51 protein-coding genes and 2 tRNA genes (1 of these 53 running past the window's edge) are annotated in these 57,671 nt (G+C 49.4%); 16 read left to right on the forward strand and 37 right to left on the reverse strand.

The window, feature by feature from the left end; all coding sequences use genetic code 11:
- The 6 genes from K5753_05545 to K5753_05570 form a co-directional block, all read left to right on the forward strand.
- A partial coding sequence (locus tag K5753_05545; GenBank protein MCR4726660.1) for a hypothetical protein occupies positions 1-2,331 on the forward strand: 2,331 nt, incomplete at its 5' end.
- 294 nt (positions 2,332-2,625) lie between these two features.
- A tRNA-Ser gene (locus K5753_05550) sits at positions 2,626-2,716 on the forward strand.
- 58 nt (positions 2,717-2,774) lie between these two features.
- Positions 2,775-3,272 (forward strand): hypothetical protein, encoded by a 498-nt coding sequence (locus K5753_05555; protein ID MCR4726661.1) that lies wholly within the window; start codon positions 2,775-2,777, stop codon positions 3,270-3,272.
- A gap of 169 nt (positions 3,273-3,441) precedes the next feature.
- Entirely contained in the window at positions 3,442-4,599 is a 1,158-nt protein-coding gene (locus tag K5753_05560) for a mechanosensitive ion channel (protein ID MCR4726662.1), read from the forward strand.
- Between the two features lie 161 nt (positions 4,600-4,760).
- Positions 4,761-5,216, forward strand: coding sequence for an NfeD family protein (locus K5753_05565; protein ID MCR4726663.1), 456 nt, complete (start codon positions 4,761-4,763; stop codon positions 5,214-5,216).
- Between the two features lie 18 nt (positions 5,217-5,234).
- The gene (locus K5753_05570; GenBank protein ID MCR4726664.1) at positions 5,235-6,137 is read left to right on the forward strand and encodes an SPFH/Band 7/PHB domain protein; all 903 of its coding nucleotides are present in this window, start codon (positions 5,235-5,237) and stop codon (positions 6,135-6,137) included.
- A gap of 87 nt (positions 6,138-6,224) precedes the next feature.
- On the opposite strand, the gene K5753_05575 is transcribed toward K5753_05570, so the two are convergent.
- Genes K5753_05575 through K5753_05585 form a run of 3 tightly spaced genes read right to left on the reverse strand, consistent with a single transcriptional unit; the run spans position 6,225 to position 7,676 of the window.
- On the reverse strand, positions 6,225-6,941 hold the full coding sequence (locus K5753_05575; protein MCR4726665.1) for a sigma-70 family RNA polymerase sigma factor: 717 nt from the start codon (positions 6,939-6,941) through the stop codon (positions 6,225-6,227).
- Positions 6,934-7,368: an anti-sigma F factor gene (gene spoIIAB / locus K5753_05580; protein ID MCR4726666.1), complete on the reverse strand. Its 435-nt coding sequence runs from the start codon at positions 7,366-7,368 to the stop codon at positions 6,934-6,936. The genes K5753_05575 and spoIIAB overlap by 8 nt, the downstream gene beginning before the upstream one ends.
- 2 nt (positions 7,369-7,370) lie before the next feature.
- Positions 7,371-7,676 (reverse strand): anti-sigma factor antagonist, encoded by a 306-nt coding sequence (locus K5753_05585; protein ID MCR4726667.1) that lies wholly within the window; start codon positions 7,674-7,676, stop codon positions 7,371-7,373.
- A 257-nt stretch (positions 7,677-7,933) separates the two neighbouring features.
- On the opposite strand from K5753_05585, the gene spoVAC reads away from it, so the two are divergent.
- The 3 genes from spoVAC to K5753_05600 are packed head-to-tail and all read left to right on the forward strand — an operon-like array spanning position 7,934 to position 9,749.
- The gene (gene spoVAC, locus K5753_05590) at positions 7,934-8,383 is read left to right on the forward strand and encodes a stage V sporulation protein AC (GenBank protein MCR4726668.1); all 450 of its coding nucleotides are present in this window, start codon (positions 7,934-7,936) and stop codon (positions 8,381-8,383) included.
- The gene (gene spoVAD / locus K5753_05595; GenBank protein MCR4726669.1) at positions 8,380-9,390 is read left to right on the forward strand and encodes a stage V sporulation protein AD; all 1,011 of its coding nucleotides are present in this window, start codon (positions 8,380-8,382) and stop codon (positions 9,388-9,390) included. The genes spoVAC and spoVAD overlap by 4 nt, the downstream gene beginning before the upstream one ends.
- Positions 9,391-9,392: 2 nt before the next feature.
- Positions 9,393-9,749, forward strand: coding sequence for a SpoVA/SpoVAEb family sporulation membrane protein (locus tag K5753_05600; protein ID MCR4726670.1), 357 nt, complete (start codon positions 9,393-9,395; stop codon positions 9,747-9,749).
- Here K5753_05600 and K5753_05605 read toward each other — a convergent pair.
- Positions 9,699-11,366 carry a hypothetical protein gene (locus K5753_05605; GenBank protein ID MCR4726671.1) on the reverse strand — a complete coding sequence of 556 codons (1,668 nt, stop codon included), beginning with the start codon at positions 11,364-11,366 and terminating at the stop codon, positions 9,699-9,701. The genes K5753_05600 and K5753_05605 overlap by 51 nt on opposite strands.
- A 129-nt stretch (positions 11,367-11,495) precedes the next feature.
- Between K5753_05605 and dnaX the strand changes: the two genes are divergently transcribed.
- The 3 genes from dnaX to recR are packed head-to-tail and all read left to right on the forward strand — an operon-like array spanning position 11,496 to position 14,266.
- The gene (dnaX, locus tag K5753_05610) at positions 11,496-13,334 is read left to right on the forward strand and encodes a DNA polymerase III subunit gamma/tau (GenBank protein ID MCR4726672.1); all 1,839 of its coding nucleotides are present in this window, start codon (positions 11,496-11,498) and stop codon (positions 13,332-13,334) included.
- Positions 13,335-13,338: 4 nt separating this feature from the next.
- A complete protein-coding gene (locus tag K5753_05615; GenBank protein ID MCR4726673.1) occupies positions 13,339-13,674 on the forward strand; it encodes a YbaB/EbfC family nucleoid-associated protein in 336 nt (111 codons plus the stop codon).
- Position 13,675: 1 nt separating this feature from the next.
- Positions 13,676-14,266, forward strand: a complete 591-nt coding sequence (recR, locus tag K5753_05620; protein MCR4726674.1) for a recombination mediator RecR — start codon at positions 13,676-13,678, stop codon at positions 14,264-14,266.
- A 49-nt stretch (positions 14,267-14,315) separates the two neighbouring features.
- Here the strand turns inward: recR and K5753_05625 are convergent, their stop codons facing one another.
- A complete protein-coding gene (locus K5753_05625; protein ID MCR4726675.1) occupies positions 14,316-15,680 on the reverse strand; it encodes a PadR family transcriptional regulator in 1,365 nt (454 codons plus the stop codon).
- A gap of 565 nt (positions 15,681-16,245) precedes the next feature.
- Here K5753_05625 and K5753_05630 point away from each other — a divergent pair.
- Complete coding sequence (locus tag K5753_05630; protein ID MCR4726676.1) at positions 16,246-17,307, forward strand: tyrosine-type recombinase/integrase; 1,062 nt, start codon at positions 16,246-16,248, stop codon at positions 17,305-17,307.
- A 75-nt stretch (positions 17,308-17,382) separates the two neighbouring features.
- Positions 17,383-17,979 carry a transcriptional repressor LexA gene (gene lexA, locus K5753_05635; protein MCR4726677.1) on the forward strand — a complete coding sequence of 199 codons (597 nt, stop codon included), beginning with the start codon at positions 17,383-17,385 and terminating at the stop codon, positions 17,977-17,979.
- Here the strand turns inward: lexA and K5753_05640 are convergent.
- From K5753_05640 to miaB, 5 genes are read right to left on the reverse strand one after another with little or no spacing between them, the layout of a single operon-like run.
- Positions 17,973-19,205 (reverse strand): methionine gamma-lyase family protein, encoded by a 1,233-nt coding sequence (locus K5753_05640; GenBank protein MCR4726678.1) that lies wholly within the window; start codon positions 19,203-19,205, stop codon positions 17,973-17,975. The genes lexA and K5753_05640 overlap by 7 nt on opposite strands.
- A complete protein-coding gene (gene miaA, locus K5753_05645; GenBank protein MCR4726679.1) occupies positions 19,198-20,109 on the reverse strand; it encodes a tRNA (adenosine(37)-N6)-dimethylallyltransferase MiaA in 912 nt (303 codons plus the stop codon). The genes K5753_05640 and miaA overlap by 8 nt, the downstream gene beginning before the upstream one ends.
- Positions 20,109-21,959, reverse strand: coding sequence for a DNA mismatch repair endonuclease MutL (gene mutL, locus K5753_05650; protein ID MCR4726680.1), 1,851 nt, complete (start codon positions 21,957-21,959; stop codon positions 20,109-20,111). Before mutL ends, miaA begins: the two co-directional genes overlap by 1 nt.
- Entirely contained in the window at positions 21,959-24,616 is a 2,658-nt protein-coding gene (mutS, locus tag K5753_05655) for a DNA mismatch repair protein MutS (GenBank protein ID MCR4726681.1), read from the reverse strand. The genes mutL and mutS overlap by 1 nt, the downstream gene beginning before the upstream one ends.
- A gap of 2 nt (positions 24,617-24,618) precedes the next feature.
- On the reverse strand, positions 24,619-25,950 hold the full coding sequence (gene miaB, locus K5753_05660; protein ID MCR4726682.1) for a tRNA (N6-isopentenyl adenosine(37)-C2)-methylthiotransferase MiaB: 1,332 nt from the start codon (positions 25,948-25,950) through the stop codon (positions 24,619-24,621).
- A 119-nt stretch (positions 25,951-26,069) separates the two neighbouring features.
- Here miaB and K5753_05665 point away from each other — a divergent pair, with 119 nt between their 5' ends.
- On the forward strand, positions 26,070-28,229 hold the full coding sequence (locus tag K5753_05665; GenBank protein MCR4726683.1) for a transglycosylase domain-containing protein: 2,160 nt from the start codon (positions 26,070-26,072) through the stop codon (positions 28,227-28,229).
- On the opposite strand, the gene thiI is transcribed toward K5753_05665, so the two are convergent.
- From thiI to polA, 14 genes are all read right to left on the reverse strand, one after another.
- Positions 28,219-29,373 carry a tRNA 4-thiouridine(8) synthase ThiI gene (gene thiI, locus K5753_05670; GenBank protein MCR4726684.1) on the reverse strand — a complete coding sequence of 385 codons (1,155 nt, stop codon included), beginning with the start codon at positions 29,371-29,373 and terminating at the stop codon, positions 28,219-28,221. The genes K5753_05665 and thiI overlap by 11 nt on opposite strands.
- Positions 29,374-29,375: 2 nt before the next feature.
- Positions 29,376-30,512, reverse strand: coding sequence for a cysteine desulfurase (locus K5753_05675; protein ID MCR4726685.1), 1,137 nt, complete (start codon positions 30,510-30,512; stop codon positions 29,376-29,378).
- A complete protein-coding gene (locus K5753_05680) occupies positions 30,493-31,011 on the reverse strand; it encodes a hypothetical protein (GenBank protein ID MCR4726686.1) in 519 nt (172 codons plus the stop codon). The genes K5753_05675 and K5753_05680 overlap by 20 nt, the downstream gene beginning before the upstream one ends.
- Positions 31,008-33,059: an endonuclease MutS2 gene (locus K5753_05685; protein MCR4726687.1), complete on the reverse strand. Its 2,052-nt coding sequence runs from the start codon at positions 33,057-33,059 to the stop codon at positions 31,008-31,010. Before K5753_05685 ends, K5753_05680 begins: the two co-directional genes overlap by 4 nt.
- Complete coding sequence (locus K5753_05690; protein ID MCR4726688.1) at positions 33,044-35,239, reverse strand: U32 family peptidase; 2,196 nt, start codon at positions 35,237-35,239, stop codon at positions 33,044-33,046. The genes K5753_05685 and K5753_05690 overlap by 16 nt, the downstream gene beginning before the upstream one ends.
- A gap of 1 nt (position 35,240) precedes the next feature.
- The gene (gene pheT / locus K5753_05695) at positions 35,241-37,640 is read right to left on the reverse strand and encodes a phenylalanine--tRNA ligase subunit beta (GenBank protein MCR4726689.1); all 2,400 of its coding nucleotides are present in this window, start codon (positions 37,638-37,640) and stop codon (positions 35,241-35,243) included.
- 8 nt (positions 37,641-37,648) lie between these two features.
- On the reverse strand, positions 37,649-38,665 hold the full coding sequence (pheS, locus tag K5753_05700) for a phenylalanine--tRNA ligase subunit alpha (GenBank protein ID MCR4726690.1): 1,017 nt from the start codon (positions 38,663-38,665) through the stop codon (positions 37,649-37,651).
- 93 nt (positions 38,666-38,758) lie between these two features.
- Positions 38,759-39,403, reverse strand: a complete 645-nt coding sequence (gene yunB, locus K5753_05705; protein ID MCR4726691.1) for a sporulation protein YunB — start codon at positions 39,401-39,403, stop codon at positions 38,759-38,761.
- Between the two features lie 31 nt (positions 39,404-39,434).
- Positions 39,435-40,019 carry a hypothetical protein gene (locus tag K5753_05710; protein MCR4726692.1) on the reverse strand — a complete coding sequence of 195 codons (585 nt, stop codon included), beginning with the start codon at positions 40,017-40,019 and terminating at the stop codon, positions 39,435-39,437.
- A 47-nt stretch (positions 40,020-40,066) separates the two neighbouring features.
- Entirely contained in the window at positions 40,067-40,753 is a 687-nt protein-coding gene (locus tag K5753_05715) for a YjjG family noncanonical pyrimidine nucleotidase (protein ID MCR4726693.1), read from the reverse strand.
- Between the two features lie 319 nt (positions 40,754-41,072).
- Positions 41,073-41,159: transfer RNA gene (locus tag K5753_05720), tRNA-Leu, on the reverse strand.
- A gap of 38 nt (positions 41,160-41,197) precedes the next feature.
- Entirely contained in the window at positions 41,198-41,752 is a 555-nt protein-coding gene (locus K5753_05725) for a lytic transglycosylase domain-containing protein (protein ID MCR4726694.1), read from the reverse strand.
- Positions 41,695-42,264, reverse strand: a complete 570-nt coding sequence (coaE, locus tag K5753_05730) for a dephospho-CoA kinase (protein MCR4726695.1) — start codon at positions 42,262-42,264, stop codon at positions 41,695-41,697. Before coaE ends, K5753_05725 begins: the two co-directional genes overlap by 58 nt.
- Positions 42,264-44,798 (reverse strand): DNA polymerase I, encoded by a 2,535-nt coding sequence (gene polA, locus K5753_05735; GenBank protein MCR4726696.1) that lies wholly within the window; start codon positions 44,796-44,798, stop codon positions 42,264-42,266. Before polA ends, coaE begins: the two co-directional genes overlap by 1 nt.
- Before the next feature lie 110 nt (positions 44,799-44,908).
- On the opposite strand from polA, the gene K5753_05740 reads away from it, so the two are divergent.
- The gene (locus K5753_05740; GenBank protein ID MCR4726697.1) at positions 44,909-46,600 is read left to right on the forward strand and encodes a Na/Pi cotransporter family protein; all 1,692 of its coding nucleotides are present in this window, start codon (positions 44,909-44,911) and stop codon (positions 46,598-46,600) included.
- An 88-nt stretch (positions 46,601-46,688) separates the two neighbouring features.
- Here the strand turns inward: K5753_05740 and efp are convergent, their stop codons facing one another.
- From efp to K5753_05805, 13 genes are all read right to left on the reverse strand, one after another.
- Positions 46,689-47,240, reverse strand: coding sequence for an elongation factor P (efp, locus tag K5753_05745; protein MCR4726698.1), 552 nt, complete (start codon positions 47,238-47,240; stop codon positions 46,689-46,691).
- 24 nt (positions 47,241-47,264) lie between these two features.
- Complete coding sequence (locus K5753_05750) at positions 47,265-48,308, reverse strand: aminopeptidase P family protein (GenBank protein ID MCR4726699.1); 1,044 nt, start codon at positions 48,306-48,308, stop codon at positions 47,265-47,267.
- 43 nt (positions 48,309-48,351) lie between these two features.
- Entirely contained in the window at positions 48,352-49,206 is an 855-nt protein-coding gene (locus tag K5753_05755) for a TIM barrel protein (GenBank protein ID MCR4726700.1), read from the reverse strand.
- The gene (ribF, locus tag K5753_05760; GenBank protein ID MCR4726701.1) at positions 49,203-50,093 is read right to left on the reverse strand and encodes a riboflavin biosynthesis protein RibF; all 891 of its coding nucleotides are present in this window, start codon (positions 50,091-50,093) and stop codon (positions 49,203-49,205) included. The genes K5753_05755 and ribF overlap by 4 nt, the downstream gene beginning before the upstream one ends.
- Positions 50,090-50,956: a tRNA pseudouridine(55) synthase TruB gene (gene truB / locus K5753_05765; protein ID MCR4726702.1), complete on the reverse strand. Its 867-nt coding sequence runs from the start codon at positions 50,954-50,956 to the stop codon at positions 50,090-50,092. Before truB ends, ribF begins: the two co-directional genes overlap by 4 nt.
- Entirely contained in the window at positions 50,953-51,909 is a 957-nt protein-coding gene (locus K5753_05770; protein ID MCR4726703.1) for a DHH family phosphoesterase, read from the reverse strand. The genes truB and K5753_05770 overlap by 4 nt, the downstream gene beginning before the upstream one ends.
- Entirely contained in the window at positions 51,896-52,282 is a 387-nt protein-coding gene (gene rbfA, locus K5753_05775) for a 30S ribosome-binding factor RbfA (protein MCR4726704.1), read from the reverse strand. The genes K5753_05770 and rbfA overlap by 14 nt, the downstream gene beginning before the upstream one ends.
- Entirely contained in the window at positions 52,279-54,255 is a 1,977-nt protein-coding gene (infB, locus tag K5753_05780) for a translation initiation factor IF-2 (GenBank protein ID MCR4726705.1), read from the reverse strand. The genes rbfA and infB overlap by 4 nt, the downstream gene beginning before the upstream one ends.
- Positions 54,256-54,832: 577 nt before the next feature.
- On the reverse strand, positions 54,833-55,180 hold the full coding sequence (locus K5753_05785) for a hypothetical protein (protein MCR4726706.1): 348 nt from the start codon (positions 55,178-55,180) through the stop codon (positions 54,833-54,835).
- On the reverse strand, positions 55,140-55,406 hold the full coding sequence (locus K5753_05790; protein MCR4726707.1) for a YlxR family protein: 267 nt from the start codon (positions 55,404-55,406) through the stop codon (positions 55,140-55,142). The genes K5753_05785 and K5753_05790 overlap by 41 nt, the downstream gene beginning before the upstream one ends.
- Positions 55,407-55,408: 2 nt before the next feature.
- A complete protein-coding gene (nusA, locus tag K5753_05795) occupies positions 55,409-56,473 on the reverse strand; it encodes a transcription termination factor NusA (GenBank protein ID MCR4726708.1) in 1,065 nt (354 codons plus the stop codon).
- 11 nt (positions 56,474-56,484) lie between these two features.
- Positions 56,485-56,946, reverse strand: coding sequence for a ribosome maturation factor RimP (locus K5753_05800; GenBank protein ID MCR4726709.1), 462 nt, complete (start codon positions 56,944-56,946; stop codon positions 56,485-56,487).
- 162 nt (positions 56,947-57,108) lie between these two features.
- On the reverse strand, positions 57,109-57,671 hold the end of the coding sequence (locus K5753_05805) for a hypothetical protein (protein MCR4726710.1). It continues 895 nt past the right edge of the window; only the last 563 of its 1,458 coding nucleotides appear in the window; its start codon lies beyond the right edge, outside the window — the gene reads right to left on this strand; it ends in the stop codon at positions 57,109-57,111.

Genomic DNA, 57,671 nt, shown 5'->3' on the forward strand with positions numbered 1-57,671 from the left:
TTGACCGACGAAGACATCAAAGCGCTTGCAAGCGCGCTTTCCGAGGCTGACAAGGACTTCGTGAAGACTCTCCGCGCTTTCTTCGACAAGGGCGGCGAGTATATGAAGGCAACGGACGAACTGCTCAAAGGCTATTCGACGATCACTTTGGAAAATAGCGATTACTTCCCGATCATCCGTTACTCAAAGGATAGGGCGGAAAGCATAGACAAGAATTATATGCTTGCACTCTCGAACGCCTCCGTGCAAAATATGGGGATCACGAAGACGAGAACGGACAACACGCACCGCCTCGACGTTCACCCGATCTTGTCCGTGGTGGAACGCCACGCAAAGCAGATTGGGCAGTACGCGGGGCTCGCCGTACCGATCAAGACGATACAGCAAGTCTATAACTGTAATGTGTCACAAGAAAGTGGCGGCGGCTCCGAGTCTATCCGCAACACCATAGATCAAAAAGTGTGGAAGGGGTTCGATAAGTATTTCACAAACTGGCTCGCCGACGTCCAAGGAATGGGAAAGATGCACTCCGAAGCGGATAGTTTCGTTGATCGGATCAGAAGCAACTACGCCAAGTTCCAGCTCGGCGCGAATATCAAAGTCGTTCTCTCGCAGATGGCGTCCTTCCCGACGGCGTTTTGTGTCCTTTCCGCGTCCTCGATGGTCCGCGCGTATGGTCACAAGCCTAATCTTAAAAATATGGATAAATATTGCGCGTGGGCGCGAGTGCGTAACGCGGATCACGGCGTAGTGCTTGCAGAAGGCAACCTCGACAAGATCGGCGCTGTCGGTGACGTGTTCACGAAGCCGATACAATGGACGGACCGTCTGACGATCAGCTTCTTGTGGAACGCCTGCCAATGCGAGGTGGAGTCGAAGCACAAAGGGGATGCCGCGTACAAGTTCGGCACCGAGGCGAATATGGAAGAGGCGGCGGCTCTGCTCGAAGAAGTTGGACGCCTTACACAGCCAAACTATACGCAGTCGGAAAGGTCGGCGATGCAACGGAGTAGTAACAGCATTGTCAAGAGCCTCACGATGTTCTTCTCCGTTCCGCTGAAGCAATACTCCCGTTTGATCGAGTCTATCGGACGCATCCGCGCATTGCGCTACAAGAAGAACGTCCTGCACGAGAACGTCTCCGCCGCAGAGATGAACGCCGCGAGAAAAGGTCTCGCCAAGGCGGCGACGGCTGTCACGGTGGCGAACCTTATATATGCGCTCATGGGGCAGCTTGTGAAGTTCTTGCTCAACAAGGACCGCAAGGACAAAGACGGAGAGGAGATTGGATGGGTCGAGGATCTCTTCAAAGATTTCGCATCCACCTCGATCGGTATGATCCCGCTCGTGAAAGAGGTCTACAACGTTTTCAACGGGTTCGAGATGGAAGAGGCGGTCACGTCGACGATCAACGACTTCGTCAAAGGGGCAAAGGGCGCGGTCGAGCTGCTCGGAACGATCGGAGACGACGAACCGCACGAGGCGAGAGACTACGCGAAACCGCTCCGCGACTTTATCTATGCGTCCGGGCAGATCCTCGGGATCCCGACGAGAAACATCTACAACCTCACTTTCGGCGTCGTGAACCGCTTCGACGAGAGCGAGGCGTACAAGTGGAACTCTCTCTTCTACGCGCAGAACTATGTAAAGGATCTGAAGAAGGCGATCGAGGAAGGCGACGAGAGCAAGGCGTCGACAATCGTCGGTCTTATGATGAAAGACGACGGCATGACCTCCACGTCGCCGCTCGTAAATAAGAAGCTCCGCGAGCTTTACGGGAAAGGCTATACCGTCCTCCCGAAGACGGTCCGTGACAGTATCACCTACGAAGGCGAGACGATAAAGCTCTCCGCGAAGAGTCAAAAGGCGTTCAAAGACACTTACAGTGGCGCGAATAAGGAAGTCGAAAACTTGATAAAGGCGTCCTATTTCAATAAGCTCTCGGAAGAAGTGCAAGCGAAGTCTATAAAATGGATCTACGACTATTACTACGAAAGCGCTGTCTGCGAGACCGTGGGCGAGGAGAGCAACTCGAAGAAGAGGCTCTTCGCCGAGACGATGCCCGTCAGCAAGTTCGCTATGTCGATCGCGGCTTGCTCTGCCGTCGAAGGGAAGGTCGACAAGAAGGGCAATACGATCGCCGGGACGAAGAAGGCAGAGGTGATGAAGCTGCTGAACAAGCTCTCGCTCACCCGCGCGGAGAAGGCGTTGATCCTCGCATACCTCGGGTACTCGGTGGATGACTATGCAGGGCTCATAAAGAGCTATATTCGCAGGATCGGGCTCTCAAAAGCACAGCAAAAAGCCTTCCTTACATATTGCGGTTTGTGACAATTTTGTGACATAGCCGAAAATCATACTATATATAGTGTTTGATATCATAATATCAGCACTATATATTGTAGTGGGAAGTGTCCATCTCTCTCCACCAAAATGAAGCTCATCTTTCCCGAGCAAAAAGATGAGCTTTTTTATTTATAAAGAGGGAGCGCAAAGAATTTAAGTTTTTTTCATAAAGAAGCTTTTTTTACTTGCAAAATCTCCTTGAATATAATATAATTTGAGAGCAAACAAGGGTTCGAGCGATCGTTTCCCGAAACAATTGAATCGCGTTTATCGCAATATGGAGAGTTGGCTGAGTGGTCGAAGGCGCACGATTGGAAATCGTGTTTACCTCACAAGGGTAACTAGGGTTCAAATCCCTAACTCTCCGCCAAGCATAACCTAAGTTGAACCCCTAAAAGTTTGACTTAGGTTTTTTACTAGGAGAATGTATGAACAATAATTATATTTGGCATTATACTGATGAAGAGTACATGAAATTGGCAAATGAACAATTGAAATCTCATTTCAATTACAAAGATTATATCACACCATACAATGAATCACGCGAACTTGTTGGGCGTATCATTGAAGAATTTCAACCTCTTGAACACTCCATTAAATCCTTACTGCAGATTGCGCTTGAAAAAAAACTTTATACTAGAAAGAATTTCAATTTTGACAATTATATTCAAGCTTCAAGAATTATAAATGAACTTTCTGAAAATTTGATCGATAAAAAAACTGCAAAACTGTTAATCGAGATCATCAAGTTTCGCAATTATATCATCCATGAGCATTTTATTAGCATAGACCGAGAAAAAGCAGAAAAGGTTTTCCCACATTTTTTGTTTCTAATCTTTGAAGCAGAAGATTACATTAACAATATGATTAACAGGATCAGCGGCAAAAATGAATCTATTCGAAACATATTTGATGGGACTCTGTAATGATTTTTCCGAGTAAGGAAATTTAAATATATATTTTCCGGCTACCAACAATAAATCCGATTCGGTTCGGACCTTTTTATATTTTTAAGTGGTGATTTTTATATTTTTATTGAAATATGTTTTATAACTAATGTATAATTAAATCAGTGAAAGAAAGGAAGAAAGAAAGATGATTTTACAATGGATTAACGATTTGCAGTCGCCTTGGAACGTAATGACTTGGATCGGATTATTTATCGCGGTCTTCGCCATGTGCATTTTGATCACGAAACTCAGTAACGCCATTTTCAAGCGGATCCAAAAAAACCATCCGGGGCTACACGTTATGTTTTTGCATCATATCCTGACCATCGCGATCATCCTCGGATTTATTATCTTGGTCGTTTCCGCGTTGGCGGGCGTAAAGACGGTTTGGAGCACGCTGTTCGGAGGAACCGCGATCATCAGTGCGGTTCTTGCTTTCGCCGCGCAGGACATCATCAAGGACGTCCTTGCGGGTATGATGATCAGCGCGCATAATCCTTTCAAAGTAGGGGATAGGATCACGCTTGACGACGGGACGACGGGCGTCGTCGAAGACATTACGCTGCATCACGTCGTGATCGCAGGCGTCGAGTCCCTGCGCTACGTTATACCGAACCACGTCATCAACACGATGCGCCTCACGAGTTACAATTTCCAAACGACGACGCGCTCCGCCGTTTTCAAATTCGCCATCGGCTATGATTCCGATATGACGGAAGCAAAAAGGGTGATCGCGCAAGCGATTGAAGACAGCGAGTACTCCATAAAAGGGCGTACCGATAAAAACGGCGTCCCTTGCTACGGAGACGTCTATTTCATGTCCTTTGAGGACAGCGCTTTGATTTTGCAAGTCACGGTTTATTATCGTCCGTCCCATCCGAGCGAAAGAGTGATCGACGATATTAACGTCCGCGTTCGCGAAGCGCTCATCGCAAATAACATCGAGATCCCGTATAATTACGTTAACGTCGTCGAAAAACCCGACGAACCCATGAAAAAACCGATCAGGAAGCCCTTGCCGAAAGCGCCAGAAAAGTCCAAACTCCCCGCGGCGGCGCCTGCCATATCCAAAGAGCCCACTCCCGCTAAGATCGAAGCGAAAAACGCCGTAAAAACGCCTGTGAAGACGGTGGCGAAAGCCCCCGTTAAGGCGACGGTCAAAGCACCCGTAAAATCCGTAGCGAAGCCCGCGACCCAAGCAGCCCGCAAAGCGCCTGTAAAAACTTCTGCGAGCGCAACAAAACCGACTTCGAAACCCGCCGCAAAGCCCGCTCCGAAACCGGTCGCCAAAAAGACGAAATAAGAAATAATAGGAAAGGCGGTAAAATGTACCGTCTTTTTTATAAAAACGATCGATTTTGACCGTTTTCCAAAACGGTTCCCGGTATTGGATCGAGAAAGTTGACAAGACCGCGCATTTTGTTGTATTATATACAAGATAAAAAAAGAAAAGGAGGGCTTGGTATGCCGCAGATTTCTTTGTGGGTTTGGCTCGGAGTCGTCGTCGTTGCGACGGTCGTCGAGCTGATGACGTTGGATATGACTTCGATTTGGTTCGCGATCAGCGGACTTGTGGCTCTTATTTTGAGCGCGTTCGATCAGATCCACTGGATCGTTCAATTGATCGTCTTCGTCGTCCTTTCGTCCGCTTTGATCGTCGGGATCCGTCCGATCGCTCGAAAATTTCTTTTGAAACAAATGAACGAAAAGACGAACAGCGATTCTTTGATCGGGAAAAAAGTGTATATGACCTCGACCGCGTCGTTCGGGCAAATGGGGTCGGTCAAGATCGCGGACGTCGTTTGGAGCGCCGTTCCGGAAAATGAGGAAGAAACGATCGAGGAGGGCGCAGTCGTCGAGATCACGGCGATCAGCGGAAACAAATTGATCGTTAAAAAATCGGATAATCCGAATAATTAATAATAAAGGAGAATAACCATGGAACCAGTAGGAATCGTTTTATTGATCATAGGAATCGTTATTTTGATCGTCCTGATGACGGGGATCCGCGTCGTTCGCCAAGCGACCGCGGTTACGGTCGAACGCCTCGGAAAATATCGCAAGACCTTGGAAACCGGCGTTCACTACGTCTTGCCGATCTTCGACCGCACCTCGACTCCGATCTCGTTAAAAGAGATCGTTGCGGACTTCAAGCCGCAACCCGTTATTACGAAAGATAACGTTACGATGCAAATCGACACGGTCGTTTATTTCCAAATCACGGACGCGAAACTCTATACTTACGGCGTAGACAAACCGCTTTCCGCGATCGAGAATTTGACCGCGACGACGCTTCGTAACATCGTCGGCGAGCTTGAACTCGACGAGACTTTGACCTCGCGCGACACAGTCAACTCGAAAATGCGCATTATTCTCGACGAAGCGACCGATCCTTGGGGCATCAAGATCAACCGCGTCGAGCTGAAAAACATCCTCCCGCCGAAAGATATTCAGGAAGCGATGGAAAAGCAAATGCGCGCCGAACGTGAAAGAAGAGAGGCGATCCTTCGCGCCGAAGGCGAAAAGAAGAGTAACATCCTCGTTGCGGAAGGTGAGAAGCAAGCGAAGATTCTTCGCGCCGAAGCGGATAAAGAATCCCGCATTTTAGCGGCGGAAGCGGAGAAGGCGGCTTTGATTGCCGAAGCGGAAGGTAAAGCGACTGCCGTAGACCTCATCAATAAAGCAAATCCGAATAAAGCGTTTTTGACGATCGAAGGTTACGACGCTCTGAAATCGCTGGCGCAAGGTCCCGCGACCAAGATCATCATTCCTTCCGAATTGCAAAACATCACGGGAACGCTTGCCGGGATCACCGAAGCAATCAAATCCGACAAGAAATAATTTCGAAGGGTTCGTTTGAATTGAAAAACACGCATAAATCGAATTTATGCGTGTTTTTCTTTTTATTGTTATAATATTTCGCTTATTTTAAGACAGTTTTTCCTTCAAATAAGAGAGGATCCTCGTTTCGAGTCTGGAAACCTGCACCTGCGAAACGCCGAGAATGGCGGCGACTTCGCTTTGCGTCTTATCTCGATAATAGCGCAATAAGATGATCTTTTTATCCCTTTCGTCCAAGCTCTCGATCAAATCTTTCAGCATGATCCTGTCGATGACGTCGTCCGTCTTGTCGACGGTTTTGATATTATCGATCAAATAAGAGCCGCTGTCATCATCGTATTTTTCGTATAAGGAGAGGGGCATTCGCGTGCTGTCGAGGGTATAAACGACCTCGAAAGGATCGACTTTGAATCGCTCGGACAGTTCGTCCACGTTCGGTTCTCTTCCTTTTTCCTGCCGAAATTCTTCGATATATTTCGTCATAAGGATCGCGAGCGCTTTCGTCGACCTCGAAACTTTGATCGGACCGTCGTCTCGAATTTGGCGCTTGATCTCCCCGCCGATCATCGGAACGGCATAGGTCGAGAAACGAACGCCGAAGTCCTTATTGAAGTTCATGATCGCCTTATAAAGCCCGAGCGAGCCGAGTTGGATGAGATCGTCGTATTCGATGACGGTGTTCCGATATCGTTTGATAATGCTTTTGATCAGCGGCATATTTTCTTCGAGCAGGGTGGATTTCGCGGCTTCGTCGCCTTTTTGCGCCAGCTCGATCAGTCGCATCGTTTCTTCGTGACTAAGCATTTTTCCCGATTTTTTTGCGCATTTTTACGATCGTTCCGCGCCCGACTTGCGTTTTTACTTCGAGTTCGTCCATAAAGGCTTCCATAATCGTAAAACCCATACCGCTGTGCTCTTCGTGAGATTTCGTGCTGAAAAAGGGCTTCCTCGCTTCTTCCGCATCGCGGATCCCCGTGCCTTCGTCCGAAACGTCGATTGCGACGACGTTATCGTCATACGTCGTAACTTCGATCGTAATCTCGCCTTCGCCGTCCGGGTAGGCGTGAACGATCGCGTTCGTTACCGCTTCGGAAACGGCTGTTTTTACGTCGTTTATTTCTTCGAGAGTAGGCGAAAGATTCGCGCAAAACGCCGCCACGCTTGCGCGCGCAAAACTTTCGTTGCCCGATTTCGCCGGCAAAATGATCGTTACGTTATTCGTTACCTTCATAGTTACACCACCTTAATTATTTGATAGAGTCCGCTGACCCGAAACACTTTGTCCGTTTGCGCTTTTACGTTTCGGACGCAAAGCTCCGCGCCCGCCGCCTTTAATCGCTTATACCTTCCGAGAAGAACGCCGATCCCCGTGCTGTCCATAAAATCGACCTTTTCCATATCCAAAACGAGGGTATGAAAATCGTACTGACGAATATTTTTGTCGAGATAATCCCTCGTTTCGCGCGCACTTCGTTCGTCGAGATCGCCCGAAAGGCGGACCGTCATAACTCCGTTTAACAAATTCGTTTGAAATTCCATAGTTTCCTCCGCGTTTATCATACGAAACGAATCGGATCGTGGAACGTAAATATAAATACTATTTGCGGATATTTCGAAAGATTTTGTCGAAAACGAATTCTGTCTTCTTCAACTGTATACTTTTCGAGGAGCGGGCAATACTTCGCTTATGAATAACGTGCTCGATGCGGAAGAAAACCTCGATTTCAATCATCCAGCGGCGAAAATCGCGGAAGAAAACGAGCGTTACCATAAAGAAAGCGGGGAGAAAGACAGAAATGCTAAGCAGAACGGAATATCTTGAACTGGATAAAAAGATCGCTCCGAAAAGCAAAGAGCGGCGAACGCTTTTTCTCGCGTTCCTCGTGGGCGGGTTGATCTGCTCGGTCGGGCAAGCGGTCGCGGATCTATTCAAACTGTGCGTTCCTTCCGCGAGCGAAAAACTCGTCTCGCAGTTTGCTTCGACGATTATGATTTTTATCGGCGCGTTTTTGACCGGTCTCGGCGTCTACGACAACATCGGAAAGCACGCGGGAGCGGGGTCGATCATCCCGATCACGGGATTCGCGAATTCCGTCGTTTCGCCCGCCATGGAATTTCGATCGGAAGGAATGGTCTTCGGCGTGATGTGTAAAATGTTCGTGATTGCGGGTCCGATTATCGTAAGCGGGATCACGTCGTCCGTCGCGGTCGGTCTGATCTATTGGTTGATCGAGGTGTTGAAATGAATTTCGGCGAACAAACGATCAAATTTCAAAACAAACCCCGCGTCGTTTCTTCTTACAGCATCGTCGGTCCGAAAGAAGCGCAGGGGCCTCTCGATCCGTATTTCAATAAACGAATCCGAAAAGACGATTTCGGGCAGGAAACCTTTGAAAAAGCCGAATGCAAGTTGCATATGAGCGCAATCTCGGGCGCGATCATCGAAGCGGGGCTGACGCCGAAAGAAATCGACGTCAATATCGGCGGAGACCTTTTGAATCAAATCATTACGTCTTCGTTTTCCGCGCGCGAGCTCGATATTTCGTTTATCGGAATGTACAGCGCGTGCTCGACCTTCGGACAGGCTTTGATCGTCGGCGCGAGTTTGATCGACGGAGGATATATTCGTTACGCAGCTTGCTCGACGAGCAGTCACTTTTCGACCGCGGAACGACAATACCGTTACCCGTTGGAGCTCGGAACGCAGATGACGCCGACAACGCAATGGACGGTCACGGGAAGCGGCTGCACGCTTCTCGGGAGAACGGGCGGGAAAGTTTTCGCGGAAAGCGCGACGATCGGAAAAGTCGTGGATTTCGGGATATCCGACGCGAACAATATGGGCGCGGCGATGGCGCCCGCCGCGGCGCAAACCGTCGCAAGACATTTGAAAGACACGGGGCGCGACGCCGAATATTACGATCATATCGTGACGGGCGATCTCGGGATCTACGGGAGTAAACTATTTCTCAAACTTTTGGAAAGCGAAGGGATTCAAGCGTCCGCGGTTCATAAAGATTGCGGCGCGATGATCTTCGATAAAAGACAGCGCTGTCCGCAAGGCGGTAGCGGAGCGGGGTGCAGCAGCGTCGTCTTTAATTCCTATTTTATGCATCATTTGCGCGTCGGCGCGATCAAAAGGCTCTTGCTCGTTCCGACGGGCGCGCTTTTATCCAAAGTCTCATCGTTACAGGGAGAAACGATCCCGGGAATCGCGAACGCCGTTTCGTTCGAAAGGGAGGAAGCCGAATGATTCTGACCTATTTACGGGTTTTTGCGGTCGGCGGACTCGTCTGCCTGATCGGGCAAATTTTGATCAATTTGACGAAAATGACCTCTTCCAAGATCCTCGTGACCTTTCTTTTAATCGGCGTGGTTTTGGAAGCGGTCGGGCTGTTCGACGCAGTCAAAAACTTTTCGGCGGCGGGAATTACCGTCCCGATCGTCGGATTCGGTTCCACGCTCGCGAAAGGAGCGATCGAAGGAGTCGAAAAATTCGGATTGATAGGGGCTTTGACGGGTGGAATGCAAGCCGCGGCGGCGGGATTATCCGCGGCGATCTTATTCGGATTTTTGATCAGCTTGGTCTTCAAGGCGCGAACCAAGGTTTGATTCCGAAAGCAATTTCACCTCGGGTTCGATCGAATAGACGCGCGCCTCGAAAGGACGAAGACCGACCGTCTCGTGCAATAAGCGGCTGACGATCGAATAATTTCCGAAAACGAAACGTCCTTTCCGATCGGTAAGCGCGCGCGGGATCGCGAAATTGACGTTCTCGGGCGAAAGCGACGCGATCACGAGCAACGTTTTTTCTTGAAAACTCCGCGTAAAGCAAACGATCAAAGGATGCGCGGAAGGATAAAAGACGAAATCACCGAACGAAAAAACGTCCGATTTTTTTCGAAAATCCAAAACCTTTTTATAGAAATTCAATACGCTTTCGGGATCCTCTTCCTGCATTCTTCGATTGATCTTGACGTAGTTATCGCGAACGGGAGCGAAAGGGAAAAGCGCGGAAGTAAACCCGGCGTGTTTTTTATGATCCCATTGATAAGGATCGGAAGCGAGGGGAATATATTTTTTCTCGGAAGGTTGACGGTTTTCTTCGATCGGAGTTACGGAATTGCGAAAAACGACGTCGCTCATCGCGATTTCCTGCCCTTGATAGAGAGAAACGCCGCCGACCGACGCGCCGAGAAGCAGGGCGACGGATTTCGCGGCGTAAAAGTAGGCTTGATCGTCTTTGCATTGCTTCCAAGAGGAGAGCATTCTCCCGTGGGTCGCGTCCTCTACGGAAAGAAGCGTCTTTCGCGCGACGGGGGAAGATTGGATCGAAGCGTAGGTTTTGATCCATTTGCGAACGTTTAGTTCTTTCAAAGAAGGAAGACGCGTGTTTTCGTCCAAATTCGAAAAGGTCAAAGCGTCGATCGTCGGAAGATTTCCGTCGGTCAGATACAGAGAAACGACTTCGTCTTGCGGAAGGTTTCTTAAAAGCAGGTGAAAATCTTCTCCGAAACGACTGCGGATCTCGGAAAGAAGGGCGAATCGGTCTTTACCGACAGCGAAGAGATCGGGAGAAGGTTTATAAAGCAATTTGCCCGATTTTACCGCATTTTTTTCAATCGTAAAGGGGAGTGATTCAATAACGAATCCCGCGACGCCGAGCTCCTTCCAAAAAGAAACGATCGAAAGCATCTCGTTTCTGAGTTCGGGATTTTCGAGATCGAGATCAAGAGAAGAGGCGCCGTAGGTATTTTTATAAAAAACGCCCGAATCTTTTTCTTCCCACGCTTCCTCTCCGAGCCGATTCTTGCTTCGGAACGGAGCGACGGAGCCGTCTTTTCCTTTTCCCGGAGCCGAAACGTAATACGAAGCATATTTGGGATTTTTTCTTTTTTCAAACCAAGAATGCTCGGCGGACGTGCAAAACAAGGGGATCGATAAATAGACGGCGATCCCGTTTTCGCGCGCCTCGTTAAGGAGCTCGGAAAAATCGGAAAGCTCGCCGATTTGCGGATTTATCCGACAAAAATCGGTTACTTCATAAAAAGAATTTACGTTCGAAGTCTCGAAAACGGACGTTAAAACGATCGCGTTGATCCCGAGCGAGACGAGTTCGGGAAGCTTTTCTTTGACGCCGAGAAGATCGCCGACGCCGTCGGCATCGGAATCGAAAAAAGTCGGAACGCGAATTTCATAAGACAGAAAACGAACAGGATCGAATTTCATTATTTTTATTATATATGATTTACGTTTTTTTTGCAACACGTTGCGCTCCGAAAAAATCAAGCGTCAAATAAAAAATAAAAGATTGATTCAGACTGCTTTATATAGTATAATATTTTACGGAGATATCTTATGTATCAATCTTTGTATCGCAAATACAGACCGGATACTTTCGAAAAGGTCATAGGTCAAGAGCATATCACGACGACGCTCGTCAATCAGATCCGAACGGGGAATATCGCTCACGCCTATCTTTTGACCGGAACGCGCGGAACGGGTAAAACTTCCGTCGCCAGAATTTTTGCGCGCGCCGTAAACTGTCTTTCGCCCGTCAACGGGTCGCCTTGCGGAGAATGCGAAGTTTGCAAAAAACTTCTTTCCGGGACGAGTTTGGACGTCGTCGAGATCGACGCCGCTTCCAATAACTCGGTCGAAGACGCCCGCTCGATCCGCGACAGCGTCCGCTACGCTCCGATTGATTGCAAATACAAAGTCTATATCATCGACGAAGTCCATCAGCTTTCCCAAGCGGCGTTCAACGCGCTTTTGAAGACTTTGGAAGAGCCCCCGGCGCACGCGATCTTCATTCTCGCGACGACGGAAGTACAAAAGATCCCCGCCACGATTTTAAGCCGTTGTCTCAGGCTGGATTTCCATTTGGTTTCACAAGAGCTTTTGGAAAAGCACGTCGCCGAGATCTTCGATAAAGAGGGCATTTCTTACACGAAAGAAGGCGTCTCCGCGATCGCCGCGGCAGGCGCGGGCAGCGTCCGCGACACGCTCTCCGTCGCAGACATGTGCGCTTCCTATTCGGACGTCGTCAATTACGATTGCGTCCTCGGCGTTCTCGGCGCGAACGATCCTTCTCTGATCGCCGCGATCGCGCTTTGCGCGCTCTCGGGAGATATTAAGAACGCGATCACGCGCGTCGAATCCGCGTCTTCCCTCGGAAAGAGCATGCAGGTTCTGACCAAAGATCTGACGAAATATTTCCGCGATTTGATCATTATCAAAAACGACGATAAAGCAAACGAGGTTTTGCGTTTACCCGACCACCTTTTCACCGTCGCAAGAGAAATCGCCGTCGCGTACGACGGAAGCGTCCTTATGCGCGCATTGGATATTTTTTCCAACGTCGAAGCAAAAGAGCGTTACAGCGCGCAACCGAAGATCCTTCTCGAAAGCGCGATCATCAAAACCGCGACGCTTTCCGGGGAAGATTTCTCCGATCTTTTGGCGCGCGTCGCGACGCTTGAAAATAAAGTCAAAGAATTCGAGGGTTCGCCCGCGGCTCGCCCCGATTATACGGCGATCCTTTCTTCTTTGTCCGCCGTTCAAAAACAAACCGTAGTCGAAAAACCCGCGGAAAAAGCGCCGGTTGAAGAAAAACCGGAGCAAAAGCAAGATGCCGCGGAAGTAATCAAGGGAGAAAAGAAAGAGATCCCCGTTTTCCCGACGCTCAAAGAGACCGCTTCGGTCGAATTGCCGTTTGAGACGGAAAGCGCGAGCTCGCCCATCCTTTCCGAAGCGAAAGCGCCCGAGGATCTGCCGTTTGACGTTCCCGCGGAAGATCCGCAAGAACCCGTTTTGACAAATGCCGACGTCAAGAACCTCCTTCCGAAGGAAGTCAAAGACGAGATCAAAAAGCTCAGAGGTCGACTGATCAACCGCTTACGCGAGCGCAAACAGCTGATGCTGTATCTCGCCGTCTGCGAAGAGGGCACGCTCATTAAAGTCGAAAACGGAAAGATCGTTATGGCGTTCCAAAAGGAAAGCGATTACAACTATTGCAACAATCCGCAGGTCAAAAAGTATTTGCAAGCGCTTTTTGCGGAAGAATTGAATTTTGATTGCGATTTGTCGCTCTTGATGTATGACGATCATTCGCCGAATTCGATTTCGAACGCGGATATTCTGAAATTATTTGCCGGAGCAGACTCCGTCAATTTCAAAAACGTTCACAGGAGGTAACAGTATGGCTAAATTCAACGGTTTCGGCGGAGGCGGCGCCAATATGGCGCAACTGATGCGTCAAGCGCAAAAAATGCAGCAAGATATGCTCGCCGCGCAGGAAAACCTGAAAAACACCGAATTTACGGCGCAAGCCGGAGGCGGCATGGTCGAAGTCGTCCTTACGGGCGATAAAAAGATCGTTTCGCTTACGATCAAACCCGAAGCGGTGGATCCGGACGACGTCGAAATGCTCGAAGATATGATCGTCGCGGCGTTCCAAGAAGGCTTTAACCTGATCGACAAAGAGACGGAAGCCACGATGGGTCCGTATGCGGGAATGCTCGGAGGCTTGAACTGAGATGGAGTACATCGAGCCGATCTCGCGGCTCATCGCAGAATTTTCGAAATTGCCCGGCGTAGGAAAGAAAACGGCGGCGCGTTATGCGTTTTCCGTGATCAATATGCCGCCCGAGGAAGCCGAAAATTTTTGCGATGCGATCATCCGCGTCAAAGAGAACGTTCGGCTTTGCAAGATCTGCGGGAATTACACCGATCGAGAGGTCTGCGAAATCTGTTCGACGCGTGACAAAAGCATTATTTGCGTCGTAAAAGAACCGCGCGACGTCATCGCGCTCGAAAAAACCAAGTGTTTTAACGGCGTTTATCACGTTTTACACGGGTTATTGAGCCCGATCGACGGCGTCGGCGTAGGAGATATCCGCGTAAAAGAATTGCTCGAAAGGATCAACGAGGGGGGAGTAAAAGAGGTCATCGTCGCGACGTCGACCGATCAATCGGGCGAAGCGACCGCGTTATACCTTGCGATGCTCTTAAAACCTCTCGGCGTTAAGACGACGAGGATCGCGCGCGGTCTGCCGACGGGGAGTAACCTCGAATATACCGACGAAGCGACGCTTTCTCGCGCGATGTCCGACCGAAAAGAATTATAAAAAATATGCAAAACGCAAAAAAAAGCGAGGCGCAAGCCTCGCATTTTTTTTACTTCAAATGATACTTTCTCGTGTGATACAGAACCGCGTAAAGGATCGAATAAATCGGAAGATTAATCAAGAGCAGGGCGGGATACAAAAGCGGTTTGACCATCGTCGAAGGCTTGCCGATATCCGCTTTGAAGACGAAGAACGCCAAAAGCATACAAATCACGAAAACGTTTAAAGCAAGCATCAGCGTCCCGGATAGCGAGATCTTTAAGTCGAAATCCGCGCGGACGCGTTTATCCGGCTTTAAGAGGTAAAGGACGACGCCGACGATCGGGAAGACAAGCAGCACGCAAGCCGCGACCAAATAGAAGGCGTAACCGAGACACGCGAAACGATCGAGCGCGAAATAGGAGATCAAAACTTCGAGCACCATAAACGCGTACAAAAGAACCAAGCAATCGCGAACGAGTCTGGACGAAAAAACGAAATTCATCGAGTAATACGAAGACGAAGTCGCCTTGGAATAGGGGCGAAGCTTGTATCCGTTCGCTTGCGCGTACTCTTTCAACTCACCGTAATTGAACGCGTTATGAGACGCAGATTTATCGGAATCTTCCGCATTTTCCTGCGGACGTTCCGCCAAAGAACCGGACAGAGCGAAAATGTCGTTTAATTGCGAACGGTAGTCGTCGCCGTAACCGACGCGATCCGCCAAAAAATCTTGCAGGATCGGTTCGGGTTCTTCTTCGGGCGCTTGCTCAGCGGCGATCGAATCGAGATCCAACTGCTCGCCGTAGATCTTTGAGCCGAAGATATCGAGTGGCTTTTTTTCTTCCGTTTCTTCGACCGCATCCGAAGCGTCTTGCGCTTCCGAATCGGCGGGGGCATCTCCATAATCTGAGGAAGATTCCTCGGGAGAGGGGGCTTCGGGCTCGGGATCGCTCGCCTCGGGAAGAACTTGCTCGGAAGATATTTCTTCCGAATTTTCCGCATTTTCTTCGGAAAGATTCGAGAGACCGCCTCCGCGTTTCGTCCGCGGGCGAAGTTCGCTTGGATCAAACGGCTTCGGAGCGTTCGACAAATCGAATTCTTTATCGGAAAGCAAACGATTGAGCAGGGTGCGGGAAAATTCCCATTGCTCAATATCTTTATCGAGAAAATCTCTGCCTTTATCCGTCAGGGAATAATACTTTCTTTGCGCGCCGTTGGAAGTTTCGCCGTCATAAGAGGTTATATAACCTTGTTTTTCAAGTCTTTTCAGGCAACTGTAAAGGGTGGGCTGTTTGATTTCGTAAACGCCCTCGGTCGCATTCGATATAGCTTTATGGACGTCGTACCCGTAACTGTCTCCTTGGGAAAGGAAACGCATTATGAAGGAATCGACGTGATCTCGGATCAAATCCGTGTTAACGTTATTATCCAAAATAAGCACCTCTTGTTAATATTTTACTTTTATTTAGAATACTTGTCAAGGGCATTTCTTTACGAGCATCACGTCGTAAAAAGAGCGTATTTGTTATAAATCGGCGATAATCGTCGTTTGATAAAAGGGATCAAGCGATTATTTTGACGTCTCTTTGCCGTTTCGGGCGACCGGAGATTATCGGATAAGAATCGAAACTACACGATTAATACTATCGGGAGACAGTTATGACGAAGATCCGGAATCATTTTTCGACGAACGGATGACAAATATTTGCCAAAGAAGTACAAAACGCAGCGATAGAGGAGTGTTTTCGATCGGTCGGAATTTGTCGAAGAGCGTTTTGAACTATTCGCAAAACACAAGTTTTGCGAATAGTTAGTGCAAGATTTCTGTCGAATAGTATTAAAAATCGTCTTTAATTAAAATAATTCGTAAAAATCAAGCAATTTATCATACGATATCGAATTCATAGCTTTTAAGAATCCGCACGCCTCAAACGATTTTTACGGACGGTTTTTCGTTTTATCTTTACAGAGGTTTTGCGAAATGTTACAATATAAATATGGAATCCTTTTACGACGAACGAAATAAAGACGTAACGCTGCGCATCCGGGAACTCCGCAAGGAATTGCCGCCTTTTTGCGAGGAGTTTTTTATCGGGATCGAAAATCGAACCACACCCCTGACGCGACTCGGTTACGCATACGATCTTCGGATCTTTTTCGACTTCGTTTTATCGAATTTAAGGGAATTTCGCGCCTATAATCTCGATACGTTCGGATTGTCCGAGCTGGACAAAGTCACCGAAACGCATATCGAATCCTTTCTCGATTATTTGAGCTATTACAGATTTAACGGCAAAGAATATAAGAACGACGAACGCGCGAAGGCGCGCAAATTATCGACGATTCGGGCGTTTTTTAAGTATTTTTTCAATAAAAACAAGCTTTCCCGCAACGTAGCGAGCAAGGTTCCGACCCCGAAGATCCACGATAAAGAGATCATTCGACTGGACGTGGACGAGGTCGCAAATCTTTTGGATGAAGTCGAATTCGGAAATAAGCTGTCCAAACGCCAACAAGGCTACCACAAAAAAACGAAACTTCGCGATCTCGCCTTGATCACGCTGCTTTTGGGGACGGGAATCCGTGTTTCGGAGTGCGTCGGGCTCAACGTCGAAGATCTCGATTTCAAAAACAATTCGTTTACCGTAACGAGAAAAGGCGGAAATCGAAAAATCCTGTATTTTCCGCAAGAAGTATCCTCTGCGCTTCGCGAATTTCTGCAAGAAGACCGATTGCTCGCCGAAACGGACGATCCCGCCCTGTTCCTTTCTTTGCAAAACAAACGCCTGACCGTTCGCGCCGCCGAGATCATCGTTAAAAAGTACAGCAAATTGATCACTCCTTTGAAAAAGATCACGCCGCACAAGCTTCGCAGTACCTACGGAACCAATCTATATCGCGAAACGCAGGATATTTTCGTCGTTGCGGAAGTCCTCGGTCACAGAGACGTCAACACGACCAAGCGCCATTATGCGGCGATGAGCGAAGACATTTTGCGTTCCGCGGCGAAAGTCACGGTTCTCAGAGAAAACGATCCCAAAGATCCGTCCGATTTATAATTCATTTATAAACATTTGTTCATTTTATTATAAACATATGTTTACATTTCTATATAGATATGATATAATGTCGGTATGAACGATTCCACGATGCAAAAAACGCAGGATTTATACGACTATATCAAAGTCTTTCAGCTTGAAAACGGCTATCCGCCGACGGTGCGCGAGATCCAAAAAAGATTTGCGATCAAATCGACGGCGTCCGTTTTTTATTATTTAAAGCAGCTGGAAAGTCAAAATCTGATTCGCCGATCGAAGCTGAAAAACCGTTCGATCGAGATCGTCGGCGAACCCAAACGATGCGAAGTTCCCGTCCTCGGAGAAATCGCCGCGGGCGCGCCGCTCCTTGCCGTAGAGAACGTGGATTCTTATTTTCCGATGCCGGACGGATTTTTCGGAAAAGGTTCGGAGCTTTTTATGCTTCGTATTTGCGGTTCGAGCATGATAGAAATCGGGATCAACGACGGAGATTTCGTCGTCATTCGCCGTCAGGAAACGGCGGAAAACGGAGAAATCGCCGCGGTTTTGATTGAAAACGAAGCGACGTTAAAACGCTTTTATAAAGAAAAAGACCATTACAGATTACACCCCGAAAATTCGGAAATGTCCGATATTATTACGGATAAAGCGACGATCCTCGGCATCCTCGTGGGTCTCGTTCGCCGTTATTGATTCGAAAATTCTTCAATACATTTCAAGATCGCAAGTTTGATATGTTCGAACGTCAAACCGCCTTGAACGTAAGCGATATAAGGAGGTTTGATCGGCGCGTCCGCCGTCAATTCGAGCGAAGCGCCGCCGACGAACGTTCCCGCAGCCATGATGACGGGGTCGTCGTATCCGGGCATATCCCAAGGTTCGGGAACGACGTACGCGTCGATCGGCGAAACCGCTTGAATGATCCCGCAAAACTTGATCAGCTTTTCTTTATCTTCAAAAACGATCGAACGAATGATATCGCCGCATTTTTTTCCGGGCGCGGGGATCGTTCGATATCCGAGCTTATCAAAGACGCTTCCGAAAAGGACGCTCCCCTTTAACGCGCCGGCGACGACGTGCGGCGCATTAAAGATCCCTTGAAAGAAATTTTGATATCCGAGGGCGTAAGAGCCGATTTCCGTTCCGAGCGACGGCGCGGTCAAGCCGTAGCCGACTTGCTCGATCAGATCGCGTCTGCCCGCGGCGTACCCTCCGGAGGGAGCGAGACCTCCGCCGATATTTTTCGTAAAAGAACCGACCATAATATCCGCGCCGACTTGGGTCGGTTCAGTCGTTTCCACGAATTCTCCGTAACAATTATCCACAAAAACGATAGATTTCGAATGAGATTTAATAAATCCGATCGCTTTTTCAAGCGCGCGGATCGTAAATGCGTCGCGATCGCTGTAACCTCTGGACCGCGTTATAAAGACGAGTTTCGGAGCGCGTTCGAGGGCTTTCTCGATCGCGGGATAATCAAAATCGCCGTTTTCCGTCAAATCGACTTGCTCGTACTTTACGCCGAAATCGACAAGAGAACCGATCCCGGGTTTGGTTATAACGCTCATCAAAGTATCGTACGGCGCGCCGGTAACGGATAAAAGCGTATCTCCCGGGCGCAAAAGCGCGTACAAGGAGACTTTCAGCGCATGCGTTCCGCTCGCAAAATACGGAGAAGCGATCGCGTCCTCCGCGCCGAGGGACAAAGCGAAGACCTTGGACAAAGCTTCTCTGCCGATATCCCCGTAGCCGTAACCGGTCGTCCCTTTCAAATGGCGTTCCGCGATCCTGCATTCGGAAAAAGCTCTCAAAACTTTTTCCGTGTTATAAAGCGCGGTTTTATCGATTTCTTCGAATAATTCGGAATTTTCCGCCTCGCATTGCGCGAGGAGTTTTTCAGCGTTCGATCTGTCAGTCATTGTCTTCTCCCTTAAAATCTCGGACGATAAAATCGGCGATCTCGCTCGACGTTTTGCCTTCCGCTTGGACTTCGATCGCGGTTTTATACTGTTTGAACCAAGTGTCTTGCCGTTTCGCGTAGTTTCGCGTGCGCCGTTTGATCAATTCAAAGATCTCTTCATCCGAAAGACCTTCTTTTTTCAGCGCCCATTCTTTATAAGCGATCGCCTGCATGCTTCTGTCCGAGAAGGAAACTCCGGCGGCAAGCAGATCTTCGACCTCTTTTTTCAATCCGGAACGCATCATCTCGTCCACGCGTTCGTTGATCCTTTTATATAAAATCTCGCGGGGACGCTTGATCAAATAGAGTTTATAGTCGAATAAAGGTTTTTCGAAATCGTTTTCCTTCGTCCCCCCCGTCAACGCCTTTTCGATCGCGCGAAGCACGCGTTTTTCATCGTTAACGTGCAATTTATTCGCGGCGTAGGGATCGAGCGAACGAAGCTTTTCGAACATTTTTTCCTTTCCGATCTTTTCGAGTTCGTCTTTTAACGACGCGCGAAGCGTCTCGTCGTACTCGCCCGAATAACTCATATCGTAGATCAAAGAATGGATATAAAGCCCCGTGCCGCCGCAAACGATCGGAGTTTTTCCGCGAGATAAAACGTCTCGAACGATCGAGACCGCCGCTTTTTTATAATCGCAAACGGAAAACGACTCTTTCGGGGAAACGACGTCGATCATATGATGCGGAACGCCTTTCGCTTCGTTTTCGGTGATTTTGGCGGTACCGACGTTCAGTCCTTTATAGATTTGCATCGAATCAGCGGAAACGACTTCTCCGTCCAAGCGCAGCGCGCATTCGACGGCGACCGCGGATTTTCCGCTGCCCGTCGCCCCTCCGATGATCAACAGTTTTTCCATCAAACGATCCTCTTAAAGAGTTTTTCCAAATCCCTTTTCGTATAAATATAGTACGCGGGACGGCCGTGCGGGCATTGGAGCGGCAAACCTTTTTTGAAATAGGCGTTCATAAGCCCTTCGATCTCGTCGTTCGTCAAATAGGTGTTGCCTTTGATCGAGCTTCGACAAGCGGCGTAAGCAAGCCTTTCGTGTACGAGCGGGAAATGCTTGTTCGGGCGATCCGAAACGATCTCCGCGATGAGCGTTCCGATATCGATTTCCGATAAAATGCTCGGAACGGAGAGCAATTTGAAACAATCCGCGCCGAACGGGATCAATTCGACGCCGATCTTTTTCAATTCTTCTATTTTCCCCGAAACGATTTGATATTCGGAAGGCGTGACGTCGATGGTCGCGGGAATCAATAAGGGTTGGACCGCGATCTTGCCTTTTTCATATTCTTCCAAAAGATGATCGTAGCGAAGACGTTCCACGGCGGCGTGCTGATCCACAATAATGAATTTTTCGGAATATTCGAGCAAAAGGAAGGTTCCGAAGACCTGACCGATCACGCGATAGCCGTCGCTTTCTTCAAGCCGCATTTGACGTTGCGTTTCGGCTCGCTCTTCCTTTAATCTCGTCGCGATCCGATTGACTCCGCCGTCGTCGTTAAAAAGGGAGATCGGACTCGACTCTTCGACCGAAAACGGCGGCGCAAACGACGCGACAGTCTCGGGTTCGCGCTTTACCTCGTTCGATTCGATCGGCTCGATCGTCTCGTTCACCGCGTAAAAAAGATCGGAAACGGGAGATTCCTTTCTCTCGTTCGATCCTTCGATGGTTTCGACTTCGTCGTTCACCGTCTGAAAAAGCATTCTACGGTCGAGAATATCTTTTTCGACCGCGTCTTTGATCGCGTGATAGACGGCGGAAAATACCGCGTTATTATCGCTGAAACGGACTTCCGCTTTGGTTGGGTGAACGTTTACGTCGATCTCATCCGTCGGGATCGAGAGCGACAGGATGGTTACCGGATAATTCCTTTTCATTAAATACTGCGAATAAACGGTCGTGATCGCGGAAGAAATGCTTTGATTTTCCGCGACTCTTCCGTTAATGATCGCGATCTGATACGTTCGGTTCGTCTTGAAATAAGTGCTTTTGCTGACGAATCCGCTGACGGAAATCTTTCCTTTTTGATAAGAAACGGGCAAAAGATTTTGGCAGATCTCATCGCTGAAAAGCGCGCGAACGCTTTCGCCGAGCCCGTTGCCGTGAGAATGATAGACGACGCCTTTTTCGTCCGATAGTTTTACGGAAATATGGGGATTGGCGAGGATGGTCTTTAAGCAAACGGTTTTAATCTCCGCCGCTTCACCGGACGGAGTCTTCAAAAACTTTTTACGCGCGGGCGTGTTGAAAAACAAATTTCGAACGGTAATTTCCGTGCCGTTATTCATCGAGATCGCGCCTTCTTCCGTCTCTTCGCCGCCGCGAAGGGTCAAATACGAACCGAATTCCGCATCCTTCGTCTTACTCTTGATCTCGACCATCGAAACCGAAGAGATGCTTGCGAGCGCTTCGCCGCGGAAACCGAGCGTCGAAATCGAGAAGAGATCGTCCGCCGTCCGAATTTTGCTCGTTGCGTGGGGCAAAAACGCCGTTTTCAGGTCGTCTTTTTCGATCCCGCATCCGTTATCGGAAACGGATATCTCATCCAGCCCGCCGTTTTTTACGAAAACTTCGATCCGATCCGCACCGGCGTCGACCGCATTCTCCAAAAGTTCTTTAACGACGGACGCAGGTCTTTCGACGACTTCTCCCGCCGCGATCTTATTATAAACAGTACTATCGAGTTTTATGATTTTCATTATTTCACCTTACTGATCAGATCCGCCAATATGGAAAAGGCTTGGATCGGAGAGATCGAATTGATGTCGATTGCTTTGAGCTCTTCTCCGATCTGTTCGAGTTTGTCGTTCGTCTTATCTTCAAACAGGCTTGCCTGTCGAACGTCTTTCTTCCCGATATCGCCCTGCACGAGGATCTGATTCGTGTCTCTGTATTTGGACGTTTCTTCGAGAATATCCGTAATTTTACGCGCTCTTTCGACGACGACTTCCGGGACGCCCGCAAGGGACGCGACTTCCGCGCCGAAGCTCTTATTCGCGCCGCCGCGCGCGATTTTATGCAAAAAGACGACTTTTCCGTCGATCTTATTCGCGAGGACCCTGTAATTCTTTACGCCCGCGATCCTGTTTTCGAGATCGGTCAATTCCTGATAATGGGTCGCGAAAAGCGTCCGTGCGGAGATCTTTTTCGCAATGTATTCCATAACCGACCACGCGATCCCGAGTCCGTCGTAGGTCGAAGTTCCCCTTCCGATCTCATCCAAGATCAGCAAAGAATTTTTCGTCGCGTTATTCAAAACGGTCGCGACTTCGACCATTTCGACCATAAACGTGCTTTGCGAATAGGTCAAATCGTCGTTTGCGCCGATACGCGTAAAGACACGATCGGTCAAAGCGATTTCCGCCTTCGTCGCGGGAACGAAACTTCCGATATGCGCGAGGATCGTGATCAAAGCGACTTGGCGCATATAGGTGCTTTTACCCGACATATTCGGTCCGGTCAGGATCATCGTCCGACATTGATCGTCCAAAACCGTGTCGTTCGGGATAAAATTCTTTCTTCCGATAATTTTTTCGACGACGGGATGCCTGCCGTTCTCGATCGAGATATCTTTAACGGATTTATTGATGATCGGTCGGACGAAATCGCTTTCAAACGCGACTTTCGCAAGAGAATAGACGGCGTCCAACGCGCCGATCGCCGACGCGCATTTCAAAAGCGCGGGAACGCTCGCCATAAGTTCTTTCGAAAACTTCTCGAAAAGATCGAGTTCAAGTTGAAGCGCGTATTCTTCCGCGTGTAAGATCTCTTCTTCTTTCGCTTTCAATTCTTCGGTGATATAGCGTTCGCCGTTCGTCAGGGTTTGCTTCCTGTGATAGTGAAACGGGACGAGCGAAGCGTTCGAATTCGAAACCTCGATATAATAGCCGAAAACGCGGTTGAAGCCGACGTGCAGATTCTTGATCCCCGTCGCTTCTTTTTCTTTGAGCTCGTACGCTTCGAGCCAACCTTTTGCGTTCGCTTTCGCGTCTCGATAGGAATCGAGTTTCGGATCGTATCCTTTCAAAATAAAGCCGCCGTTTTTGTACTCTTTTCCGCAGTGATCGGGATCGAAAGCTTTCAATATCTTATCGCCGATCTCGATTTGATTCGGGATCGCCGACAACACGCGATCCAAAAACTTAACGTGCGTATCTTTCAAATAGGCTTTGATCTTCGGGAAAACTTCGAGCGATTTCGCAAGATTCAACATATCCGACGGAGACGCGTTCCCGTAAGCGGAGCGCCCCGCGAGCCTTTCGATATCGTGCATCTGAGAAAGGAGATCTTCCACTCCGTCTCGGATCTCGGAATTCTTGTAAAAGAATTCGACGGCGTCTTGTCGCTCGGCGATGACTTTTTCGTTCAAAACGGGATAATCAAGCCATTTGCGGAGAGTTCGAAGCCCCATTCCCGTCCGCGTCTTGTCGATGACCCAAAAGAGCGAACCCTGCTTTTTCCGATCGCGATTGGACTCGAAAAGCTCCAACGTCCTTCTCGCGGCGGAATCCAAAAGCATATATTCGCTATCGTTAAAATAGGATAACTTCGTAAATTGCGGAAGTTTTCGCTTTTGCGTTTCGTGAAGATATTCGTTCAAAGCGCCGGCGGCGCAAATCGCCGCGTCCTTTCCTTTGACGCCGAAGCTGTCGAGCGTCAAGACGTTAAACGCCTTCGTCAAACCGTCGATCGCGTTTTGCAGTTTGAACGCCCAATCGTAATAAGCTTGCATTTTGACGTACTTCTGCGTGGCGAGAGACGGAACGATCTCGTTATATTCGCACGTTTCGGGAGACGCGATGATCTCCGAAGGATTGACGGTCGCCAAAAAATCTTCGAACGCTTTAACGAGATCTTCGGTTTCTTTTTCGTAAAGATTGAATTCACCGGTCGTTATATCCGCCCAAGCGAACCCGACCTTGGAACCGTGAACGAATACCGAGGCGAGATAATTGTTTTTCCCGTCCGAGATCATTCCCTCGTCGATCACCGTTCCCGCGGTAATCACGCGAACGACTTCTCTGTCCACGAGCGTCTTTCCGGGCATCGGCTCCGAAAGCTGCTCGCAGATCGCGACTTTGTAGCCTTTATTGACGAGGCGAGCGACGTATCCGTCCACCGCGTGATACGGGACGCCGCACATCGGCGCGCGATGTTCGAGCCCGCAATTTCTGCCGGTAAGCGTCAGATCCAATTCGCGGGAGACGAGCTCCGCGTCGTCGAAAAACATCTCATAAAAATCTCCGAGGCGATACATCAAAATGCAGTCCTTATACTGCTCTTTGGTGTCGAGATACTTTCGCATCATCGGAGAAACTTCGTCTTTTTCCTTTTTTTCTTTCGGTTTTTCAGCCATAGTTACCTCTGCTCTTCCGTAAAACAAACGAGTTTGCCGAAAAGAGACGCGCTTCTGGATTCCAAAATGAGAACGCGCGCGAATTTGCCTACGTCGGCGGGATCGCCGGGGATCGTTACGAGCCTTCCGGAATCCGTCCTGCCGCAAACGGTGCCTTCGTATTTCGGATTAACGTCTTCGATCAAAATCTCGAACTCCTTTCCGATATACTCTTCGGACAATTCTTTCGTGATCTCGTTTTGCAAAGCGACGAGACGCGTGATGCGGGATTTTTTTACGTTTGCGGGGATTTGCTCCATCTCTGCGGCGGGCGTCCCGTTACGCGGAGAGTAAACGAAAGTAAATGCGTTGGAGAAACGAACCTTCTTGACAATCTCGCACGTTTCGAGGAAATCTTCCTCCGTTTCACCCGGAAAACCGATCATAATATCGGACGTTATGCCGACGTCGGGCATCTTTTCTTTGATATAAGAAACGATGTCGAGATAGGTCTCCGCGGTATATTTGCGATTCATTCTTTTGAGAACGGCGTTACTTCCCGATTGGATCGGCAAATGGATGTTATGGCAAATATTGGACGAAGACGCGATCACGTCCACGACTTCTTTATTGAAATCTTTCGGATGACTCGTCATAAATCGGACGCGGAATTTACCCTCGATTTTCCCGATTTCGCGCAAAAGCGCGGCAAAATTCGTCCCGTCACGGAGATCGGATCCGTAAGAATCGACGTTTTGCCCGAGAAGCGTAATCTCTTTATAGCCTTCCGCGAGAACTTGCTTTACGTCCGCAAGGACGTTTTCCATACTGCGACTCCGCTCTCTGCCTCTGACGTACGGAACGATACAATAGGTGCAAAAATTATTGCAACCGTACATAATATTGATCCAAGCGTTCGTCCCGCTCGTCCGATAAACGGGGATATTTTCGTTGATCGCGGGAGAAGGATCGGTATTTACGGAAATCACGCGCTTTTTCGCGCGTTTTTCCTGCAAAAGGACGGGAAGTTCGTCGATATTATGCGTTCCGAGAATGATATCCACAAACGGAAATTTCTTCGAAAGCGCTTCCGCGCCGCCTTTTTGCTGAGTCATACAACCGAGAACGCAGATCAAAAGATCGGGATTTTGCTTTTTCAGCGATTTTAACGCCCCGATATTCCCGTAAGCGCGCTTTTCCGCGGTGTCGCGAATGCAACAGGTGTTGAAAAGGATGACGTCCGCTTCTTCTTCCGAGCGAGCTTCCGTATATCCGATCCCGACGAGCATGCCCGCGAGTTTTTCCGATTCGTGGACGTTCATTTGACATCCGTAAGTGACAATAAAATATTTCATGATTCCTTTCTTTATAAGTAATATAGTTCAGTAATAACAGTATAAATTATTTTATCGTATTTTTCAAGAAAAAACGCAGGGAAAATAATAAAGGAAAACGCAATTTACATACTAACTTCGTGAAAAAGTCGAGAAAAATTACGATCATTTTGCTGTTACTGTCGGCAGGCGCGCTGTTTTTAACGGGAGCGTGCGCTCTTTTAAGCTGGTGTTTCGAAGCGGATCTCGATGAAGCAAAGCTCCCGAGCGCGGTCGGATCCGTCTGCGTTTTGGACGCGAACAGCGACGCGATCCCGAACGACAATTATGCGAAACTGTCCGAAATTTCGGAAAATATTCAAAATGCGTTCATCGCGGTCGAGGACAAACGTTTCTATTCGCATCACGGGATCGACCCGCTTCGGATCGCGGGAGCGATCAAAGAAAACGTCCGAACGCGCCGATTTTCACAAGGCGCGTCCACGATCACCTGCCAACTCGTCAAAAACACACTGCTCGACCACGACAAGACCCTAAAAAGAAAAGTTAAGGAAGCGATCCTCGCTCGAAAACTCGAACGAAAGTACACGAAATCGGAGATCTTGGAAATGTATCTGAACGTCCTATATTTCGGAAAAGGCGTCTACGGAATCAAAAACGCTTCGAGAACGATTTTCGGGAAAGAACCGTCCGAGATCGGAGAATACGAAGCGGCATGTCTTGCGGCAACCGTAAAAAATCCCTCGGCATACTCCCCTTTGATCGACGCAAACAAAAATATCGAGCGCGCAAAAATCGTCCTTTCGCTCATGCGTGAGCAAGGTCTCACGGATCGCGCGAATCCCTCTTCGGAACCCAATATTGTTATAAATTGTAGCGATTTTAATAATAATTATTGCAATAGTTATGCTAATTCAGTATTGTTTGAGGCGCAAAAACTATTGAAAATCGACAAAGCGGATCTGAAAAACAAAGGATACATTATCCATTCATACTTTGATCCGAATGCGCAAAAAGCGATCGATTTCGCCCTTTCTTCAAACATCGAAGCACTCTGCGAAGACGGATTGCCCGCCGAAAAAGAGATCCTGCTCGCGGACAATAAAACGCGCGGAGTCGTCGCGTACGGCTCGACGGCAAAAAGCGCGACCGCGTTTTCCGAACCCCGACAACCGGGCTCCGCGATCAAACCTTTTATCTATGCCGCCGCAATCGCCGAAGGTCAACTTCTACCCGACACGCCGATTTTGGATGAAAAGACCGCGTTCGGTTCTTACGCTCCGAGCAATTATTCCGACGCATATCTCGGATGGACGGACGCAAAAACCGCGCTCGCAAAGTCCTCAAACGTTGCTGCCGTAAAGATTTTACGAGAACTCGGAGTCGAAAACGCATACCGTTTTCTTGAAAAATGCGGTTTTTCATTAAGCGAAAAAGATCTGAATCTCGCGCTCGCACTCGGCGGTACGACGTACGGATCGAAAATCACGGAACTTTGCGAAGCCTATCAAACGCTCGCAAACGAAGGACGAAGAAAAGAATTGCATTTTATCAAGAAAATTACCGATAAAAACGGAAACACGATCTACGCCGATCAATCCCTTCCCGATTCGGTAATGCCCGAATCCGTCGCATACTTGACCACGACGATGCTTCGATCCGCCGTAAAAATCGGAACGGCAAGTCAGTTGAGCTATTTAGACTTTGACGTCGCCGCCAAAACGGGAACGGTCGCGCGCGGACAAGGGAACTCGGACGCCTGGATCGCGGGATACACGACCGCGCACACGTTCTCCATAAGATACGGCGCGCCAAGCGGAAAAACCCTTCAAAACAACGTAACGGGCGGCAATCAAGCCGCAAAAACCGCGCGGAGCGCACTGCGCGAACTCTATAAAGTCGCGCCGAAATCTTTCGAAAAACCTCAGGACGTGCGCTGCGAAACCGTCAGCTCCTATGCGAAAAACGAACTGCATTCGCTTGTCCGCTTTCAAGATTTCCCGATCGGAGAAAGCGAAATCATCGAGGTTTCGTCTCGATTTCCGCTGAAAAAGCCCGATTTTGAAGAATTCTTTTTGGATAATTTCCGAATTTCGACGGAGAATAAAAGTCTCGTCGTCCGATTCGACGCGCGCGCGGAGATCAATTACGCCGTCTTCGTAAACGGGAGATCCTGCGCAGGCAAAGACGGGGTTTACCGTATAAAAAAGTTTCGCCCGGGACTTCTTGCAAAGATCCGAATCCTCTGCAAATCGGGCGAAACCGCGCTTTTCAATAAAGTAAAATGGGTTATAGTTTGATCGTTTCCACCGTCGCGAGTGCGTCTCGAACCAAAGTCTCGACGTCTAATTTCGATTCCGCCGCTTCGATCAAAGCAAGCTTCGGTCTGATAACCGGGAATTTCGGCAAAAACACAGTGCAGCAATCCTCGTAAGGTTCGATGCTTTTATCAAACGTCCCGATTTCCCTCGCCGTTTGGATGATCTCTTCTTTATCCATTCCGATCAGCGGACGGAAAACGGGAAGTAATTCGACCGTTCGATTCGTCACGAGGATGCTTTCCTGCGTTTGCGAAGCAACCTGCGCCAAGCTTTCCCCCGTCGTTATACTTCCGCATCCCTTTTCGACGGCGAGCTTTTCCGCGATTCGCATCATAATGCGGCGCATGATCGTAATCATATATTCTTCGGGGCACTTTTCGTGGATCTGGCGCTGAATTTCGGTAAAAGAAACGACCGAAAGCTCAAAACCGCCCTGATATTCGGATAAAATCTTCGCAAGATCGACGACTTTCTGCTTCGCCATCGGGCTCGTGTAGGGAAAACTGTGGAAATGAACGCCGTACATCTTCATTCCGCGCTTCGCCATTCGAAACGCCGCCACTGGGCTGTCGATTCCTCCGGACAACAGCACGACGCCGCTCCCGGAACTTCCGACCGGCATCCCGCCGAAGCAAGGGATTTTATCCGCAAAAATAAACGCGTGTCCTTCTTCTCGAATATCGACGAAGATCTCTTTATCGGGAGTAAACAAATCGACCGAAAGATTCGGCGCAAAATCAAGCGCGGCGCCGCCGAGCTCGATCGCGACTTGCTGCGAATTCAAAGGAAAAGTCTTGTCCGCGCGATTGACCGTAAAGCGGAAAGTACCCGATTTCGGTAAAAAAGCCATCGCTTCTTTTTTGAGTTCATCCATCGACGCCGCAACTTTGACCGCTTCGCTGAACGAATGCAAACCGAAAACCTTCCTTACTCGGTTTTTCGCTTCCGAAACCGTCTGCTCGTTCAACCCTTCGACAAGATACCTGCCGCGCGTCCGAACAAGCGCGCACGGAATCCCCTTCAAAGCGTGACGAATGTTATCCAAAAGCTGTTTTTCAAAGGAAAACTTGTTCTTTCCCTTCAAATATATTTCACCGAAACGCAACAATAAAACCTTTTCCATACTCATCTTCCTACGTATTTTTTCAAAATTTCGTAATTTTCCTTGATTTTCTCGGCGAGGAACCGAACTTCTTCTTCCGTATTTTCCCTGCCGAAACTGATTCGAATAATCCCATCGGAATATTCCTTTAACCCGAGCGCACGCGGGATCCGATCGTGCGCGCGACGAGCGGAGCAAGCCGACCCGGTCCCGATCAGAATCCCGTACTCTTCGAGCGCGTGCTGCATAACTTCTCCGCGGACGCTCTTAAACGCGAACGTCAAAACGTGGGGCGAACACCCGCCGTCCGAGATCCACTGAATCTCGGGGATCTCTGACAGCTCATTTCGCAAAATATCTCTGAATTTTCGGTATTTTTCACCGTTTTCGAAAAGCTCTTTCATCGCACGATCGGCGGCAAATGCAAACGACATGATCCCGGAAACGTTCTCGGTGGAAGACCTTGCGCCCTGCTCCTGACCACCCCCGAAAATCAAAGGAGAAACGCTTACCCCTTGTTTTACAAAAAGCGCGGCGACTCCTTTCGGCGCGCCGATCTTATGCCCGCTGATCGTATAAAGATCCGCGCCGATCTCGGCAACGCAAACGGGAATTTTTCCGAAAGCCTGAACACCGTCGACGTGGAAAACGATCGAAGGATTTACGTCTTTCGCTTTCGCGATCAGAGATTTAACGTCGTTGATCCCACCGGTTTCGTTATTAACATGCATAACGGAAACGAAAGAAGTGTTGTCGTCGATCAATTTCAAAAATTCCGATTCGATCACCCTACCCACGCCGTCAACGGGAGCGATCCTGACTTCAAAATCAAGATTTTTCAATTGCAAAGCGGTGTTATAGATCGCAGGATGCTCGCTCGCGGAAATCACGACGTTCGACTTTTTACGTTTTTTCGAACAAAATACGGCTTGATTATCCGCTTCCGATCCGGAAGACGTAAAAATCAAGCGACCGTTAAATCCCTGCAAACAAGATAAAATCCCCTTTCTAGCTTCTTCGACCATATTATGGACTTCGACGGATTTAAAGTAATTCGCCGAAGGATTAAAGAAGAAATCTTCGTTATACTTTCGGACAATCTCCGCAACCGAAGCGTCCACCCTCGTCGTCGCGGCGTTATCAAAATACAGAGTCTTCAATTTTTTCTCCCTTGAAAAACGTTAAAGAATAGTCGTCGAACGTCATGATATACGACTCGTTTTCATAACCGACAACAAATGATTTAACATCCAAACTATCCTTATTTAATGCATTTTTCACAATAATTCTGTTCTTAATAAAGGTCTTTTTAATAATACTTTTTGACAAAAAGTCCGAATTTTCCGCATTTTTTATGAACGTAAGGTCATTAAGCGAGAAAACGTCGGATTTCCCGTTTTTCGAGCGAATCGTCAGCGACGAATCGGTAAACGAATACGCAAATTCCAAGGTTCTCTTCCCCATCAAAAACGCAACCGTAAAACAAATCAAATAGATCACGGCGCATATAATCAAATTCAAATAAAGTTCGAACAAGATAAACAAAACGACGAGCGCCGTCGCGATAACGGAAAGTAAAATCGCGACGTAAAGAATCGAGCGTCGCAACGCCGCGAAAGATCCGTCCGTATTGATCACCTTATAGTCGTATCGATTCATTTCTTAACCTTTTGCGCCGCCCCGCTTTTTACCGTCGTCGTAAAGTTCCCGATCTTAACGACGTAATCTCCGTTTCGTTTAACGTCGGTCACAAGAGCGATCTTGCCGATTTTTTTGATGTAGACTTCATCGCCGACGGAAGCCACGCCGCCGACGAGATCCGGAAGAACATCCTCTTCCTCGATCTCTTCGCTGTTTGCGATCTCTTTGATGCGTTTTCTGAGCTTCGCCGCTTCGAAATAGCTTTTCTTTTCGGGCGCATCCAAGAGTTTTTTCAGCTCCGCGAGGATCTCGTTTACTTCTTCGAGCGATTCCTGCACGCGGCGTTTGACTTCCGCTTTCGCCTGCGTCGCGAGTTTTTCTCTTTGGACGAACAAGCGATTCCTTTCCTCTTTCAAAGCCGCCTTTTCTTCGGATAATTCTTGCGTTATTTTTTTTTCGAGGTCTTTTTCGCGCTCCGCCGCTCTTCGCGCCTGCTCCGCGGATTGCAAAACCGAATCGAAGCTGACGCGCTCGGTTCCGAGCTTCGCTCTCGCTTCCGCGATCAAATCTTTATCCAGCCCGAGCCGTTCGGCGATCTGCAGCGCGTTGGACGTCCCGGGGACGCCGATAATCAAATGGAAGGTCGGTTCGTACGTCTCGGGATCGAAGTCCATCGACGCGTTTTCCACTCCTTCGGTCGCGTAAGAATACTCTTTGAGTTTCCCGTAGTGCGTCGTTATGATCGCTTTTGCGCCGCTTTCGCGGATACGTTCCGTAATGCAGACCGCAAGCGAAGCGCCTTCGTCGGGATCCGTCCCCGCGCCGAGCTCATCCAGCAGGACGAGCGATCGGCTGTCGTAAGAATTCATAATATCGACGATATTCTTGATATGAGAAGAGAACGTGCTCAGACTCTGCTCAATGCTTTGCTCGTCGCCGACGTCGCAGAAAACGCGGTCGAAGACGCTGATCTCGGATTCTTCCTCCGCAGGCAAATACAGCCCGCATTGCGCCATGAGCACAAAGAGTCCGACAAGCTTTAAGGAAACGGTTTTTCCGCCCGTATTCGGCCCCGTGATCAGCAAAATCGTAAAATCCTTTCCGAGCGAGACCGAGACCGGGACGACTTTTTCTTTCGGAATAAGCGGATGACGCCCTTTTTTGATATTGATATATCCGCGATCGTTTATGATCGGCGCCGTAGAATGCGTGTTGATCGCGTAAAGCGCGCGCGCAAAGATCACGTCTAACGCGGTTATGATCTCGTAATCGGCGACGAGTTCGTCCGCGATGACCGCGACGCGCGCCGTAAATTCCTGCAAAATCCGATCGATTTCGTTCTTTTCGTCCGCAAGAAGCATTTTCAGCTCGTTATTCATTTCGACGATCGCCATCGGTTCGACGTATAAGGTTTGCCCGGATGCCGAGCGGTCGTGGACAAGCCCCGGGATCTGCCCCTTAAACTCGCGCTTAACGGGAATAACGTAGCGATCGCCGCGAACAGTAACGACGTTATCCTGAATCGCTTTTTGATAATCGGGCGTGGAAATATAGCTGTTTAACTTCGCGCGCAAACGTTCGCCGTTCTTTTTGATCTCCCTGCGAATCGTCGCAAGTTTATCGGACGCGCAGTCGTTCATTTCCGTTTCCGAAAAAATACTTCGATCAATCTCTTCCGCAAGAAAATTCTGCAAAAATATCTTATTCGCCGCATTGGTCAGGATCGGAGCCTTTTTCGAATCGAGTTTCGCAATGGAATTCCGTACGTTTTTCGCAAAACGCAGCAGTCTTGCGATCTTCAAAAGTTCGCCCATCGTCAGCATCGAAAGTTTTTTGGCGCGAGTGATGCATTCCGTAACGTCGTCCACCTCGAAAGACGGGAAGCAATTACAGGAGTTCATCGCATAAAACGCTTCCGCCGTCTCGCTTTGCAGACTTTTCACGGCGGAAAGATCGGAAAGAGGCAAAGAAGACAAAATTTCCGCTTTTCCCTTTTCGCTCCCCGCGCATAGCGCGACTTGGGCGAGAATCTTATCGAGTTCGAGTGCTTTTATGCTTTTATCCACGATTCCTCCGACGCGATGCGTTTCGCCTCGATCTTTTGACCGTCGTCAAGATCGATAAGGCTGACAAACGCCGCGGCTGTTTTTTCTTTTATGCGACGAGCGACAACGTCGCTTCGCATCGTAAAGGAGCACGACCCGCCTTCCGTCCTGCGGATCGAATAACGCTTCGACCCCGTCGAATAAAAGACGTGATTCGTCTTCTTATCGCAGGTCGCGCAATCGTTGCCTTTCGTCACGGAAATCGGGCAATGCGCGAAACTCATCAAGGGGATCTTTCCGAATCCGAACGAAAGATTTCCCGCCCCGCTGAATTCGACCGACGAACAGACATAGTCCGCGTCCTTGAAAAGAAGCGCCGTCCTGTGATTGCAAACGTTCAGACCGAACCCCGCAATATAACGCCTGCCGAATTCGCGCGCGAGCTGCACGCCGTAAAGATTATCGGCGTAGATCCCGAGATCTCCGAACGCACGCAGGATCTTTTCGTAAAAACGGAGATCGACGGATCGCGCGATTTTCGGCAAACGGAGATAACAGGGTTTTTGCGCCGCGACGTTTACGATCGATCCGATCGAATCGACATTTACGATCAACGGATCGAGGACGAAGCCGACCGCAAACGAGAACGCTTTCGCGTCTTCCGCTCTTTCGATCTCCGCAAGGACACCAAAGCGATTCGGCAAAACCGAACGTATCGTTTCCCTTTTCACGAACGAGTAATTCGGAAAGCGCGCGCGGAGGACGGTATCCCGCAACTTTTCCGCGAGCGAGCGCCTCAGCGCGTTCAATTCACTGACTTTCAGATAAACCGCGCCGTCCAATTCGTCTTCATAGCTTTCGAGGACGAAATCGGACGATCCGAATTTCGTTGCCTTTTCGATCAAGGCTTCGTTCGAATCCGAATTGCTCTTTTCGAGGAAGGATTCGCTTTGAACTTCGACGGAGAATCCGCAAGACTCCGCCCGAAGCGTCAGTTTTTGACCGGGTGAGCCTTTCAAGGTCAGCTTCAAAGGAAGCTTATTCTCGATCGTCTCGGCAAAGCGGACGTCCTCGGCGTCGGTCGTCAATCGAACTTCGTCTCCGGGTTTGACTTCGTTGCTGACCGGGATCACGCAGTATTCCCCATCCGTATAAACGGACGTAACGTCGCTCCCGCCGACCTCTTCGCCGTTTCGGAGAATCTTCGCGCCGTCGCCTTTCATAAACGCGCGAGAGGATTTGACGTAAGCGTATTTGTAGCCCGACTTATCAATAATTCGTTCGATTTTTCCGACAAAAACGCCGATATGGCTCGCAACGTCCGAATGGATGACGGCGGCGGATTTCTTCAAGGTGTACCCTTTGAAAAAACCGCGATTGAAGCTCGTCTTCAATCGAACGAGATCTTCTTTCGCCGCTTTCGGCTTGCCATCCAAAAGGTCGCGATAATATTTCGTCGCAAAATAGACGTACGCCGCCCTTTTGAGTCTACCTTCGATCTTCAAAGAATCGACGCCGAGATTTTCCTGAAAGCAAGCGTCTTCCCCGAGCGAAAGATCGAACGGCGATAAAAGAAAGCCATTTTTCAAAAAATTCCCGTCTTCATCCGTCGCGACGTAGCGCAAACGGCAAGGCTGATTGCAAACGCCGCGATTTCCGCTCTGCCCGTAATCGATCGAGCCGAGCAGGCAGCCGCCCGAAAAACAGACGCATAACGCGCCTTGCGCGAATCGCTCAACCTCTCCGACTTCCTTTTTTATGCTCGGAATATCATCTTCGACCGTCTCCCGCGCTAAAATCACCCGATCCGCGCCGAGCGTCTCGGCAAAGCGCGCGTCGAATTCGTTTTGCACGCCGGCTTGCGTGCTGAGATGTAAGGGAACGTCGGAACGTTCGCGGATCGCGGCGAACAAACCGAGATCGGAAACGATCAGTGCGTCCGCGCCGCTTTTTACGGAAATCTCCGCAAGTTCGAGCGCGCGATCAAGCTCAAAATCCGTAACTGCGGTATTTAACGTAACGTGCACCTTTACGCCGAACAAATGCGCGTAAGAGATCCAATCTTTCAGATTTTCCTCGTTAAAGTCCGAGCATTTCAGCCTTGCGTTATGCTCACCGAGCCCGAGATAAACCGCATTCGCGCCGCCCTTAACGGCGGCTTTCAAAGCGGCTATGCTTCCGGCGGGAGCCAAAAGTTCCATTTCAGTCTCTGAGTTTCGCGTCGAACGCGGACGCAACGGCGGAAACGATCGCATCGACCGCAACGTTGACTTCTTCGCCGCCGAGCGTTCCTTCGTCTTTGCGGAACAGCAAATTGAACGCGATGCTCTTTTTCCCGGGCAACACGCCGACGCCGGAATAGACGTCGAAAATCGAAACGTTCTTCAAGTATTCGCCGCCGTTCGCGCGGATCGCTTTGATCATCGCGCCGCCCGTCACCTCTTCGGAAACGACGAAAGCAAGGTCGCGCTCGATCGCGGGATATTTGCTGACCGGGACGAACGGTTTGAACTCGCAAGACGCTTCAATCAGCGCAGCGAGATCGATCTCCGCAATATAAAGCGGCGCGTCAAACTTGTGCGCTTTCGTGATTTTCGGATGAATTTGCCCGATATATCCGAGTTTTTTGCCGTCAAGCAAAACGTCCGCCCTGCGATACGGATGCAGGAAAGGCTCGTTTGAAACTTCAAAATCAAGCGTGACGTTCAGCTTATCCGCAAGCTGTTCGAGGACGTTTTTCAAGGTGTAAAAATCTTCGCCTTCGCCGAACGCGGACAAGACGAGCGTTTCGATCTCGATCGCCGTGTCCGTCATGGGAATGGATCTCGGGAAGTACGTCTTCCCGATCTCGTAAAATCTCGCCGCCTTTACGCCGCGGGAATAATTCGAAACGTTGATTTGAAGCATACTCGGCGCAAGCGTCGTCCGCATAACGGAAACGTCCTCGCTGAGCGGATTCAGAATATCGACGGTCACCCTTCTCTTATCGTCTTCCGCGAGCATAAATTCGTCTTTGAATTTCGGAGAAATGAAAGAGTACGAGAAGGTTTCGCTCATGCCGCCGAGACCGGAAAGAAAGGCTTTAACGGATTGAACGGTCGAGTCCGTCTTGTTTCTTCCGCCGTGCGTGAGTTTTTTCCCGTCGAGAGGCTTGGAAACGATGTTATCGTAGCCGTACATACGAATGACTTCTTCCGCGATGTCGTTCGCTCCGACGATATCTTCGCGATATGCGGGAACTTCGATCGTAAAGACGCCGTCCTTTTCCGAAACGCGGAACTGCAACGAACGCAAAATGCTTTCGATCGTTTCCGCGGGAATATCGATCCCGAGGATCTCGTCGATCTTTTCCTTTTTCACCGTAAGAACGGTGAGAGCGGGAAGCGCTTTCAAAGAATCGATCGTTCCCTTTTCAAAAGTTCCCGCGCCGAGACGGCAGACGAGTTGGATCGTGCGAATCAAAGCAAGATCCTGACTGATATAGTCGATGCCCTTTTCGAAACGCGCGGAAGAATCCGAACGCAAACCGAGCGTTCTCGACGTTTTGCGAACGTTATCTCTCTTAAAACGAGCGAACTCGAAGACGACTTTTTTCGTGTCGGCGTTGATCCCGCTGTTCGCGCCGCCCATAACGCCCGCGACCGCCATCGGTTCCGACTCGTTCGCGATCACGAGATTATTGTTCGAAAGTTTATTTTCCGCTCCGTCAAGCGTAACGATCGTTTCGCCTTCCGCAGCCCTGCGAACGACGATCTTATTCCCTTTAACGAGCGAATAATCGAACGCGTGCATCGGCTGACCGATATCGAACAAAACGTAGTTCGTGATGTCGACGATATTATTGATCGGGCGAAGCCCGACAAGGCGCAAACGGCGCTTGATGATCTCATCCGAAGGCGCGATTTTGACGCCGCTCAGCATTTTCGCAAGATAGCGCGGGCAAAGCTCAGCGTCTTTGACTTCGACCGAAAGATCGCTCGAAATATCACCCTCTTCTTTAATCGCGGGAAGCGCGAACGTGTCTTTCAAAGGAAGATTCAAAACCGCGGCGATCTCTCGCGCGATACCGAGAATACTGTTGCAATCCGGGCGATTCGCCGTGACCGCGACGTCCAAAACGACGTCGTTCGTCCCGAGGAAATCGTTTACGTCCGTTCCGGGCGCAACCCCTTCGGGGAAAATGAAGACGCCGTCGATCCCCGCCGCGGGATAATCCGAACCCGTCAGTTTCAGTTCGCTGCCGCCGCAGAACATACCTTCGCTCGGTATGCCGCGCAGTTCGCCCTTTTTGATCTCCGTCCCATCGGGAAGGCGCGCGCCGTCGATCGCGAGCGCGACGACGTCGCCGACGGCGACGTTCTTCGCGGCGGTAACGATTTGAAGCGTGCGATCGCCCGCGTCGACCTGACAGACGGAGAGTTTATCCGCGTTCGGATGCTTTTCCATCGAAAGGATCTTGACCGCTTTAATATTGACGTAATCATCGGAAGGACGAATGATCTCTTCGATCTCAAAGCCCGCGCCGACGAGTTTCGCGCAGAGTTCTTCTACCGAAACGTTTATATCCACATAATCTTTTAACCAACTCAAAGGTGCTTTCATACTGACTCCTATTTATACTGTTTGAGGAAATTGACGTCGTTTTCGTACATTAAACGGATATCGGGAATGCCGTATTTCAGCATCGCGATCCTGTCGATCCCGAAACCGAACGCGAAACCGCTGTACTTCTTCGAATCGATCCCGCAGTTTTCGAGAACGACGGGATTGACGATCCCCGCGCCGAGGATCTCGATCCAACCAGTCCCCTTGCAAAGGCGGCAACCTTTTCCTCCGCACATCGTGCAGCTGATATCCACCTCGACGCTCGGCTCGGTAAACGGGAAATAGGAAGGACGGAAACGAACCTTCGTGTCGGGCGTAAATGTCGATTTCGCGAAAATTTCGAGCATATTTTTCAAATGAGCGAGAGAAATTCCCTCTTCCACGCAAAGCCCCTCGATCTGATTGAAGATCGGGCTATGCGTCGCGTCGTCGTCCGCGCGATAAACCTTCCCGGGAACGACGATTCGGATCGGCGGCTTTTGAGAAAGCATCGTGCGCGACTGCATCGGAGAAGTATGCGTGCGAAGCAGGACGTTCTCGCTGACGTAAAACGTGTCTTGCATATCGCGCGCGGGGTGATCGGCGGGAATGCCGAGAGTTTGGAAATTATAATAATCGGTCTCGATCTCCGGACCTTCTTTGACCGCGAAACCAAGCCCGATAAAGGTGTTCAGGATCTCGTTTTTTACTTTCGTGATCGGATGGGTCGAACCGCAAGACGCGCCTTTGGAAAGCGTGACGTCGATGCGCTCGGATTTGAGTTTCCTTTCTTCTTCTTTCGCTTTGAAATTCGCCTCGATCTCGGACAAGACCGCTTCGATCTTCATTTTTCCGTCGTTGATCAACTTACCGAAAGAAGATCTTTCCGCAGGCGGAACGTCTTTCAAACCGCGCAAAAGACCGGTATATTCGCCGTTTTTGCCGAGATACTTTACGCGAAGGTCGTTGATATCCGAACTGGACTTCGCGTTATTCGCGCTTTCCGTGCAGCGCGAGATCAATTCTTTGATTTTGTCTATCATATTAAGCTCCCGTAAAAGATTATAGTAAAAGACTACCACTTCAAACATAAAGTGTCAACGAAAGCGCGGAACATATACTATAAAATATGTATATTAAGGTATTAAATCCAAATAATCCACGCCCTTTTCCCCGTTGACGTAGACGCTCGGGATCTCGCCGAGCAAGACGTTCTCCGCGACGAGTATATCGTTCGTTATGCGGAGTTCGTGTTCCGCGATCGGAAGAACGGTGTTAAACGAAACGTCGATCTTGACGTAGACGGCGTGGCGCGTCCGATTGATCCCGACGTTCTCGAAACAAGTCAGAAAGTCACATTTTACCGAAGAAAAGAACGTTATATCAAGCGAGACTTTCGGACCGCTGTTCGACAAAAGCACCGACCCCGTGAACGCACCCGAAGGGATCTCGATCGTCTGCACGCCAAGCGCGTTCAGCGCCCGTTCGCAGCGAAGCGCAAGACTGCGCGTAAATCCGTTGATCAAGGGCGTATTCGCCGCCAAACGCTCGATTCTGTCGCCGCTTTTCTGCACGTCGATAAAGTCCGAATATTCGTAAAGGGCGACGACGTCCGCCGCGCTCGAATTGATGCATTCGACGCCGAGACTCGAAATCAGCGCGTCGCAATAGGTGTAGACGACGGGTTTCACGTTCCGTTGAAAAGAAAAATACGCGAACAAGATCATCGCGAGAAAGAAAGACAAAACGACGATCCACTTTCGTTTCGACGCTTTTTTCATAATTTATATATATGAGGAAAGGAGAAAAAAGTTACGAATTTTTCGAATTCTCTATCGAAGGATCTCCCGTGATCTCGGGGAAATTTTGTTTCATATAATCGGAAAGCAGTCCTTCGAAGATCGGTTCGACGCCGGGAACTTTATAAAAATCCTCGGGCGCGACGACCGGTCCGAAGAAGGATTCCGGGATAATATGCCCGCATACCAGCAAATAGCGAACGAACTGACTGCAATAGAATTTGCGATAACTCGTTTGAAAATTGACGTTTTTACGCGCTTTTATCAAGCCGCGAACGTTATATTTGAACTTTTTGCGCTCCGTAACGAAGTTTTTAACGATATCGGTCATGATCGCGTAACTTTCATCCGAAACGCTCAATTCAAGGATCTTGCAACTCGTGTTTTTGAACCTCTTGAAGGTCCCGCGGAAAGGATGCTCGTGGACGAAACCGCCGAAAAGCACAATATACGGATTGCGGCGACCGAAAGAATACATTTCGGACAAATCTTCTTTCATCGAAATGGAAATATGGTTGTAGGTAGCGCGGGTGAATTTCCGAATCAAATTGGAAACCGACGTACCCGTATTCGTTAAAACCAACAAGACTTTCGCCATAAACGAAATAATATCACATTTCCGCGACTATGTAAAGAAAAAATCTTTTAAATCAGCCTGATAAGTTCGGGAAGTTCCGTTATTTTTCGGATTGTAAAGTCCGGTTTCGCCGCCTCGGGCGGACGCGGGTTTCCCCCGCTGATCCAAATCGTCCGGATCCCGAACGCCACCCCGCCCTTAATATCCGAAGTTAAACTGTCTCCGACGAGAACGCAGGTGCTTTTATCGAAATTCGGGATCTTCGCGGTCGCTTTGACGAAAAACGCGACTTCGGGTTTTACGTTTCCGATCTCTTCGGAAATAAAGACGTCTTTGAAAAACTTATTGAGTCCGGCGGCTTCGATCCGCCCTCTTTGCGTTTGGATATAACCGTTCGTAACGGCGTACAAGTTAAACTTCCTTCGAAGCTGTTTCAAAACGTTGCGCGCGCCCTTGATAAAAACCCCCGTTTGAGACAAATGAGTCATATACGAGTCCGCAAAACGCTCGGGGTCCGCGGAGATGTCGTACAGGGAGAAAAACTCCGCAAAGCGCTCGATCCTGAGTCTTTCGCGCGTGATCTCTTTTCTTTCGAGTTTTTTCCACATTTTATCGTTGATCAAACTGTAAGACGAGAGCATTTCGTCCGTTGCGAAAACGCCGTAATCCTTCAAAGCCGCGGCAAGAGCTTTTTTCTCGCATGCCTTGAAATCCAAGATCGTTTCGTCGATATCGAGAAGAATCGTCTTTACCATAGAATCACCCTATTTTTCCGCATTTTTTCACTTCGGAAAAATGCCACGAAAGACGATTCGCGACCGCACGACGAAATTCGCGAAAAGAAGAGAAACCGCTGAACGACCGAACGCCACCGAACGACATTATTAACCCTTTTATCTCAACAATCGGATTCATTTTGCAGCAGCTCCCTCCACGATCCAAACGAACAAAGATCGCCCGATTTATTTTATTATACCACTAAAACGGCGGATTTGAGCAAAAAACAAAAAATACAATTAATTATACATATAAATAAAAAATCAATAAAAAAAGGCACTCAAATCTGAGTGCCTTTGGTGCGGAAAACGGGACTTGAACCCACACAGTATTGCTACCACAAGAACCTGAATCTTGCGCGTCTGCCAATTCCGCCATTTCCGCATCTTGCGCAGTTATTGTAATAAAAAGAGAACGAAAAGTCAATGATTTCCCGCGATTTTTTTCTTTTTATAATAATTCTTACGCTTTACGACCTTCCGAACGTAGGCTCGCGTTTCCGCATATGGGATATCCTCGGAAGAAATATTTTGCTCGATCCACTTGAAGACGACGGTCTCACCGGCATTATAGGCGGCGTACACAAAAAGCGAATCATTGAATTTCGAATAAAGATAGGATAAATAAAAGCAACCCATTCGGACGTTCTTTTCGGGATCTTTCAAGAGTTCGTCCGAATACTCCAAGCCGAGTTCGGAAGCGATCCACTTCCCCGTGGTCGGCATGATCTGCATCAACCCAAGAGCGCCCGCCTTCGATTCCGCGACAGGATTAAAGCCGCTTTCGACCTCAATGATCGCAAAGATTTCGCACGGTTCAAGACCGTATCGGTCGGCATTCGATTGAATGATCGAAGCGTAACGTTTTGCCCGAAAATCGCAAGAAAAAGTTAAAATTAGAAGTAAAAATGAAGTAATTATTATGAAAAGTGCTCTAAAATAAAATAATATCGGCTTGCAACTTGTTCCTTTAAGCATGAAAAGTCATAGTTATTGCGGATCACGAAATCCGCTTTTCGCTCCATTTTTTCTTCGTCCGATTGAAGCGCGACGAGACGCTCCGCCCTGTCCTTCGAACAACCGTCACGCTCCGTAATTTTCAAAATCCGATCTTTCTTATCCGCTTTCACGAACCAAATCGAATCGAACGTTAAAGGACACATCGACATCAAAGGGATCTCGAAAAAGACAAGTTTCTCCCCCTCGGATTTTTTCATCATCAAAGAATAAATTTTTCCGTGAGCGAGATTCATCAATTTCGCCCTTTCCTTTTCATCGGAAAAAACGATCCGCGACAATTCTTTTTTATCGACGATATGATTATGGACGGCAGTCGGAAAAATATGCGAAAGTTCGGAAATATATTCCGGCGACGCCAAAAGTTCGGCGTTGATCTCATCCGCGATCAAAACCTTTGCGCCGAGCGAGCGCAAAATCGAGCTGACTGCGCTTTTACCGCTTCCGATCCCTCCGCAAATCGCAACGCGCATTATTTTGCCTCCTTCCAAGTTTCCCCGCTCTCCACGTTCACCGTTAAAGGAACTTTCAGCGAGAAGACGTTTTCCATTTCGTCTTTAACGAGCGCGCGCACGCGAGATTCTTCCGCTTTCGGACAATCGATAATGAGTTCGTCGTGGATTTGAAGGATCAATTTCGCGCCGAGCCCTTCGCTTTTCAGGCGATTATAGACCTTGATCATCGCAAGTTTGATAATATCCGCCGCAGTCCCTTGCAAAGGCATATTCAAAGCGGCGCGTTCGGCAAAGGATCGGAGCGCGTAATTCGAGCTGTGGATCTCCGGAAGCGCGCGAACCCTGCCCATCGAAGTCACGACGTAGCCGTGTTCTTTTGCAAAATCAACGGATTTCTTCATATATTCTCGAATTTTCGGATAGGTATCGAGATATTTTTCGATAAAAGAGCGCGCTTCGCGCACCGAACAATTGATATTTTTGGACAGACCGAAATCGCTGATCCCGTAAATGATCCCGAAATTGACCGCCTTCGCGTCGCGGCGCATCTTGGGAGTCACTTCGTTTTCTGGAACGCCGAAAACCTTGGAAGCCGTCGAAGCGTGGATATCGACGCCGCGCAAAAACGCGTCGATCAGTCCTTCGTCTTCGGAAAAATGCGCCATCAAACGAAGTTCGATCTGCGAATAATCGGCGGAAATCAAGACGTTTCCGTCGCTCGGGATAAACGCGCCGCGGATCTCGCGGCCTTCCGCCTCGCGAACGGGTATATTTTGCAGATTCGGTTCGGAAGACGAAAGCCTGCCCGTCGTCGTTAACGCTTGATTGAAAACGGTATGGATATATCCTTTCGGGTCGATCATCGCCTTCATCGCGATCAGGTACGTTGAAATAAGTTTCGAAAGCATCCGATAGCGCAAAACGTAGCTCACGATCGGATTTTCCGTCTCGATCTCCGCGAGAACGTCGGCGCTCGTGCTGCGTTTTTTGCCGCTCGGAAGCCCCAATTCGTCGTAAAGGACCTCGGCAAGCTGCTTCGGAGAATTGATATTGAATTCGTGCCCGACGAGTCCGAAGATCGAATCGGTAACCTTTTTGAGTTCTCCGGAATATTTTGCGGAAAGCTCGTCCAGCGTCGCTTTATTGACGCGAAAACCTTGTTTTTCCATATCGTACAAGACGACGACGAGCGGAAGCTCCACGGTTTCGTAGACTTTCAAGGAATTCGCTTGAACCATCGTCTTACGAAGCGAGATTTGAAGCGAAAGGAGTTCCGCCGCAACCGAGACGCCGTCGTAGCCGTGCGCAAGAAGCAGATCCGCCGCGCCGTCGTAACTTTTTCCGCAGTCCGCGATATACGCCATCAGCATAAGATCGTCCGCCGAAAAAGCCTCTTCGACGGAAAGATCAAGGAGCGAATACGTCTTTTTCAGATCGTAGACGAAAATGCGCCCCGCATAATCTTTTACAAAATCTTTGATCTCTCCGATCGAAAAATCGAACGAAAGCCCCTCGCCGAGGAGATCCTCCGAAAAGCGAACGGAATAATTTTTCTCGGGATCGAACGCAAAGGAAAGCGAATCATCCTGCAAATACAAGCAAAACGATTTCTCGGCTTTTCCGTCGGAGAGAACGCGAGTAAGTTCGTTTTGATCGGATATTTCGAAATTTTCCGTTTCCGTCTTCGTCTCTTCTTCCTTAGGCTCGGAAAACGCGAAACGGTCGGTCAAAGACTTAAAATCATAGCCGACCATTAATTTCTTCGCCTCATACGGCAAAATCGGCGTAAAAGAAAACGCGGAATAATCCCCGTATTCGATCGGAGCGTTCGTCTCGATCGTAGCGAGCCAATGCGAAAACTCGGCGCTTTTACGCCCTTCGAGAAGTTTTTCTTTGAGTTTTCCTTTGATTTCGTCGATATGTTCGTAGACGCCTTCGAGCGTGCCGTATTGAACGACCAGATCTTTCGCGGTTTTTTCACCGACGCCCGGCACGCCCGGGATATTATCCGAATGGTCGCCCATTAAAGATTTCAATTCGACGATCCCTTGCGGCGTAAGCGATTCTTCGGCAAGGACGGCGGGCGTGTAACGAATCACGTCCGTAATGCCTTTTCTCGTGTGCAAAACCGTCGTCTTATCCGAGACCAGCTGCAAAACGTCCTTATCTCCACTGACGATCACGGTCTCCATCGGGCTGTTTTTCGCAAGCGTGCCGATCAAATCGTCCGCTTCGAATCCCGCAAGTTCGACGATTTTAACGCCCATTGCGGAAAGCAGTTCTTTCATCGCGGGGACCTGCGCGCGCAGTTCTTCGGGCATCGGACGGCGTTTCGCCTTATAACCGTCGTACTTCAAATGACGAAAAGTCGGCGCGTGGACGTCGAACGCGGCGGCGATATGGGTCGGTTTTTCGGTTTTTATCAGCTTGGAAAGCATCGAAGTAAACCCGAAAAGCGCGCCCGTATACCGCCCCGTCTTATCTTGGAGCGCGGGAAGCGCGTAAAACGCGCGATTGATCAAACTGTTGCTGTCTAAAAGTAATAATTTCATAAGAATATTATAACTTATTTTTACCATATAAACAATATTTATATTTCGAAAATCTTGTTTTTCAGCCGATACGTTTGACAGAAAACAAGAGGAAACTTTATAATTTGAGTATGAGTGGATGGGAAATAACGAAAAATATATTGCTTTTACTCGCCGGACTCGGGTGTATGATGTTCGGCATGCAGGTTTTGAGCGACAATCTGACGAAGGCTTCCGGTAAGAAACTTCGTAATGCTTTGTCTCGCTTAACCTCCAACAAATTCAAAGGGATCTTCATCGGCGCGACCGTTTCCGCCGTGATCCACAGTTCCGCCGCGACGACGGTCATGGTCGTAGGTCTCGTCAATTCGGGCATTCTGTCGCTCGTCCAAGCGACGTCCATCATTATGGGCGCGAATATCGGGACAACGGTCACCGGTTTGATGCTCTCCCTGCAATCGCTTCCGATCACGCAATTCTTCGCCGCGCTTTCGTTCGCGGGAATCATTATGACCTTGATTTCCAAAAAACCGTTCGTTCACGTCGTGGCGAACATTTTGATCGGTTTCGGAATGCTTTTCGTCGGAATGGCGGTCATGAACACGTCTATGAGCGGCATCGCGAACCTTCCGAGCGTCAGCGGCGTCTTCGCGAAGATCACGAATCCCGTCCTTCTTCTGCTTCTCGGCGCGGTCTTTACCGCGATCATGCAGAGTTCGACGACGATGACCGCGATCCTTCTCGTCCTCGCGACGAGCGGCCTTATCAACCTGCACAGCGCGATCTATATCGTCCTCGGAATGAACCTCGGCACCTGCGTGACGTCGATCATCGCTTCGATCGGCGCGAACACGAACAGCGTGCGCGCGGCGATGACGCATCTTTTCTTCAACGTCGTCGGAACTTTGATCTTCTTCTGTCTCTTATTCATCACCCCGCTGCGTCATTGGCTCTTAAACCGCGTTTTATTCGGAGAAAACGTAGAAAAAATCGCGTACAGCATCGCGATTTTCCACGTTGTTTTCAACCTGTTTACGACCGCGATCTTACTGCCGTTCATCAATTTGGTCGTCAAATTCATCTCGAAAGTCATTCCCGAGAAAAAGCCGAAGAACGAAGACGAGCAAATGCGACTGCATTACTTGGACGAAAGATTCCTTGCGACCTCTTCGATCGCCGTCGGCGAATGCAAACGCGAAATCTGCTATATGGCGGAGCGCGCGTATAAAAACTTTACTCTCTCGGTGGACTGCATTTTGAAAGTCGACCTTTCGCCGAAAGAAGACTTCGACAGAAGAGAACGCAAAATCAACTTTATGAATAAAGAGATCGCGAAATATCTCGTAAAACTCTCCTCTTCCAGCATTTCCGCCGAAGACGAGCAAGTCATCGCGACCTATTATCACGCAATCACCGACCTCGAACGCATCGGCGACTATGCGGAAAACATTATGGAATATACCCAACGCCTTTCGGACGACGGCAGTAAGTTTTCCCCCGCCGCGATCGAAGAGATCAAAGCGATGTACAATAACATTTCCAGCCTTTACACGACTTCGATTCAAGCGTTCAACACCCAAGACCTTAACGCACTTATGCAAGCGGAAATCTACGAAGAAATGATCGACGAAGCCAAAAGCAAGCTCTCCGCCGCGCATATCCAAAGATTGGAAGACAAAGAATGCACCGTCGAGAACGGGACGGTCTTCCTCGCCCTTTTGAACGATTTGGAGCGTATCGCGGACCACATTTTCAACGTCGCGAAATCCATTAAAGAATACACGCTCCCGCCCCGCTATCAGATCCCTGCGGGAACGGTTTGATTGATCGATCGATTATACCGAAACATCCGTTTATAACGACAAAAAAAAGGCGTGGAAAATTCCACGCCGATTTTTTTGATCGAATGAATTACACGCGAGACATATACGTTCCGGTACGGGTATCGACGCGGATCACGTCGCCTTCGTTCACGAACATCGGAACTTGGATCTTATAGCCGGTTTCGAGCGTCGCGGGTTTGGTTCCGGCTTGCGCGGTATCGCCTCTGACGCCGGGCTCGCAAACCGTGATCAAAAGCTCGACGAAGTTCGGCGGCTCGACGGAGAAAGCCTTGTCTTTATAGAAAGAAACCGTGACCTGAGAATTTTCTTTGATGAAATTCAAAGCGTCGGAAACCTGATCGTAATTCAAGGGCAATTGCTCGTACGTTTCGACGTCCATAAAATAATAGAGTTCTCCGTCCGTGTAGAGATATTCCATATTCTTGCGCTCGATATGAGCCGCGTCGAATTTATCGGTCGGGTTGAACGTGCGCTCGATCACGCCGCCGGAAATAACGTCGCGGATCTTGGTGCGGACGAAAGCCGAGCCTTTACCGGGTTTTACGTGCATAAAATCAACGATGACGTACACCTTTCCTTCCATTTCAAAGGTGACGCCTTTCCTGAAATCACCTGCCATTACTGTCGAACCCATAATATCCTCCTAAACTAATATAATTTCTTTATCCGAACGGTCAAAGACCGCAAGTTTCCCATTTTCGATCGCCGCCAAACTCTCGATCCGAATTCCGAATTCTCCTTCGAGATAGACGCCTGGCTCCACCGTAAAGACCGCCCCATCCGCAAGGATATCTTCGGATCTCGCGCTCAAATACGGATCTTCGTGAATATCCACGCCGACGCCATGACCCAAAGAATGCGTAAACTTTCCTTTGAACGGACTTCCGTCGATCAACGATCGAGCGATCCGATCCGCTTCGAACGCGCTTCTGCCGCCGCTCGCGATATAATCGAGAGCCGCAAACTGCGCCCGCAAAACGACGTCGTACGCCGATTCGAATTTCCGATCGGGTTTCCCGCAAAACAGAGTCCGCGTAAAATCCGAACAATACCCGCCCTTTTTCGCACCGAAATCCATAACGATCGCGTCACCGCGCCGTAACGCGCGATCGGACGGGACCGCGTGCGGTTTCGCGGCGTTTTCACCGAACGCGACGATCGTGTCGAACGCGACGCCGGACGCGCCTTCCGAAAGCATTTCGAACAGTAGGCGATCCGAAACCTGCTTTTCCGTTACGCCGGGCTTGATAAAATCGAGCACGCGACGAAACGCGGTATCGACGATCGCTTCCGCTTCCGCAATCGTTTTAAGCTCCGACGGCGACTTGATTCTTCGCGCGCCGCGGATCATTCCGTCGATCGGAAGAAACTCCGCGTCGAACGAACCGAACAGCTTGTCGAATCGAGCAAGCGACAAATGCTCCTTTTCAATCCCGATCGACCGAACGGATTCAAGCGCATCCCGAATAAAATCGATTTGCGCAGATGACCCGAGAATAATCGGACGGAAATCGGGCGCAAGCGAACGCGCTTCGATCTCATAACGAGAATCGGTGATATAAAAAGCGGTCTTGCCTTTAACGAGGATATACGCATCCGAATTCGCAACGCCGCTCAAATAAAACAAATTCGACGGTGAAGTAATCAAAGCGGCTTCGGTCGAAGCAAATAAACTCGTTACATTCATAGAACAATTATACCCTATTTTACGGCTGTTTGCAACTGTTAATTTATTCGGAGAAGTACTTCGAGTATAGGTTTTTCATCGTTTTTGCATCCGAAGATTGCGTCCCGGCGGATTCGGAGAGAATCCATGGTTCGAGTTTATACTCCGCCAAGAGTTTCGCAAGGGGTTCGAACTCGGGTCCGAAGGTTTGATCCGCGAAAGTAAGATGGCGGATCTCTCCGCTTTTTCCGTACTCGATCTTGGAAAAGTGAACGTGCATTTTTTTGACTTTTGCCTCGCCCACGCCGTCAATCAGACGGTCGATGACTCTTTTATAATCGTCGTAGCTCTTCAAGCTGCCTTGCGTTCTTGCGTTCAGATGCCCGAAATCGACGCAGGGAAGCACGTTATCCGCGACGTTGCAGATCTCGACGATCTCGTCCAAATCACCGAGCTGATTGAGTTTTCCCATCGTCTCGGCGCAAACGTACGACCAATCATACCCCTCTTTATAAAAAATCTCCATAAAATCCGAAAACGCTCGGATCAAAACGTCCATCGCCTCGCGGCGATCTCTTTTCAAAGGCGATCCCGGATGGAAAACGGCGCGATTCCCTCCGAAAAATTTCAACGCGTCAAGCGAGGAAAAAAGATATTGAAAGGTAGCCTTCCGCTTTTCTTCGTCGTCGGTCGCGAAATTGATGAAATAAGGCGCGTGAACGCTGATCCCGACGTTCTTCTCGCGGAACGCGTTTCCGATCGAGGAAGCGGTCTCCTGCGTTATCCTGACCCCTCTTCCGAAGGAATACTCGAAAATGTCCAAGCCGCAGTCGACGATAAACTGCGGAACTTCGATCGTCTTCGTTAAACCGAGCGCGGCAAACGCTTCATCCGTGCCGGACGGACCGAATCGAATCATAAAAGCCTCCTTTTCCCGACGTCTTCCGAAATCGTTCGAACCAATTCGTCGACCGAATCGAACGCCTTTAATTCCCTTGCGAAATCCAAAAATTCGACGATAACTTCCCGCCCGTAAGCGTCTCCGCTGAAATCGATCAAATGCGTCTCGACGTTGCTTTTCCAATCGCCGAAAGTCGGATGCGGTCCGACGTTTGTGACGGAAGCATACGTTTTCCCGTCCAAAATCGTATTCGTAAAATAGACGCCGAATTTCAAATCGGACGGAGCGTTTGAAAGATTCAGCGTGGGAAAACCGATCTTCGCGCCGTCGTTTCTGCCTTTCCCGACGACGCCTTTGATCGAAAACGGTCTTCCGAGAAGACGCGCGGCGGCGCGGACGTTCCCTTCTCTCAAAAGCTCTTTGACTTTTCCGCTGCCGATCTTTTCCCCTTCCATTCGGTAAAGCGAAACGACCTCGTTTTTCCCGCTCGGGAAAGCGCGAACGAGATCGGCGGGATTTCCTTCCCCGTTTTTCCCATAGGAATAATCTTCCCCGCAGACGACGCCTGCGACGTTTACGCGTTCTTTCAAAAACGAAACGAAAGATTCGGGAGAAGCATTCAAAAACGCGGGATCCGCATCCACGAAAAACACTTCGTCGACACCGAGTTTTTCGATCTCGGAGAGCCGCTCTTCAAAGGACAAAAGCGGCGCTTTATCCAGCCCGAGCAATTCGTAGATATTGTTTCGAAACAAAAAAACGGCGCTTTTTACGGAAAGAGAACGAGCGATCGAAACCGCGCGCGAGATCACGCGCTTATGACCGAGGTGAATGCAATCGAAAAAACCGAGAGCGATCACACAAGGTTCTTTTTCGAAATAAGAAAACAGATCGAACGAATTCATAGATCCCTCGCAACGATTTTCAATTCGCCGTCGACGATTTGACCGATCGCGTAAAAACGATCCGCAAGATAAACGGAAACGAAAGAATTCGGTTCCTCGATCGGAATCTTTACGCCGTTATCGAGTTTCTTCGCGAATTCTTCGGAGAAATCGATTCTTTTCAATTTATCGCCAAACCTTTCGAGCGAAGTAAATCCCGCGTTCAGATTCTTTTCTACGTCGGGCAACGTAACGGCGTCGGAAATCGAGAAATCACCGTTTTCCAAGCGTTCGAGCGAGCCCATCAAAGCGGGATAGCCGAGTTTCTCCCCGATATCGCGACACAAAGAACGAATATACGTTCCCCCGGAACAGCGAATTTTGATCTTGAAGATTTCGGGAGCTTCCTTCCCGAGGAATTCGATGGAATGAATCGTGATTTTGCAAGGTTCGAGCGCGGCGTCTTTCCCTTTCTGCGCGAGTTTATATGCGCGCACGCCGCCGACGCTTTTCGCGCTGTACTGCGGAGGCATTTGCAAGATCGTCCCGACGAAGGGTTTCGTAGCTTCGACGAAATCTTCGTCCGAGACGCCGAGATATTCTTTTTCGGAGAGAATCTTTCCGCCGAGATCCAAAGTATCCGTTTGCTTCCCGAGAACGACGGTCGCAACGTAGGTTTTCGTCTTGGATAAAAAATAATCGAACAATTTCGTCGCGCTGCCGACCGCTACGCCGAGAAGCCCGGAAGCCAACGGGTCGAGCGTTCCGAGATGCCCGACTTTGATTTTTTGTCCGGTTCTTTTGCGCAAAAGCCCGCGCAAACAAACGACGAGATCGCTGCTCGACCAACCGGACGGTTTAATCAAATTATAAAACCCGTTCATAGGTTGTCTTTGCAAGCCTTCAAAACGTCGTCGATCACGTTGCCAATAAATCCGTTAAGCATGAAGCCCGCGGCAGCTTTATGACCGCCCCCGCCGAACGTCGCGGCGATCGCGCTTGCGTCCGAATCGCCCGAAGTGCGAACGCTGATCTTGAAACTATGCGGTTTTACTTCGGTGATCGAAGCCGCGATTTTGACCGTGGAAACGTTGATGATCTCGTTTACGAGATTGGAAGAATCGGCGGAAACCGTTCCCGTCGCTTCGAAATCTTCTTTCAAAAAAGTCAAGATCCCGATTTGTCCGTCCTCGAAGAATTGCGCCTTGTTTAAGACGCGCGCTTTCAGCTTAAAGACGGGAAAGCGAATCTCTTTGAAATGTTTATAAGAGATCTCCGCGTTATCGAATCCGAAACGAAGCAGTTCGGACGCGATCGAAAGCGTTCTTGCGCCGGTGCAGGAAAAGCTGAAATTCCCGGTATCCGTAACGAGCGCGGTATATAAAAGCCGCGCGATCTCCGCATCCAAAAGCGAAGGATCGAGCTCGATCAACAAAAGATAAATAAGCTCCGCCGTCGCGCCCGAAGCGGATTCGACGTAATTGACGTCCGCGAAAGGTCCCGACTGGCGATGATGATCGACGCATAAAGTCTGCGCGGATTTTTTGAATAAAGAATAATAGGCTCCGACTCGGTTTTCATCGCCGCAATCGACTGCGACCGAAAGATCGTAGCGCGTAAGAGGTTTGTCCGCGTTGATCTTGTTTGCGCCGAAGACTTCGTCCACGCCGCATTTCAATTCTCCGTCGCAAAACGCGTGAACGGTTTTTCCCGCCTTTTCAAGCGCGAATTTCAAAGCAAGCGCGGAACAGATCGTGTCGCAATCCGGATTAACGTGACAAAAAAGCGCGATTGTATTCGCACTTTTTATCGCCTTTAACGCTTCAATTTTCCCCATTTTCTTCTCCGTATCCTTTGTTTTCGTTTTCTCGGGTGCTTTCCATTGCGTGCTCGATCTTTTGCGTAAGATCGATCGCTTTATTCAAAGATTCGTCCTTAATGATGCGCAAATACGGAACCGTCCGCATTTTTACGCGCTGTTTCAAAAGGTTTCGAATATGCCCCGTGCAACCGTTTAACGCTTCGAACGTTTGCGTTTCTTTGCTCGGATCGCCGAAATAACTGATAAAGACGCGGGCATGCGAAAGATCGTCGCTCGTTTGGACTTCCATAACGGTCAGCATTCCCGAGATCCTCGGATCGTTCAATTCGAATTGAAGGATCGCGGAAAGCTGTTTCAAAAGTTCGGAATTGATTCTCTCGATATTCATGATTCGCTGATTTCCTCGATCACGAAGCATTCGATCACGTCGCCGACCTTGATATCGTTGTAATTCTCGATACCGACGCCGCACTCAAAGCCCGCGAGAACTTCCTTGACGTCGTCTTTCAGGCGTTTCAAAGAAGAAACTTTGTTTTCGGTGATGACGACGTTATCGCGCAAAAGTCTGAGGTTTGCGTTCTTCTCGATCTTTCCTTCGAGGACGCGGCAACCCGCGATCGTTCCTACGCCGCTGATCTTGAAGGTCTCACGGACTTCGGCTTTGCCGAGGACGTTCTCCGTAAATTTCGGAGCGAGCATACCTTTCAAGGCGAGCGTAATATCGTTAATCACGTCGTAAATAATACGGTAGTTACGAATATCGACGCCATACTTCGCGGCAGCCGCTTTCGAATTCGCATCCGGACGGACGTTAAATCCGATAATGATCGCCGAAGAAGTACTTGCGAGGACGACGTCCGATTCGGTGATCGCGCCGACGCCGCGGTGAACGACTTTGACTTTTACTTCGTCGTTGCTGAGCTTCAAAAGCTCTTGGACGAGCGCTTCGACGGAGCCCTGCACGTCCGCTTTTACGATCAAATTCAATTCTTTGAGCTTACCTTCGCTTATCTGCGCGAACAAATCTTCGAGGTTGGGCTTATTCGACGTATCTTCTTCGGTCTTATCTTTGATCTTTCTTTCTTCCGCGATACGACGCGCGAGCTTTTCATCGGAAACAACGAGCATTTTGTCGCCCGCGGAGGGGACTTCGTCGAATCCGAGGACGGAGACCGGGGTCGAAGGACCCGCGACTTTGACGAGCTTGGATTTATCGTTGATCATGGATTTGACCCTACCGCAGACGGCTCCCGCGACCATAAAGTCGCCGACTTTGAGCGTTCCGTTTTGGACGAGAACTGTCGCGATCGGACCCGAACCTTTATCCAACCTTGCTTCGATGACGGTACCTCTCGCGCTCTTTTTGCGATTCGCTTTCAAATCGTTCATTTCCGCGACGAGAAGGATGTTATCGAGAAGCTTGTCGACGCCTGCGCCCGTCTTCGCGGAGACCGGGCAACAAATGACCTCGCCGCCCCACTCTTCGATCACGAGCCCGTTGGAAGAAAGCTCGACTTTGACCTTTTCGATATCAGCGCCGGGTTTATCGATCTTATTAATCGCCACGATAATCGGAACGTTCGCCGCTTTCGCGTGATTGATCGCTTCGACGGTCTGCGGCATAATGCCGTCGTCCGCCGCGACGACGATGATCGCGATATCGGTCACCATTGCGCCGCGAGCGCGCATCGAAGTAAACGCTTCGTGACCCGGGGTGTCGATAAAGGTAAGCATTTCGCCCTTATTCTCGATCGTGTACGCGCCGATATGCTGCGTAATACCGCCCGCTTCTTTTTCCGCAATGTGGGAATTACGGATATAGTCGAGAAGAGAGGTTTTACCGTGATCGACGTGACCCATGATCGTTATGATCGGGGCGCGCTTTTCGTTATCTTCGCCTTCGATATCTTCCTCGTTGATAAGCTCTTCAAGCTTATCTTCCGCAGTCTTATCTGCTTTGTATTCGAGTTCGATCCCGTAGTTCGCCGCGACGAGTTCCGCTACGTCGTAACTGATCGAATCGTTGATATTTTTCATAATTCCTTCGAGAATAAGCTTACGCACGATGTCCGCGCTCGGCTTTCCGATCTTTTCGGAGAGAAGCTTTATCGGCACGGGATCGACCGTGATGACCGCTTTTTCGATCGGAGCTTGCGTCACGACGGGCGCTTGCTTTTGATACTTTTTGCTCTTAAAGCGCCTTGCGATCTCGCTGTCGTCGATTTCGGCGCCGTTTTCGAGTTCACGCCTTAAAATACTGCGCTTACTGCCCGACTTTTTATCCTCGTAGGGGTTATTGCTATTCTTTTCGAAGGTCTTCTTTCCGCCTTTTCCTTTTCCGACTTGCGGCGCGGCAAACATCGGCTTATCCTTATCGGCAAAGCCGCCGAAGCCTCCGAGGAAACCGGAGGGGCCGCTCGGACGAGAGCCGTTAAAGGAAGGCTTATTTCTTCCGAGACGTTCGCTTTCCGGGATATAAACTTTCGTGGGTTGGAACTTACGCGGCTCGGGAACGTCGGGGCGCAACGGATTGCGGAACGGCGTTTCGGCTTTCTTTTCCGGAGGAGCGGCGGGAGCGGGAGCAGCAGGCTCTTCTTTGGGTTTCCGAGCGGTTTCCACAGGCTCTTTTACGGGCTCCGACGCGACGGGCTCGACCGTCTCCTCCGTTTTTTCGGGAGAAGCGACCTCTTCCGCGGGTTCTTCCGTTTTCTCTTCGGGAGCAACCGCTTCTTCCGCGACGGATTCGGGTTCTTCCGCAAAACTTTGCTCTTCCTTTTTCAGTTCCTCGATCAAGAATTTTTCTCTCATTTCGCTGATCGAGTTCAGAAGATCTTCGGCGCGACGACGCGCTTCTTTTACTTCCAAAGTCAGGGCGCGAAACCTTGCCTTATCGAGCTCGATAAGCGCGCTGATATTTCCCAAGGCTTCTTTGTTCGTTTCACTCATTAATAACAACCTCCGATTGTTTGTTTAATTCTCTTTCGGACGCAAGCGACAGCCCTTCGTCCGTCAACCCGACGCACTTGACTTTTCTGCCTCCGCAATAAAAGGACAAGTCGTTTTCGGGAAGAAACGCGATCTTGATCTTTTCCTTTTTCGCAAAAAACGTCACTTCGTTCTTCGCGCTGCGACCGATCGCCGAATCGCAGAGGATCAAACGGACTTTCGATCCCGCCGCGATCACGCTTTCATAACCGAAAACGATCTTTCCGGACTTGATCGAAAACCCGATATAGGAAAAAAGTTTATCGCTTCGTAGCATCGTAATCCGCCAGAAGTCTTTCATAGACTTCTTCCGAAAGGAAGGTCTTGAACGTCTTATTCAAGAGTTTCCCTTTCACGCATTTTTTTATGCAGTCTTCACGATCGCAAACGTAAGCGCCGCGACCGGCTTTTTTGCCGGTCCGATCGAGGACGACCTCGCCCTCGGGAGTCTTAACGACGCGCAAAAGATCTTTTTTATCGAAAAGGCCTCTGCAAGCGACGCACATGCGCCTCGGCGTTGCTTTCATCGTTATTCCTCCGGATTCTCCATCGAATCCAAAATGGAAGAATAGGGTTTAACGTCGATCTTCCATTCCGTGAGTTTCGCGGCGAGACGCGCGTTTTGCCCTTCTCTGCCGATCGCAAGAGAAAGCATATTGTCGTTAACGATGACTCTCGCGGAATGCTCTTCGTCGTTCACGTGGACCTGCACGGCTTTCGCGGGGCTGATCGCGCGGGCGATGAATTCAAGCGGATCCGCGCACCAGCTGATGACGTCGATCCTTTCTCCGTTGAGCTCTTGAACGATGACGTTGATACGGCTGCCTTTCGGTCCGATGCAAGCGCCGACCGCATCGACGTTCGGATCGTCGGAATAGACGGCGATCTTCGTGCGGAAACCGGCTTCACGGACGATGCGTTTGATCGTAACGAGGCCGCTCTTCACCTCCGGAACGTCCATTTCGAACAAACGACGGACGAAATCGGGATGCGAACGGGAAACGATAACCTGCGGAGAACGCGTGTTCGTCGTCAAACGGCGGACGAGGACTTTAATCATATCGCCGACGTTATATCTCTCGTGACGGATCTGCTCGGAGATCGGCATAATCCCTTCCATCTGCGTCGGAAGGATCTCGACGTAGACGCTCGTGGGCTCGACGCGGCGGACGATCGCATTCACGATCTCGCCTTCTTTCTCGCTCATTTCGTTAAAGATCTGATCCTTTTTGATGTCGGTCAAACGCTGAACGATGACTTGACGCGCGGTCTGCGCGGCGATACGGGAAAAGTTCTTCGGAGTGATCTCTTGGGAGATCGTGTCGCCGACTTTATAGCTCGGCTTGATCTTCTTCGCTTCTTCGAGGGATATCTCTTTTTCTTCGTCCGTCACTTCGTCCACGATCGTGCGATACGCGAAAACACGGATCTTGTTTTGTTCCGGGTTGAGTTTGACTTCGATCGCGGTTCCGTCGCCGTACTCTTTCTTGTAGGCGGAGCTAAGACCCGCTTCGAGAGACGCGATAAACTCCTGCTTATCGATTCTCTTTTCCTTTTCCAACTCATCCAACGCCGCAAAAAAATCTTTGGTTATCATATTTCCTCCTAAAATGAGATATAGGGTTTGGCAACCGCAATATCTTTAATTGCAATTTCGATTTCGCCGTTCGCCGTTTGAAGCGCGATCACACCGCCTTCAAACTTCGACAAAACGCCGACGTGCTTTTTCGCGCCCGCGACGGGAGCGTAAAGCGAGACTTCGATCTCCGTCCCGATTTTACGAAGATAATCTTTCTCCGTCTTCAACGGGCGATCGAGACCGGGCGAAGAAACGTTCAGAACGAAGGGCGCGCCCGCCGTCGGATCGAGCTCGTCGATCGGACCGTCGATCGCGTTCATGACGATCTCGGTATCGTCCAAACTGACGCCGCCGGGCTTATCCGTGTCGATAAAGACGGTCAGATGCATGGCGTCGTGTTGCTTTTTGTAGCTGACCTCGACGAGATCGTAGCCCAAAGAAGCCAAGATCGGTTCGACGAGTTCGGTTACGCTGTCTTTTACTGACATATTCCTCCGATAGGAGCCCTTCATAAATTAAAAAGTGAGCCGATCAAGCCCACTTTTACGAAAAAAGCACCTTTACATTTTGAATTATAACACAGCGTAGTGAATAAATACAAGCGTATCAACCGATTTTTTTATCGAAGATCGGGATCTTTCTCCGGAAAGCTATTCGCGCAGGAGTTCTTTCGCGATCTCGACCGCCTCTTCAAGCGCGCCGTCGACTTTTCCTTCGCCTTTATTTTGAGAAATCGAAACGGTTCGGCTCTCGTTCGAGAAGAGATAACGAAGGGGTTTCGCCGTTTGATTCAAAAGATCGATAAGAAACTGCGGATTCGAAGCGGCGATGGGTTTTCCCGCGGAAAATTTGATCAGATCGGGAATAACGGTCGACAAACGCGGCGAAGCGTAACCTTTCGCGTTTGCGAATTCGGCGCGCTCCGTTTTCTCCGTAAAGGCGACCTTCAAAAACGAATGAACGTATTCTCGGATCTTATTTCCTTCGACGAAACACATCGCGATCTCATACGGGACGAACGCACGCTCCGTCTTAATCGCGCGGATCGCGGCGGTAACGGTCGGCGGGACGGACGCGCGCGGCTCTTCGGCGCGAACATCGCCCATGTCGAATCGGATCTGACTGTACACCTCTTCTTCATAGGGTTTCGGCTCCAAAACGCTGTACCGTTCGGGCGGCGCAAGCGGTTTCGTCTGCTCGTGGATCAAAGCGT

The sequence above is a fragment of the Clostridia bacterium genome, from assembly GCA_024685775.1.
Lineage (GTDB): Bacteria > Bacillota > Clostridia > Christensenellales > CAG-1252 > CAG-1252.

Coding starts and splice junctions, on each gene's coding strand:
- K5753_05690 (MCR4726688.1), bottom strand. CDS start 35,239: ATGGAACTTTTGGCTCCCGCCGGAAGCATAGCCGCTTTGAAAGCCGCC.
- K5753_05640 (MCR4726678.1), bottom strand. CDS start 19,205: ATGACTGACAGATCGAACGCTGAAAAACTCCTCGCGCAATGCGAGGCG.
- K5753_05750 (MCR4726699.1), bottom strand. CDS start 48,308: ATGAATGTAACGAGTTTATTTGCTTCGACCGAAGCCGCTTTGATTACT.
- yunB (MCR4726691.1), bottom strand. CDS start 39,403: ATGAAAAAAGCGTCGAAACGAAAGTGGATCGTCGTTTTGTCTTTCTTT.
- K5753_05565 (MCR4726663.1), top strand. CDS start 4,761: ATGCCGCAGATTTCTTTGTGGGTTTGGCTCGGAGTCGTCGTCGTTGCG.
- K5753_05790 (MCR4726707.1), bottom strand. CDS start 55,406: ATGAAAGCAACGCCGAGGCGCATGTGCGTCGCTTGCAGAGGCCTTTTC.
- miaB (MCR4726682.1), bottom strand. CDS start 25,950: ATGAAATATTTTATTGTCACTTACGGATGTCAAATGAACGTCCACGAA.
- rbfA (MCR4726704.1), bottom strand. CDS start 52,282: ATGAATATCGAGAGAATCAATTCCGAACTTTTGAAACAGCTTTCCGCG.
- K5753_05710 (MCR4726692.1), bottom strand. CDS start 40,019: ATGGCGAAAGTCTTGTTGGTTTTAACGAATACGGGTACGTCGGTTTCC.
- coaE (MCR4726695.1), bottom strand. CDS start 42,264: ATGCGCGTTGCGATTTGCGGAGGGATCGGAAGCGGTAAAAGCGCAGTC.
- miaA (MCR4726679.1), bottom strand. CDS start 20,109: ATGGAAAAACTGTTGATCATCGGAGGGGCGACGGGCAGCGGAAAATCC.
- spoVAC (MCR4726668.1), top strand. CDS start 7,934: ATGCTAAGCAGAACGGAATATCTTGAACTGGATAAAAAGATCGCTCCG.
- K5753_05715 (MCR4726693.1), bottom strand. CDS start 40,753: ATGGTAAAGACGATTCTTCTCGATATCGACGAAACGATCTTGGATTTC.
- K5753_05800 (MCR4726709.1), bottom strand. CDS start 56,946: ATGTCAGTAAAAGACAGCGTAACCGAACTCGTCGAACCGATCTTGGCT.
- K5753_05555 (MCR4726661.1), top strand. CDS start 2,775: ATGAACAATAATTATATTTGGCATTATACTGATGAAGAGTACATGAAA.
- thiI (MCR4726684.1), bottom strand. CDS start 29,373: ATGGAAAAGGTTTTATTGTTGCGTTTCGGTGAAATATATTTGAAGGGA.
- dnaX (MCR4726672.1), top strand. CDS start 11,496: ATGTATCAATCTTTGTATCGCAAATACAGACCGGATACTTTCGAAAAG.
- K5753_05770 (MCR4726703.1), bottom strand. CDS start 51,909: ATGGGGAAAATTGAAGCGTTAAAGGCGATAAAAAGTGCGAATACAATC.
- truB (MCR4726702.1), bottom strand. CDS start 50,956: ATGAACGGGTTTTATAATTTGATTAAACCGTCCGGTTGGTCGAGCAGC.
- efp (MCR4726698.1), bottom strand. CDS start 47,240: ATGGCAGGTGATTTCAGGAAAGGCGTCACCTTTGAAATGGAAGGAAAG.
- K5753_05630 (MCR4726676.1), top strand. CDS start 16,246: ATGGAATCCTTTTACGACGAACGAAATAAAGACGTAACGCTGCGCATC.
- spoVAD (MCR4726669.1), top strand. CDS start 8,380: ATGAATTTCGGCGAACAAACGATCAAATTTCAAAACAAACCCCGCGTC.
- pheT (MCR4726689.1), bottom strand. CDS start 37,640: ATGAAAGCACCTTTGAGTTGGTTAAAAGATTATGTGGATATAAACGTT.
- K5753_05615 (MCR4726673.1), top strand. CDS start 13,339: ATGGCTAAATTCAACGGTTTCGGCGGAGGCGGCGCCAATATGGCGCAA.
- pheS (MCR4726690.1), bottom strand. CDS start 38,665: ATGATAGACAAAATCAAAGAATTGATCTCGCGCTGCACGGAAAGCGCG.
- mutL (MCR4726680.1), bottom strand. CDS start 21,959: ATGAAAATCATAAAACTCGATAGTACTGTTTATAATAAGATCGCGGCG.
- K5753_05725 (MCR4726694.1), bottom strand. CDS start 41,752: ATGCTTAAAGGAACAAGTTGCAAGCCGATATTATTTTATTTTAGAGCA.
- infB (MCR4726705.1), bottom strand. CDS start 54,255: ATGTTTGCCGCGCCGCAAGTCGGAAAAGGAAAAGGCGGAAAGAAGACC.
- lexA (MCR4726677.1), top strand. CDS start 17,383: ATGAACGATTCCACGATGCAAAAAACGCAGGATTTATACGACTATATC.
- K5753_05560 (MCR4726662.1), top strand. CDS start 3,442: ATGATTTTACAATGGATTAACGATTTGCAGTCGCCTTGGAACGTAATG.
- K5753_05575 (MCR4726665.1), bottom strand. CDS start 6,941: ATGCTTAGTCACGAAGAAACGATGCGACTGATCGAGCTGGCGCAAAAA.
- spoIIAB (MCR4726666.1), bottom strand. CDS start 7,368: ATGAAGGTAACGAATAACGTAACGATCATTTTGCCGGCGAAATCGGGC.
- K5753_05785 (MCR4726706.1), bottom strand. CDS start 55,180: ATGAAAGACTTCTGGCGGATTACGATGCTACGAAGCGATAAACTTTTT.
- mutS (MCR4726681.1), bottom strand. CDS start 24,616: ATGGCTGAAAAACCGAAAGAAAAAAAGGAAAAAGACGAAGTTTCTCCG.
- recR (MCR4726674.1), top strand. CDS start 13,676: ATGGAGTACATCGAGCCGATCTCGCGGCTCATCGCAGAATTTTCGAAA.
- K5753_05755 (MCR4726700.1), bottom strand. CDS start 49,206: ATGATTCGATTCGGTCCGTCCGGCACGGATGAAGCGTTTGCCGCGCTC.
- K5753_05680 (MCR4726686.1), bottom strand. CDS start 31,011: ATGAATCGATACGACTATAAGGTGATCAATACGGACGGATCTTTCGCG.
- polA (MCR4726696.1), bottom strand. CDS start 44,798: ATGAAATTATTACTTTTAGACAGCAACAGTTTGATCAATCGCGCGTTT.
- K5753_05605 (MCR4726671.1), bottom strand. CDS start 11,366: ATGAAATTCGATCCTGTTCGTTTTCTGTCTTATGAAATTCGCGTTCCG.
- K5753_05740 (MCR4726697.1), top strand. CDS start 44,909: ATGAGTGGATGGGAAATAACGAAAAATATATTGCTTTTACTCGCCGGA.
- K5753_05570 (MCR4726664.1), top strand. CDS start 5,235: ATGGAACCAGTAGGAATCGTTTTATTGATCATAGGAATCGTTATTTTG.
- K5753_05585 (MCR4726667.1), bottom strand. CDS start 7,676: ATGGAATTTCAAACGAATTTGTTAAACGGAGTTATGACGGTCCGCCTT.
- ribF (MCR4726701.1), bottom strand. CDS start 50,093: ATGAATTCGTTCGATCTGTTTTCTTATTTCGAAAAAGAACCTTGTGTG.